The sequence below is a fragment of the Streptomyces sp. CB02400 genome (assembly GCF_001905725.1).
In the GTDB taxonomy this organism is placed as follows: Bacteria; Actinomycetota; Actinomycetes; order Streptomycetales; family Streptomycetaceae; genus Streptomyces; species Streptomyces atrovirens.
Genome location: NZ_LIWB01000004.1, coordinates 450,833 through 506,817, shown reverse-complemented (window position 1 = coordinate 506,817; position 55,985 = coordinate 450,833). Strand labels below are relative to the sequence as shown.

The 55,985-nt window shown below is 71.7% G+C and carries 55 protein-coding genes (1 of these 55 cut by a window edge); 24 read left to right on the top strand and 31 right to left on the bottom strand.

The window, feature by feature from the left end:
- Window positions 1–335 carry the 5' end (the start) of a peptidoglycan-binding protein gene (locus AMK33_RS13370; RefSeq protein WP_073933003.1) on the bottom strand. It extends 472 nt beyond the left edge of the window, so 335 of the gene's 807 nt are visible here — the first part of the coding sequence; the start codon lies at window positions 333–335; its stop codon lies off the left edge, out of view.
- Between the two features lie 309 nt (window positions 336–644).
- Here AMK33_RS13370 and AMK33_RS13365 point away from each other — a divergent pair, with 309 nt between their 5' ends.
- Window positions 645–1,094, top strand: a complete 450-nt coding sequence (locus tag AMK33_RS13365) for a peptidoglycan-binding domain-containing protein (RefSeq protein WP_073933002.1) — start codon at window positions 645–647, stop codon at window positions 1,092–1,094.
- A gap of 69 nt (window positions 1,095–1,163) precedes the next feature.
- Here AMK33_RS13365 and argS read toward each other — a convergent pair whose 3' ends face one another.
- Window positions 1,164–2,924, bottom strand: coding sequence for an arginine--tRNA ligase (gene argS, locus AMK33_RS13360; RefSeq protein ID WP_073933001.1), 1,761 nt, complete (start codon window positions 2,922–2,924; stop codon window positions 1,164–1,166).
- Window positions 2,925–3,074: 150 nt separating this feature from the next.
- Here argS and lysS point away from each other — a divergent pair, with 150 nt between their 5' ends.
- Window positions 3,075–4,817: a lysine--tRNA ligase gene (lysS, locus tag AMK33_RS13355; protein WP_073933000.1), complete on the top strand. Its 1,743-nt coding sequence runs from the start codon at window positions 3,075–3,077 to the stop codon at window positions 4,815–4,817.
- 98 nt (window positions 4,818–4,915) lie between these two features.
- On the opposite strand, the gene AMK33_RS13350 is transcribed toward lysS, so the two are convergent.
- The 3 genes from AMK33_RS13350 to AMK33_RS13340 form a co-directional block, all read right to left on the bottom strand.
- Window positions 4,916–6,235 (bottom strand): DUF2637 domain-containing protein, encoded by a 1,320-nt coding sequence (locus AMK33_RS13350; RefSeq protein WP_073932999.1) that lies wholly within the window; start codon window positions 6,233–6,235, stop codon window positions 4,916–4,918.
- Between the two features lie 90 nt (window positions 6,236–6,325).
- Entirely contained in the window at window positions 6,326–7,174 is an 849-nt protein-coding gene (locus AMK33_RS13345) for a DUF3558 family protein (RefSeq protein ID WP_079194839.1), read from the bottom strand.
- A 133-nt stretch (window positions 7,175–7,307) separates the two neighbouring features.
- Entirely contained in the window at window positions 7,308–8,114 is an 807-nt protein-coding gene (locus AMK33_RS13340) for a hypothetical protein (RefSeq protein WP_073932997.1), read from the bottom strand.
- Between the two features lie 216 nt (window positions 8,115–8,330).
- Between AMK33_RS13340 and AMK33_RS13335 the strand changes: the two genes are divergently transcribed.
- Complete coding sequence (locus AMK33_RS13335) at window positions 8,331–9,524, top strand: RtcB family protein (RefSeq protein ID WP_073932996.1); 1,194 nt, start codon at window positions 8,331–8,333, stop codon at window positions 9,522–9,524.
- 42 nt (window positions 9,525–9,566) lie between these two features.
- Here the strand turns inward: AMK33_RS13335 and AMK33_RS44905 are convergent, their stop codons facing one another.
- From AMK33_RS44905 to AMK33_RS13320, 5 genes are all read right to left on the bottom strand, one after another.
- Window positions 9,567–9,734, bottom strand: coding sequence for a hypothetical protein (locus AMK33_RS44905; RefSeq protein WP_327379180.1), 168 nt, complete (start codon window positions 9,732–9,734; stop codon window positions 9,567–9,569).
- On the bottom strand, window positions 9,731–10,363 hold the full coding sequence (locus AMK33_RS13330) for an LAGLIDADG family homing endonuclease (RefSeq protein ID WP_327379179.1): 633 nt from the start codon (window positions 10,361–10,363) through the stop codon (window positions 9,731–9,733). The genes AMK33_RS44905 and AMK33_RS13330 overlap by 4 nt, the downstream gene beginning before the upstream one ends.
- Window positions 10,364–10,871: 508 nt before the next feature.
- Window positions 10,872–11,015 carry a hypothetical protein gene (locus AMK33_RS42820; RefSeq protein ID WP_167748567.1) on the bottom strand — a complete coding sequence of 48 codons (144 nt, stop codon included), beginning with the start codon at window positions 11,013–11,015 and terminating at the stop codon, window positions 10,872–10,874.
- The gene (locus tag AMK33_RS13325) at window positions 11,015–11,791 is read right to left on the bottom strand and encodes an SDR family NAD(P)-dependent oxidoreductase (RefSeq protein WP_073932995.1); all 777 of its coding nucleotides are present in this window, start codon (window positions 11,789–11,791) and stop codon (window positions 11,015–11,017) included. The genes AMK33_RS42820 and AMK33_RS13325 overlap by 1 nt, the downstream gene beginning before the upstream one ends.
- Before the next feature lie 64 nt (window positions 11,792–11,855).
- Window positions 11,856–12,191 carry a YnfA family protein gene (locus AMK33_RS13320; RefSeq protein ID WP_073932994.1) on the bottom strand — a complete coding sequence of 112 codons (336 nt, stop codon included), beginning with the start codon at window positions 12,189–12,191 and terminating at the stop codon, window positions 11,856–11,858.
- Between the two features lie 94 nt (window positions 12,192–12,285).
- Between AMK33_RS13320 and AMK33_RS13315 the strand changes: the two genes are divergently transcribed.
- From AMK33_RS13315 to AMK33_RS13225, 20 genes are all read left to right on the top strand, one after another.
- Window positions 12,286–12,771, top strand: coding sequence for a MarR family winged helix-turn-helix transcriptional regulator (locus AMK33_RS13315; RefSeq protein ID WP_073932993.1), 486 nt, complete (start codon window positions 12,286–12,288; stop codon window positions 12,769–12,771).
- 64 nt (window positions 12,772–12,835) lie between these two features.
- Window positions 12,836–13,930, top strand: coding sequence for an LLM class flavin-dependent oxidoreductase (locus tag AMK33_RS13310; RefSeq protein WP_073932992.1), 1,095 nt, complete (start codon window positions 12,836–12,838; stop codon window positions 13,928–13,930).
- A complete protein-coding gene (locus AMK33_RS13305) occupies window positions 13,927–14,535 on the top strand; it encodes an FMN reductase (protein WP_073932991.1) in 609 nt (202 codons plus the stop codon). Before AMK33_RS13310 ends, AMK33_RS13305 begins: the two co-directional genes overlap by 4 nt.
- Window positions 14,536–14,608: 73 nt before the next feature.
- Window positions 14,609–15,343 (top strand): response regulator transcription factor, encoded by a 735-nt coding sequence (locus AMK33_RS13300; RefSeq protein WP_073932990.1) that lies wholly within the window; start codon window positions 14,609–14,611, stop codon window positions 15,341–15,343.
- On the top strand, window positions 15,344–16,774 hold the full coding sequence (locus AMK33_RS13295) for a HAMP domain-containing sensor histidine kinase (RefSeq protein WP_073932989.1): 1,431 nt from the start codon (window positions 15,344–15,346) through the stop codon (window positions 16,772–16,774).
- Between the two features lie 248 nt (window positions 16,775–17,022).
- The gene (locus AMK33_RS13290) at window positions 17,023–18,288 is read left to right on the top strand and encodes an ArgE/DapE family deacylase (protein WP_073932988.1); all 1,266 of its coding nucleotides are present in this window, start codon (window positions 17,023–17,025) and stop codon (window positions 18,286–18,288) included.
- A 203-nt stretch (window positions 18,289–18,491) separates the two neighbouring features.
- Window positions 18,492–19,685, top strand: a complete 1,194-nt coding sequence (glgA, locus tag AMK33_RS13285; protein WP_073932987.1) for a glycogen synthase — start codon at window positions 18,492–18,494, stop codon at window positions 19,683–19,685.
- Window positions 19,686–19,920: 235 nt separating this feature from the next.
- Entirely contained in the window at window positions 19,921–21,144 is a 1,224-nt protein-coding gene (locus AMK33_RS13280; RefSeq protein WP_073932986.1) for a low temperature requirement protein A, read from the top strand.
- A complete protein-coding gene (locus AMK33_RS13275; RefSeq protein ID WP_107425097.1) occupies window positions 21,141–21,608 on the top strand; it encodes a nuclear transport factor 2 family protein in 468 nt (155 codons plus the stop codon). The genes AMK33_RS13280 and AMK33_RS13275 overlap by 4 nt, the downstream gene beginning before the upstream one ends.
- Before the next feature lie 100 nt (window positions 21,609–21,708).
- Window positions 21,709–22,155, top strand: a complete 447-nt coding sequence (locus AMK33_RS40400; protein ID WP_079194837.1) for a nuclear transport factor 2 family protein — start codon at window positions 21,709–21,711, stop codon at window positions 22,153–22,155.
- Entirely contained in the window at window positions 22,155–23,189 is a 1,035-nt protein-coding gene (locus tag AMK33_RS13270; protein ID WP_079194836.1) for an ankyrin repeat domain-containing protein, read from the top strand. The genes AMK33_RS40400 and AMK33_RS13270 overlap by 1 nt, the downstream gene beginning before the upstream one ends.
- A 43-nt stretch (window positions 23,190–23,232) precedes the next feature.
- Window positions 23,233–23,541 carry a muconolactone Delta-isomerase gene (locus AMK33_RS13265; RefSeq protein ID WP_073932985.1) on the top strand — a complete coding sequence of 103 codons (309 nt, stop codon included), beginning with the start codon at window positions 23,233–23,235 and terminating at the stop codon, window positions 23,539–23,541.
- Between the two features lie 11 nt (window positions 23,542–23,552).
- Window positions 23,553–24,254 carry an SDR family NAD(P)-dependent oxidoreductase gene (locus AMK33_RS13260; protein WP_073932984.1) on the top strand — a complete coding sequence of 234 codons (702 nt, stop codon included), beginning with the start codon at window positions 23,553–23,555 and terminating at the stop codon, window positions 24,252–24,254.
- 42 nt (window positions 24,255–24,296) lie between these two features.
- On the top strand, window positions 24,297–24,776 hold the full coding sequence (locus tag AMK33_RS13255) for a nuclear transport factor 2 family protein (protein WP_073932983.1): 480 nt from the start codon (window positions 24,297–24,299) through the stop codon (window positions 24,774–24,776).
- 43 nt (window positions 24,777–24,819) lie between these two features.
- A complete protein-coding gene (locus AMK33_RS13250; RefSeq protein WP_073932982.1) occupies window positions 24,820–26,094 on the top strand; it encodes an MFS transporter in 1,275 nt (424 codons plus the stop codon).
- 123 nt (window positions 26,095–26,217) lie between these two features.
- Window positions 26,218–27,870, top strand: a complete 1,653-nt coding sequence (gene mdlC, locus AMK33_RS13245; protein WP_158075120.1) for a benzoylformate decarboxylase — start codon at window positions 26,218–26,220, stop codon at window positions 27,868–27,870.
- Window positions 27,871–27,899: 29 nt separating this feature from the next.
- Complete coding sequence (locus AMK33_RS13240; RefSeq protein WP_073932981.1) at window positions 27,900–28,412, top strand: cupin domain-containing protein; 513 nt, start codon at window positions 27,900–27,902, stop codon at window positions 28,410–28,412.
- Between the two features lie 40 nt (window positions 28,413–28,452).
- Window positions 28,453–29,397: an NADP-dependent oxidoreductase gene (locus AMK33_RS13235; protein ID WP_073932980.1), complete on the top strand. Its 945-nt coding sequence runs from the start codon at window positions 28,453–28,455 to the stop codon at window positions 29,395–29,397.
- 16 nt (window positions 29,398–29,413) lie between these two features.
- Window positions 29,414–30,265 (top strand): NAD(P)H-binding protein, encoded by an 852-nt coding sequence (locus AMK33_RS13230; RefSeq protein WP_073932979.1) that lies wholly within the window; start codon window positions 29,414–29,416, stop codon window positions 30,263–30,265.
- Window positions 30,266–30,309: 44 nt separating this feature from the next.
- On the top strand, window positions 30,310–30,603 hold the full coding sequence (locus tag AMK33_RS13225) for an antibiotic biosynthesis monooxygenase family protein (RefSeq protein WP_143203827.1): 294 nt from the start codon (window positions 30,310–30,312) through the stop codon (window positions 30,601–30,603).
- Between the two features lie 63 nt (window positions 30,604–30,666).
- Here AMK33_RS13225 and AMK33_RS13220 read toward each other — a convergent pair whose 3' ends face one another.
- From AMK33_RS13220 to AMK33_RS42410, 21 genes are all read right to left on the bottom strand, one after another.
- The gene (locus AMK33_RS13220; RefSeq protein WP_073932978.1) at window positions 30,667–31,638 is read right to left on the bottom strand and encodes an SMP-30/gluconolactonase/LRE family protein; all 972 of its coding nucleotides are present in this window, start codon (window positions 31,636–31,638) and stop codon (window positions 30,667–30,669) included.
- Between the two features lie 484 nt (window positions 31,639–32,122).
- Window positions 32,123–33,337 carry a cation:proton antiporter gene (locus AMK33_RS13215; RefSeq protein ID WP_107425096.1) on the bottom strand — a complete coding sequence of 405 codons (1,215 nt, stop codon included), beginning with the start codon at window positions 33,335–33,337 and terminating at the stop codon, window positions 32,123–32,125.
- A 4-nt stretch (window positions 33,338–33,341) separates the two neighbouring features.
- The gene (locus AMK33_RS13210) at window positions 33,342–33,827 is read right to left on the bottom strand and encodes a cation:proton antiporter regulatory subunit (RefSeq protein ID WP_073932977.1); all 486 of its coding nucleotides are present in this window, start codon (window positions 33,825–33,827) and stop codon (window positions 33,342–33,344) included.
- A gap of 56 nt (window positions 33,828–33,883) precedes the next feature.
- A complete protein-coding gene (glgB, locus tag AMK33_RS13205; protein ID WP_327379182.1) occupies window positions 33,884–36,151 on the bottom strand; it encodes a 1,4-alpha-glucan branching protein GlgB in 2,268 nt (755 codons plus the stop codon).
- Window positions 36,064–38,097: an alpha-1,4-glucan--maltose-1-phosphate maltosyltransferase gene (locus AMK33_RS43775; RefSeq protein WP_073932975.1), complete on the bottom strand. Its 2,034-nt coding sequence runs from the start codon at window positions 38,095–38,097 to the stop codon at window positions 36,064–36,066. Before AMK33_RS43775 ends, glgB begins: the two co-directional genes overlap by 88 nt.
- Window positions 38,098–38,143: 46 nt before the next feature.
- Entirely contained in the window at window positions 38,144–38,911 is a 768-nt protein-coding gene (locus tag AMK33_RS13195; protein WP_073933058.1) for a MinD/ParA family ATP-binding protein, read from the bottom strand.
- 47 nt (window positions 38,912–38,958) lie between these two features.
- On the bottom strand, window positions 38,959–40,209 hold the full coding sequence (locus AMK33_RS13190; RefSeq protein ID WP_073932974.1) for a PP2C family protein-serine/threonine phosphatase: 1,251 nt from the start codon (window positions 40,207–40,209) through the stop codon (window positions 38,959–38,961).
- Window positions 40,210–40,220: 11 nt separating this feature from the next.
- Window positions 40,221–40,766 (bottom strand): ATP-binding protein, encoded by a 546-nt coding sequence (locus AMK33_RS13185; RefSeq protein ID WP_235618086.1) that lies wholly within the window; start codon window positions 40,764–40,766, stop codon window positions 40,221–40,223.
- Window positions 40,767–40,782: 16 nt separating this feature from the next.
- Window positions 40,783–41,094, bottom strand: coding sequence for an STAS domain-containing protein (locus AMK33_RS13180; protein ID WP_073932973.1), 312 nt, complete (start codon window positions 41,092–41,094; stop codon window positions 40,783–40,785).
- 51 nt (window positions 41,095–41,145) lie between these two features.
- Window positions 41,146–43,290, bottom strand: coding sequence for a glycogen debranching protein GlgX (glgX, locus tag AMK33_RS13175; protein ID WP_073932972.1), 2,145 nt, complete (start codon window positions 43,288–43,290; stop codon window positions 41,146–41,148).
- Window positions 43,287–43,628, bottom strand: coding sequence for an STAS domain-containing protein (locus AMK33_RS13170; RefSeq protein WP_073932971.1), 342 nt, complete (start codon window positions 43,626–43,628; stop codon window positions 43,287–43,289). Before AMK33_RS13170 ends, glgX begins: the two co-directional genes overlap by 4 nt.
- Window positions 43,625–45,472, bottom strand: a complete 1,848-nt coding sequence (locus AMK33_RS13165; protein WP_073932970.1) for an AGE family epimerase/isomerase — start codon at window positions 45,470–45,472, stop codon at window positions 43,625–43,627. The genes AMK33_RS13170 and AMK33_RS13165 overlap by 4 nt, the downstream gene beginning before the upstream one ends.
- 3 nt (window positions 45,473–45,475) lie before the next feature.
- On the bottom strand, window positions 45,476–46,075 hold the full coding sequence (locus AMK33_RS13160; protein ID WP_073932969.1) for a DJ-1/PfpI family protein: 600 nt from the start codon (window positions 46,073–46,075) through the stop codon (window positions 45,476–45,478).
- Window positions 46,076–46,078: 3 nt separating this feature from the next.
- The gene (locus AMK33_RS13155; RefSeq protein ID WP_073932968.1) at window positions 46,079–47,716 is read right to left on the bottom strand and encodes a thiamine pyrophosphate-binding protein; all 1,638 of its coding nucleotides are present in this window, start codon (window positions 47,714–47,716) and stop codon (window positions 46,079–46,081) included.
- A gap of 72 nt (window positions 47,717–47,788) precedes the next feature.
- Complete coding sequence (locus AMK33_RS13150) at window positions 47,789–48,625, bottom strand: type 1 glutamine amidotransferase domain-containing protein (protein ID WP_073932967.1); 837 nt, start codon at window positions 48,623–48,625, stop codon at window positions 47,789–47,791.
- A gap of 86 nt (window positions 48,626–48,711) precedes the next feature.
- Window positions 48,712–49,416 (bottom strand): EthD domain-containing protein, encoded by a 705-nt coding sequence (locus tag AMK33_RS13145; RefSeq protein WP_073932966.1) that lies wholly within the window; start codon window positions 49,414–49,416, stop codon window positions 48,712–48,714.
- 104 nt (window positions 49,417–49,520) lie between these two features.
- Complete coding sequence (locus AMK33_RS13140; protein ID WP_073932965.1) at window positions 49,521–50,987, bottom strand: maltokinase N-terminal cap-like domain-containing protein; 1,467 nt, start codon at window positions 50,985–50,987, stop codon at window positions 49,521–49,523.
- On the bottom strand, window positions 50,984–52,213 hold the full coding sequence (locus AMK33_RS13135; protein WP_079194832.1) for an IS701 family transposase: 1,230 nt from the start codon (window positions 52,211–52,213) through the stop codon (window positions 50,984–50,986). The genes AMK33_RS13140 and AMK33_RS13135 overlap by 4 nt, the downstream gene beginning before the upstream one ends.
- A gap of 251 nt (window positions 52,214–52,464) precedes the next feature.
- On the bottom strand, window positions 52,465–53,166 hold the full coding sequence (locus tag AMK33_RS13130; protein WP_073932963.1) for an SDR family oxidoreductase: 702 nt from the start codon (window positions 53,164–53,166) through the stop codon (window positions 52,465–52,467).
- 40 nt (window positions 53,167–53,206) lie between these two features.
- Window positions 53,207–54,547, bottom strand: coding sequence for a sugar phosphate nucleotidyltransferase (locus AMK33_RS13125; RefSeq protein WP_073932962.1), 1,341 nt, complete (start codon window positions 54,545–54,547; stop codon window positions 53,207–53,209).
- Between the two features lie 67 nt (window positions 54,548–54,614).
- Entirely contained in the window at window positions 54,615–54,776 is a 162-nt protein-coding gene (locus tag AMK33_RS42410) for a hypothetical protein (RefSeq protein ID WP_158075119.1), read from the bottom strand.
- Window positions 54,777–54,924: 148 nt separating this feature from the next.
- Here AMK33_RS42410 and AMK33_RS13120 point away from each other — a divergent pair, with 148 nt between their 5' ends.
- Entirely contained in the window at window positions 54,925–55,908 is a 984-nt protein-coding gene (locus tag AMK33_RS13120) for a helix-turn-helix domain-containing protein (RefSeq protein WP_073932961.1), read from the top strand.
- Window positions 55,909–55,985: the final 77 nt, after the last annotated feature.

Here is a 55,985-nt window from a genome sequence, read left to right as displayed (position 1 = left end):
CGCGTCGTGGGCTCGTGCTCCGGTGCCGCCGGCGCGTCGGGCGGGGGGCCGGCGGTGGCCGCGCGTCCCTCCGCCCAGCGTTCGGCGGCGATCTCGTGCAGCACCAGCAGCCGGGCCGGATCGTCACCACCGGTGCGGGCCATCGCCTCGACGGCCTCCCGGGGCGGCAGGGACCTGCCGCTCAGATAGCGTTCCCACGACCTGGTGCTGTAGCCGGTCTTGGCGGCCAGCTGCCGCGTGCTCAGTTCACCGCGGTCCTTCAGCTTGCGCAGCCGCACGATCAACTGGCGAATCTGTGGATGGAGTTCGGCGGGCAGCTCTCTCCAACGCGACAAGTTCCCCCCACTCGCGCTCGGGATGGTCGGTCCCGGGCCCCGTGTCCCGGACTCATTCTGCGTCAGCCACCACGACGGCCACAGGAGCGCGGTTCCGGCCAGGGAACGGAATCGGCCACCGCCCGCCGTGACCGTCCCGCCGCACCGCCCCGGCGGACCACGTCCCGGCAGGTCAGCGGGTGGGACGTCCCGCAAGGGCGCCAGTTCCGCGGCAACGGTGGCCGGACATCCCGCCGAACCCGCAGTCTCGTTGCGGAGCCGGCCGGTGCGGTCGGTTCCGCCCATCGCACTTCACCGGAGGGGAACAGTATGCGAGCTCTCACGAAGGCACTCGTCAGTGTCACCACCGCCGTCGGCATCGCCGCCGGCGGCCTGGCGACCGCGGGCACCGCCATGGCGGCTCCCGCGACGGCCCAGGAGCGGGTGGTGAACGCCGAGGCGAGGGCGCTCGCGGTGGTCAACCTGGGGCTGAGCACCGCCCGGGCCCAGCGCTGGCAGTGCTGGCTGCGCGACACGGGTTACAACCCCGGCACGATCGACGGGCAGCTCGGCACCAACAGCTGGAAGGCGGCGCAGAGGAAGTTCAGGGACCTGGGCTACTACAACGATTCCATCGACGGAATCGTCGGGCCCAACACGGTCAAGGCGCTGCAGCGTTACCTGAACCTGCACGGCGCCAACCTCGCCGTCGACGGGGACCCCGGACCGGCGACCAAGGCCGAGTTCTGGGACTTCAACGACATCAACTACTGCGCCTGAGCCGAACGCCGCGGCCCGTCCTCCCCAGAGGGAAGAGGACGGGCCGCGTGCCGTATGCCGGTGAACGCGTCAGAGCCGCTCGGGCGTCCGGATGCCCAGCAGGGCCATGCCCCGGTGCAGCGTGCGGGCCGTGAGGTCGCACAGCAGCAGGCGGTTGGCCACCTGCTCCGGCGAATCGGCCTTCAGCACCGGGCACTTGTCGTAGAACGACGTGTACAGCGACGCCAACTGGTACAGGTACGCGGCCAGCTTGTGCGGGGCGTACTCCGCGGCCGCCTCGAAGACCGTGTCCCCGAACGCGTCCAGGTGCAGGCCCAGCGCCCGCTCCGCCTCGTGCAGCTCCAGCTCCGGGTGAGCGGCCGGGCGGACCTCGCCGGCCTTGCGGAGGATGGACTGGATCCGGGCGTAGGCGTACTGGAGGTACACGCTGGTGTCGCCGTTGAGCGAGACCATCTGGTCCAGGTCGAACTTGTAGTCGCGGTTCGGCGACGTCGACAGGTCCGCGTACTTCACGGCCCCGATGCCGACCTGCGCGGCCCGCTCCTGGATCTCGTCCTCGGTGAGGTCCCGCGCCTTCTCCCGCACGACCTCCGCCGCCCGCTGCACCGCCTCGTCCAGCAGGTCCTCAAGCCGTACGGTCTCGCCCGCACGCGTCTTGAAGGGCTTGCCGTCCGCGCCGAGCACCGTGCCGTAGCCCATGTTGTGCGCGGTGACGTCGTCGTTCAGCCAGCCGGCCCGGCGGGCCGTCTCGAAGACCATCTTGAAGTGCAGCGACTGGCGCACGTCGACGACGTACAGCAGCGTGGTCGCGTGCAGGTCGACGACGCGGTTGCGGATCGCGGTCAGGTCGGACGCCGCGTAGCCGAAGCCGCCGTCGGCCTTCTGCACGATCAGCGGCACCCGCTGGTCGTCCTTGCCGCGGATCTCGTCGAAGAACACCACGAGCGCGCCCTCGGAGCGCTCCGCGACGCCCATCTCCTCCAGGAGGCGGGCGGTCTCGGGCATGCCCTCGTTGTACGCGGACTCGCCGACGATCTCCTCGTCGCGGATCTCCATGTCGAGCTTCTCGAAGACGGAGTAGAAGTAGACCTTCGACTCGTCCACGAACTGCTGCCACAGCTCGAGCGTCTCCTTGTCACCGGACTGGAGGGCGACGACCCGCCTCCGGGCCCGCTCCTTGAACTCCTCGTCCGAGTCGAAGAGCGCCCGCGACGCCTTGTAGACCCGGTTCAGGTTCGACATGGCCTGCTCGCCGTCGACGTCCTCCGGCGGGGCCAGCTCGCCGGGGTGCTCGAACAGGTACTGGATGAGCATGCCGAACTGGGTGCCCCAGTCGCCGATGTGGTGCCGGCCGATCGTCTTCTCGCCGGTGAAGTCGAGCATGCCGCGCAGGGCGTCGCCGATGACCGCCGACCGCAGGTGGCCGACGTGCATCTCCTTCGCCACGTTCGGCTGGGCGTAGTCGACGACCGTGACGCCCGCGTCCTCCTTCAGCGGCACGCCGAGGCGCTCGCCGTCCGCGTGCCGCGCGGCGAGGTTCTCGGTGATCGCCCGGTCGGCGAGGGTGATGTTGAGGAAGCCGGGGCCGGAGACCTCGACGTCCTTGATCAGGTCGTCGCCGGTGGTGATGTGCGAGACGACCTCGGTCGCCAGCTCCCGCGGGTTCGCCTTCGACTTCTTCGCCAGCGCCAGGATGCCGTTGGCCTGGAAGTCCGCCCGGTCACTACGTCGCAGCAGCGGGTCCGCGCCGGCGGCCTCGGGGCGGGTGGCCGAGAGGGCGGACGCGAGATGCTGCTGGACGGAGTCGGTGAGGGACGTGACCGAGGCCATGGAGGCTGCCGTTCTGCTCGGGTTCGTGGACTACTACCGAAGCCGAGTATCCCACGCGGTGAAAAGCGGTTTTCGCGGATGCGGGCCGTACTGGGAGAATGGAGCGGTCAGCCGTGCGACCGTACCGGCTGCCCGAGCAGAAAGAAGGACGTGCCGATCGTGGCTCAGAGCACCGAGACCACCGACTGGGTCTCCCGTTTCGCGGATGAGGTCATCGAGGAGTCGGAGCGTCGGGCCCCGGGCAAACCTGTGGTCGTCGCGTCCGGGCTGTCGCCCTCCGGCCCGATCCACCTGGGCAACCTCCGCGAGGTCATGACCCCCCACCTCGTCGCCGACGAGATCCGCCGCCGCGGCCACCGGGTCCGGCACCTGATCTCCTGGGACGACTACGACCGGTACCGCAAGGTCCCGGCCGGCATCACCGGCGTCGACGAGTCGTGGGCCGAGCACATCGGCAAGCCGCTGACCTCCGTCCCCGCCCCCAAGGGCTCCGCGTACCCGAACTGGGCCGAGCACTTCAAGGCCGCGATGACCGCGTCGCTGGCCGAGCTGGGCGTGGAGTTCGACGGGATCAGCCAGACCGAGCAGTACACCTCCGGCGTCTACCGCGAGCAGATCCTGCACGCCGTCCGGCACCGCGCCGACATCGACGCGATCCTCGCCCAGTACCGCACCAAGAAGGCCCCGGCGAAGAAGCAGCAGCAGAAGCCCGTCGACGAGGCCGAACTGGAGGCCGCCGAGGGCTCCGGCGCCGCCGCCGAGGACGACGGCAGCTCCGGCGCCGCCGGGTACTTCCCGTACAAGCCGTACTGCGGCAACTGCGAGAAGGACCTGACGACGGTCACCGCCTACGACGACGACTCCACCGAGCTGACCTACGCCTGCACGGAGTGCGGCTTCTCGGAGACCGTCCGGCTGAACGAGTTCAACCGCGGCAAGCTGGTCTGGAAGGTCGACTGGCCCATGCGCTGGGCGTACGAGGGCGTGATCTTCGAGCCGAGCGGGGTCGACCACTCGTCCCCCGGGTCGTCGTTCCAGGTCGGCGGGCAGATCGTCGGGATCTTCGACGGCAAGCAGCCGATCGGGCCGATGTACGCGTTCGTCGGCATCAGTGGCATGGCGAAGATGTCGTCGTCGCGGGGTGGCGTGCCCACGCCCGCCGACGCGCTGAAGATCATGGAGCCGCAGCTACTGCGCTGGCTCTACGCCCGGCGCCGCCCCAACCAGTCCTTCAAGATCGCCTTCGACCAGGAGATCCAGCGCCTCTACGACGAGTGGGACCGCCTCGACGCCAAGGTCGCCGACGGCTCCGCCCTGCCCGCCGACGCCGCCGCGCACTCCCGCGCGGTGCGCACGGCGAGCGGTGAGCTGCCGCGGACGACCAGGCCGCTCCCGTACCGCACGCTCGCCTCGGTGGCCGACATCACCGCCGGGCACGAGGACCAGGCGCTGCGGATCCTGAGCGAGCTGGACCCGTCCGACCCGCTGGGCTCCCTGGACGAGGCCCGGCCGCGCTACGACAAGGCCGAGGCGTGGATCAACACCCACGTCCCCGCCGACCAGCGCACCATCGTCCGCGCGGAGCCCGACGCCGAGCTGCTGAAGTCGCTCGACGAACAGGGACAGCAGTCCCTGCGGCTGCTGCTCGACGGCCTCGCCGACAACTGGTCGCTGGACGGGCTCACCCACCTCGTCTACGGCGTGCCCAAGGTCCAGGCGGGCTTCTCCGCCGACGCCACGCCCAAGGAACTGCCGGCCGAGATCAAGACCGCCCAGCGGTCGTTCTTCGCGCTGCTGTACCACCTGCTGGTCGGGCGGGACACGGGACCGCGACTGCCCACACTGCTGCTGGCGGTGGGGCAGGAGCGGGTGCGGGTGCTGCTCGGGGAGTAGTCCCCGCCTGTACGCCTGTACGCCTGTACGCCTGTACGCCTGTACGACGACAGGGGCGCCCGGTGTCGGCCGGGCGCCCCTGTCGTCGTACTCGCGCCCTACGCGATGTGGTCCTCTTCCAGTTCCGCCGTGTGGCGCTGCTGGAAGCGTTCGGCGAGGGTCTTCAGCTCGCTCGGGTTCAGCGTCGTGCCGTAGGTCGCCTGGATGTTGTCACCCAGGACGCGCGGCGTGGGGTAGCTGCCGTCTATCGACTGGCGGAACACCTGGTAGTACGCCTCCTCGTCCGGATCCGAGAGGGGGGAGCCGCCGCCCTCGCCCAGCTCACGGGTGCGGCCGCCGGGGACCACCGGGATGGGGAAGCTGCCGGTCTCCTCCGGGGAGGGCTCCTGGAGGGGCGGCTCCTCCTGGTACTGGTCCTCGTACTGCTCGGCCTGCTGCTGTTCCGCGTACCAGCGGGCGTACTCCTCGTCGGGGTCGTAGGTGGGGTCGTAGCCGCCGTGGTACTCGACGGTGCGGGGGTCCCGGGCGTGGAGCCACTGGTTCTGGTCCGGGGCCGTGTCCTCCTGCGGCCCGGGGTTCTGGTTGCTCTCCAGTTCCAGGCGCTGCTCGCTATGAGGTGCCGCCGCGCCCACCCGTGCCGCCCCGGCGGCACGACTGCCCGCAGCCGCGTCGGCACGACTGCCCGCAGCTATCTCCGGTGCCTCGGGCGCCGGGGGTATCAATGCCGGTTCTATGCCCGCCGCCGCCAGGCCCGACGGAGCCGTTTCGGCCAGGGGAACGCCGTACTTGGCGAGGCGCAGCGGCATCAGGGACTCGACCGGGGCCTTGCGGCGCCATGAGCGGCCGAAGCGGGAGCGGAGGCGGGCCTGGTAGACCAGACGCTCCTGCTCCAGCTTGATCACCTGCTCGTAGGAACGCAGCTCCCACAGCTTCATCCGCCGCCACAGCAGGAACGTGGGCACCGGCGACAGCAGCCAGCGGGTGAGCCGGACGCCCTCCATGTGCTTGTCGGCGGTGATGTCGGCGATGCGCCCGATCGCGTGCCGGGCCGCCTCCACGGAGACCACGAACAGCACCGGGATCACGCCGTGCATGCCCACACCGAGCGGATCGGGCCACGCCGCCGCACCGTTGAACGCGATCGTCGCCGCCGTCAGCAGCCACGCCGTCTGCCGCAGCAGCGGGAACGGGATACGGATCCAGGTCAGCAGCAGGTCCAGGGCCAGCAGGACGCAGATGCCGGCGTCGATGCCGATCGGGAAGACGTAACTGAAGTTCCCGAAGCCCTTCTGCAGGGCAAGCTCACGGACGGCCGCGTACGAACCCGCGAAGCCGATTCCGGCGATGATCACGGCACCGAAGACGACCACGCCGATGAGAACCCGGTGCATCCGTGTCAGCTGCAGTGGCGCGGCCACCCGTACTCCCCTCCCAGTGCGTGTTGTTGCGCGCAACAGAGTGGCACATGTGTACGGGGGACGGGTGGCCGGTTCCCGTTCAGGGTCGGATCAGCCCTTGCTCGACGCCTTCGAGGCGGACTCCGAGGCGGACCCGGAAGGGGACTTCGAGGACGACTCGGACGCCGACTTCGAGGGGGACGCCGACGCGGACGGCGCGGCGCCCGTGCCGTTCGCCTTCGTCACCGAGGCCACCGCCTCCTTGGCCGCCTTCTGCGCGTCCTTCATCAGGTCGTCGGCGTCCGGCGTCTTGTCACCGGCGAGACCGGCACCGTTGTAGTCGAGGGTGACGACCACGTTCTCCACGCGTGCCACGACCGTCTGCTGCTTGAAGGTGCCTTCCTTCTTCTTCAGGTCGTAACGCACCGCGGTCGCCTCGTCACCGGCCCCGTCGACCGGCTCCGACTTGGTGCTCTTCGCACCCTCGGCCGACTGCGCGTCCCGCACCTGCTTGTCGTAGTACTCCTGGGCGAGCTTGTCGCCCGCACCACGGGTGGTGTCCGAGTCGAAGCGCAGCAGCGACACGTTCAGCCAGCGGAACTGCGAGCCCTTCACACCGTTGTTGTCCAGGCTGCTCCAGGAGCAGCTTCCCCGGGTGGAGACGTCGTCCGAGGAGCCCTCCTTGCCCTTCTTCGCCTTCGGCGCCAGGTCGTCCAGGGTCTTCTCGGACAGCACCGTGCACGGCTCCGGGAGCGTCTTGTACGCCGCCGCCCGCACCGTCGGGGACGGGCTCGCGGACTGCGAGGCGGAGGCGGAGGCGCCCTTGTCCTTGCCCTCGTCGGAGCCGGAGTCCGAGGAGCAGCCGGCGGCGACCAGGGGGACGGCGACCGCGCAGACAAGGACGCGGGTGAGGCGCTTCGCTCGCGGTGATCGCGGGTCTCGCTGTACTCGTCGCTGCATGGTTCCTTCACTCATGACGCTCGTGTTCCCTGCGGTCGGAACGGGTCCGAGGGGTCACGGTACGCGGTGAGTCACCCGCGCGGTCGTCCTTCGCATGCTTCGCGCAGGGCGGTGAAGGGGCTCCGGACGGTGCTCAGCCGCTCAGCGAATCGGCCAGCTCCGAGGCCAGTTTCCGTGCCCTGTCCTGCAATTCCTTGCTGTCCGGGACGACTCCGACGGTCACCGGCTGCTCCGCGTACTCGACGGTCACGATCACGTTGGACGTGCGGAACGCCACAGTCACCGTGCGCTGCTCGGCGGTCGAACCGGAGCTGTTCAGCTCGTCGTCGAGGAACGCCTCCTCACCCAGGTCCTCCAGCAGACGGGGCTGGAGGTCGGAGGGGGCGGCGGACGGCGAGGCGGTGGTGGACGACCCGGACGAGGGGGACGAACTCGGGTTCCCGGAGGGGCCGATGGACGGGGTGCCGGACTCCGTGGCCGTCACCACCGGCTCCGGAAGGTGCGCCGCCTCCCGCTTCTCAGCGAAGAGTTCCTCGGCCTGGGTGTCGTCGCCGACGGCGTTGTCGTAGGAGACGACCCGCTCGAAGTCGACCAGCAGATGGTCGGTCGCCTCCGCGGACTCCACCTTCCAGCGGCAGCCCACCTTGCGGTCGGTGTCGTACGTGAGGGTCGCCTCGCCCGCGTACGCCTTCTCGCGCTGCGCCTCGTCGGTCATCTCCTCGATGCCGGGCAGGAGTTGGTCGAGCGTCGCGTCCTCGACCACACCGCAGGGCTCGGGGAGCGTGGCGTACTTGCCGGGCTGGGCGGCCTGGGTGGCCGTACCGGCGCTTCCCGGGTTGGAGTTGTCCGACTGGCCGCCGTCGTCCGAGCTGCCGGTGCAGCCGGCCAGGACGGCCGCCAGGAGCGCGGCGACGCCGGGTACGTACGCCTTCCGCTGCACGTTCGGGCTCCTCTCGACGGTGGGTGCGGGCCGGTGCCCGCCGGGTCTCCCCAGTGTCCCCGCTGGTTAATCGTTTGCCGCACGGGGGCGCCCCCTGCAGACAATGTGTATCGCACGCACTGCCGTGGACGCCGGTCCGTCATCCCTTTTCGCAGACCTTGGCGCCGGTTTTGCGATTCAGGGCTTCTGTTGACTTCATGGGGGAATGGGGACGTTATGTCGTACGTGGAACTGCCGGGTGCGAAGGTGCCGATCCGGATGTGGACGGATCCGGCGACGGTGGAGGAGGGCGCGCTCCAGCAACTGCGCAACGTCGCCACCCTGCCGTGGATCAAGGGCCTGGCGGTCATGCCGGACGTGCACTACGGCAAGGGCGCGACGGTCGGATCGGTGATCGCGATGCAGGGCGCGGTGTGCCCGGCGGCGGTGGGTGTCGACATCGGCTGCGGCATGTCCGCGGTGAAGACGTCCCTGACGGCGAACGACCTGCCGGGCGACCTGTCGCGGTTGCGGTCGAAGATCGAGCAGGCGATTCCGGTCGGTCGCGGCATGCACCGCGAGGAGGTCGACCCGGCGCGGCTGTACCGGTTCCCGACGGGGGGATGGGACGACTTCTGGTCGCGGTTCGACGGGGTGGCGGATGCGGTGAAATTCCGACGGAGCCGGGCTGTTTTGCAGATGGGAACACTAGGCGCCGGGAATCATTTTGCAGAAGTATGCATAGATATGCAGGGGGAGGTGTGGCTGATGCTGCACTCCGGGTCCCGCAACATCGGTAAGGAGCTCGCTGAGCATCACATCGGTGTGGCGCAGAAGCTGCCGCACAACCAAGGGCTGATCGACCGGGACCTCGCCGTCTTCGTCGCGGACACCCCGCAGATGGCGGCGTACCGCAATGACCTCTTCTGGGCGCAGGAGTACGCGAAGTACAACCGCGCGATCATGATGGCGCTCTTCCAGGAGGTCGTCCGCAAGGAGTTCCGGAAGGCGAAGGTGACCTTCGAGCCGGTGATCTCGTGCCACCACAACTACGTGGCGGAGGAGCGGTACGAGGGGATGGACCTGCTCGTGACCCGTAAGGGCGCGATCCGGGCCGGATCCGGGGAGTTCGGGATCATTCCCGGCTCGATGGGCACCGGTTCGTACATCGTGAAGGGCCTCGGGAACGCGGCCTCGTTCAACTCGGCCTCGCACGGCGCCGGCCGGAGGATGAGCCGGAACGCGGCGAAGAAGCGCTTCTCGACGCGGGACCTGGAGGAGCAGACGCGGGGTGTGGAGTGCCGTAAGGACTCCGGTGTCGTGGATGAGATCCCGGGTGCGTACAAGCCGATCGAGAAGGTGATCGAGCAGCAGGCGGACCTTGTGGAGGTCGTCGCCAAGCTCAAGCAGGTCATCTGCGTGAAGGGTTGACGGGCTGGGGGCGCCGGGGTGGCGGCGCCCCTGGTCCTTGCGTCAGTTGGCAGGCATCGCGACCTGGCCGGTGCGGAGTCGCCACAGGCGCATGGAGCAACTTTGCTGGGTGCGGTCGAGGGCGACGGCCGCGGCCGCGGGATCATCGAGCCGGAGCAGTTCGCGGTCGTCCGTCGGGGTCCATCGGCGGCGGGGCGGTGCGATTTTCATGTCCGCGGGGCGGATCCAGGTCTGGATCGATGCGGCGTTGGCCTTTTGTGGTCCAGGGCGAGGCTACCGGGGTAGTAGAGGTGTTCGGCGAGCCGCTGTGCGTGCTCCTTGAAGTAGGTGAGGACGTAGACCTGGTCACGGGTGTTGCGGCGGGGGACGCGTTCCGCGCCCGTGACCTTCTTCGCGTAGTGGCACATGTATTCGGTGAGGCCGGTGCTGGCCGACGTCAGGGAGAGGTACGGGAGGCCCTCGGCCGTCCAGCCGAGCGAACCGTCGGCGTCGATGATTCCCCGGAGGTAGTCGCGGCGGCGGAAGTCGACGAGGGGTGGCCGGATGAGCAGTGATTTCTTTCCGTACGGAATGCCGAGTTCGTTGACGATGGTGCGGGCTTCGAGCGAGCGCACCGTCCAGATGGCCGAGCGGTGCTGTTTGGCGAAGTTGGTGGCGCGGATCCGCTCCCTGATGGAGCTGTAGTACGGGGTCAGCCGCTGGAACTCGTGGAGGATGTGGGCGTCCCGGGCGCTGATTTCGACCGAGAGGCATCCCTTCTGTCCTGTGCCTTGGTGGAGGTGCCCGTCGGCCTGGAGGAAGCCGAACATGTAGGCGTACTCGGGGTCTTCGAGATCCATGAAACGCCGGGCGGGCGCGCTAAAGTCCTGTTCAGCCATGGGAAGTTGTGCCTTCCTGATGGTGAGGCGCTCGGCCGGGACGGGAATCCCGGTCGAGTGCCGTTCTGTTGACTTAATGGCGAGCCTAGGTCGGGTGTTCATGTCTCGGTCGTGTTATCGATGTCTTTCACCCCCGTGGGCTAATGAAGTTGATGGTCAACCGTCCCTGTCCGGATGCGGTGATGTCGAGAACAGGGGGTTCTTGTGGTGGGGGAACTCTCTGCGTGGTGTGGCGAGTGGCTGGGATCGTCGCCCGTCGAGACGCTCTTCGAACGCGCGCACCTGTCCACGGTCGTGGGGCTGCGGCTGGCGGACGGTCGCGAAGTCGTCGTCAAGACGAGGCCGTTCGAGGAACGGCTGGTCGGCTGCCTGGAGGTGCGACGCCGTATGCGCCGAGCCGGCTTCCCGTGTCCGGAGGTGCTGGCGGGGCCGGAGCCTGTGGACGGCCGTGATCCGTTTCCGGTTCGGGTTACTTCGCGTGGGTCACCGCGTAGATCATGACGAAGGCGACGATGTGGATGCCGAAGAGGAAGTAGCCGAGGTAGTACCAGACGTAGCGTTCGCGTTTCTTCTCCAGGGCCAGGCGGCGCTGTTCGGTCTCGTCGTCGGGCATCAGGGCTCCCGGTGGACCTTGGTGTTGGAGGCCTGGGCGCGGGGGCGGACGACCAGCAGGTCGATGTTGACGTGGGGCGGGCGGGTGACCGCCCAGGCGATGGTGTCGGCGACGTCGTCCGCGGTGAGGGGGTCGGCGACGCCCTGGTAGACCTTGGCGGCCTTCTCCGCGTCGCCGCCGAAGCGGGTGAGGGCGAACTCGTCGGTCCTGACCATGCCGGGCGCGATCTCGATGACGCGCACCGGGCGGCCGACGATCTCCAGGCGGAGGGTCTCGGCGAGGACGTGGGCGCCGTGCTTGGCGGCGACGTAGCCCGCGCCGCCCTCGTAGGTGGCGTGGCCGGCGGTGGAGGACACGACGACGACCGTGCCGTCGCCGCTGGCGTCCAGCTTGGGGAGCAGGGCCTGGGTGAGGTTGAGGGTGCCGAGGACGTTCGTCTCGTACATCGTGCGCCACTGGTCCGGGTCGCCGGTGGCGACGGGGTCGGCGCCGAGCGCGCCGCCGGCGTTGTTGACGAGGACGCCGACGGTCTTGAAGGCGGTGGCGAACTCGTCGACGGCGGCGCGGTCGGTGACGTCGAGGGGGTAGGCCGTGGCCGCGTGGCCGGCGGTGGTGATCTCCTCGGCGAGTGCCTCGATGCGGTCCTTGCGGCGGGCGGTGAGGACGACGCGGTAGCCGGCTTCGGCGAGGCGGCGGGCCGTGGCGGCGCCGATTCCGCTGCTCGCACCCGTGACGACGGCGATACGGGACGCGGCGGGCGGTACGGCGGTGGCCATGGGGTGCTCCTCGGGCGGTCGGGACCGGTCCCGGTCAGCATAAGCGGGGGTGGTGGGTGAGGTGTCAGCCGTTGCGCGGGGCCCACATGATCACGGCCATGCCGGCGAGGCAGACCAGTGCGCCGGTGATGTCCCAGCGGTCGGGGCGGTAGCCGTCGGCGACCACGCCCCACAGGATCGAACCGGCGACGAAGATCCCGCCGTACGCGGCGAGGACGCGGCCGAAGTGGGCGTCGGGCTGGAAGGTGGCGACGAAGCCGTAGGCGCCGAGGGCGAGGACGCCGCCGGCCGCCCACATCCAGCCGCGGTGTTCCCGTACGCCCTGCCAGACCAGCCAGGCGCCGCCGATCTCCAGTACGGCGGCGAGGACGAACAGGGCGGCGGAGCGGAGGATCAGCATGCGGGCAGCCTCGCACGCGGGGGATCACCTGTTGGACGGCGCCTGGCGCGGGCCGGGAGTGGGATACATCCGCAGGAGCGGAGAGGAGCCGTGCATGGCGGGAGACACGCGGGCCGGGCTGCTGGCGGAGCTGGCCGTGGTGTCCCGGCGGTACATGGCGGCCCACGCCCTGCTCAACCAGGCGCTCGCCGATCACCTGGGCCTGCACCCCACCGATCTGCAGTGCTTGAACCTGCTGACGCTGGAGGGCGGTCCTGTGTCCACGGGCCGGATCGCGGAGCTGACGGGGCTGACGACCGGGTCGGCGACGCGGCTGGTGGACCGGCTGGAGCGGGCGGGGTACGTGGTGCGGGAGCGGGACGCGGGGGACCGGCGGCTGGTGCTGGTGGCGGTGGTGCCGGAGCGGGCGGCCGAGTTCGGGCGGGTGTGGGAGCGGCTGGGCGGTGGCTGGTTCGCGCTCTTCGACGACCTCGACGACGCGCAGCTCGCCCTGTTCACCGACCACATGAGGCGTGCGACGGAGTTCAGCGCGGAGCAGGCGGCGCGGCTGCGGTCCGGCGCCGTCGGGCGGGCGGAATAGTCCGGTCCGGCCGTTCGTTCCAGGGGTATAGTTGAACCGTCAACAACCTGGAGGGTGAGCGGCCATGCAGTTCGGGATCTTCAGCGTCGGGGATGTCACTCCCGACCCGACCACGGGGCGTACGCCGACCGAGCGTGAGCGGATCAAGGCCATGGTCGCCATCGCGCTGAAGGCCGAGGAGGTGGGCCTGGACGTGTTCGCGACCGGGGAGCACCACAACCCGCCGTTCGTGCCGTCCTCGCCGACCACCATGCTCGGCTACGTCGCGGCCCGCACCGAGCGGCTGGTCCTGTCCACCTCCACCACCCTGATCACCACCAACGACCCGGTGAAGATCGCCGAGGACTTCGCGATGCTCCAGCACCTGGCCGACGGCCGGGTGGACCTGATGATGGGGCGCGGCAACACCGGCCCGGTCTATCCCTGGTTCGGCAAGGACATCCGCCAGGGCATCAACCTCGCGGTCGAGAACTACGCCCTGCTGCACCGCCTGTGGCGCGAGGACGTCGTCGACTGGGAGGGGAAGTTCCGCACCCCGCTGCAGGGCTTCACCTCCACGCCCCGCCCGCTGGACGGCGTCGCGCCGTTCGTCTGGCACGGCTCGATCCGCTCGCCGGAGATCGCCGAGCAGGCCGCGTACTACGGCGACGGCTTCTTCCACAACAACATCTTCTGGCCGGCCGACCACACCAAGCGGATGGTCGAGCTGTACCGGGCCCGGTACGCCCACTACGGGCACGGCACCCCCGAGCAGGCGATCGTCGGCCTGGGCGGGCAGGTGTTCATGCGGAAGAACAGTCAGGACGCGGTGCGCGAGTTCCGGCCGTACTTCGACGTCGCGCCGGTCTACGGGCACGGGCCCTCGCTGGAGGAGTTCACCGAGCAGACCCCGCTGACCGTGGGCTCCCCGCAGCAGGTGATCGAGAAGACGCTGTCGTTCCGCGAGTACGCCGGTGACTACCAGCGCCAGCTCTTCCTGATGGACCACGCGGGGCTGCCGCTGAAGACCGTCCTCGAGCAGCTCGACCTGCTGGGCGAGGAGGTCGTGCCGGTGCTGCGGAAGGAGTTCGCCAAGAACCGCCCGGCCGACGTGCCGGACGCGCCCACCCACAGTTCGCTGCTGGCCACCGCCAAGGCGAAGGAAGGAGCACGGGCATGAGGCTCGTCGTCGTCTCGGCGGGGCTGAGCGTCCCGTCGTCCACCCGGCTGCTCGGCGACCGGCTGGCCGCCGCGACCGCCGCGCAGGCCCCGGCCGACGTCCAGGTGGTCGAGCTGCGCGACCTCGCCGTGGAGATCGCGCACAACTTCACCAACGGCTTCCCGGGCCGGGCGCTGGCCGGCGCGTTCGACGCGGTGGCCGGGGCCGACGGGCTGATCGTGGTCACGCCGGTGTTCTCGGCGTCGTACAGCGGGCTGTTCAAGTCGTTCTTCGACGCGCTGAGCGTCAGCGACCCCGAGGCCCTCGCCGGGAAGCCGGTGCTGATCGCGGCGACCGGCGGTACGGCCCGGCACTCGCTGGTGCTGGACCACGCGCTGCGTCCGCTCTTCTCCTACCTCAAGGCCGTCGTCGTCCCGACCGGCGTCTACGCGGCCTCCGAGGACTGGGGCGCCGAGGGGCTGGACGGGCGTGTCGAGCGGGCGGCCGGGGAGCTGGCCGCGCTGACGGCCGGGGCGGCCACCGCCCGTCCGCTGCCCCGGCGGGACTCCTTCGAGGAGGTCACCCCGTTCGAGGAGCGGCTCGCGGCGCTGCGGCCCACCGGGTGAGAGCGGGGTAAGAAGCGGGCCCCGGTGCCGTCCACCGGGGCCGCGGGACGGCGGCGGTTGGCAGACTGGGAGCGTGCCGCACACCCTTCTGCTCGCCGAAGACGACCGCGCCATCCGCAACGCCCTGGAGCGCGCCCTCACCCTGGAGGGCTACAGGGTCACGGCCGTCGCCGACGGCGTCGAGGCCCTCGCGCAGGCCCACCGCAGCCGGCCCGACGTGCTGGTCCTGGACGTGATGATGCCCGGCATCGACGGGCTCCAGGTGTGCCGGGTGCTGCGCGCCGAGGGCGACCGCACGCCGGTGCTGATGCTGACCGCGCTGGTGGAGACCGCCGACCGGATCGCGGGCCTTGACGCGGGCGCCGACGACTACGTCGTCAAGCCGTTCGACGTCGAGGAGGTCTTCGCCCGGCTGCGCGCGCTGCTGCGCCGGGTGGCACCGGCTCCGGCTCCGGCCCCGGCCCCGGTGCCCGAGCCCCTCGCGGAGACGAGGACGGAACCCCCCGGCCGGTTCCTGGAGGCGGCCGGGCTGCGCATGGACCCGCAGGCGCGCCGGGCCTGGCGGGGCGGGCGGGAGCTGGAGCTGACCCGCACCGAGTTCGAGCTGCTGGAGCTGCTGATCCGCCACGCGGGCATCGTCCTGGACCACTCCACCATCTACGACCGCATCTGGGGCTACGACTTCGGCCCCGGCTCCAAGAACCTCGCCGTCTACGTCGGCTACCTGCGCCGCAAGCTCGACGAGCCCGGCGGGCCGCAGCTCATCCACACCGTGCGCGGGGTGGGTTACGTGCTGCGGGAGGGCTGAGTGTCGTACGGGCGGCCGGTCTCGCGGAGGCGGCTGCGGCTGCTGTCGCTGGGGACCACGTTCGCGGTGGCGTTCGCCGCGGTCACCGCCACCGTCACCGTGCTGGTCGGGATCCTGTCGTACAACGCGGCGGCCCGGCTGGTGCGGGTGGACCAGCAGTCGGTGTTCGACGAGGTCGTGCAGGACCTGCGGGACGAGGTCCGGGAGAACCGGATGTCGCCGCACGACTTCTCCTCCGCCGCGCCCGGTCATGATCTGGTGCGGCCCGCGCGGACCGATGTGCAGGTGCTCGGGCCCGACGGCAGTGTCTTCGACCCCGGCAGCCCCGGCCTGCCGGTGGTCGACGCCGACCGTCGGGTCGCGGGTGCCGCGACCGCGGGGCGGGTGGTCGTGCACGCGGACGTCGACGTCGGCGACGACGTCTACCGGGTGGCGACCGTCGCGCTGGGCGGTGAGCGGGGCGCGGTGCAGGTCGCGCAGGAGTTCAGCGACACCGAGGACCTGCTGCGGGCGCTTCAGCGGCGCACGCTGATCCTGATGGCGGCGGTGGTGGTCGGGGCGGGGCTGCTCGGCTGGTGGGTGGCCCGGCGGATCACCCGGCGCCTGGTCGTCCTCACCAACACCGCCGAGGCCGTCGCCCGTACGCGGCGGCTGGGCATCCAGGTGCCGGTGGCCGGTTACGACGAGGTGGGGCGGCTCGGCCGTGCCTTCGACCGGATGCTGGGGCGGCTCGCCCAGTCGGAGGAGGACCAGCGGCGGCTGGTCCAGGACGCCGGGCACGAGCTGCGTACGCCGCTCACCTCGCTGCGCACCAACATCTCCCTGCTGCGCCGCATCGACGAGCTGCCGCCCGGCACCCGTGAGGAACTCGTCGCCGACCTCACGCAGGAGGCCCGCGAGCTGACCGACCTCGTCAACGAACTCGTCGACCTCGCGGCCGGGCAGTCCGACACCGAGCCGCCGCAGCGGGTCGACCTCGCGGACGTCGCGGAGGAGGTGGCGGGTCTTGCGCGGCGCCGTACCGGGCGGGAGATCGTGGTCGAGGTGAGTGGTGACACCACGACCGACGGGCGGCCGGGGATGCTGACGCGGGCGCTGTCCAATCTCGTCGAGAACGCGGTGAAGTTCGACCGGGGCGGTCGTGCTCCCGTGGAGATCCGGGTCGCGGGGCCGGCTCGGGCGGGGGCGGTGCGGGTGGAGGTGCGGGACCGGGGGCCGGGGATCGCCGATGACGATCTGGTCCGGGTGTTCGACCGGTTCTACCGTGCTGCCGATGCGCGGTCCCTGCCGGGGTCGGGGCTCGGGCTCTCCATCGTGCGGGAGGTCGCGCTCGCGCACGGTGGGGCGCCGTACGCCTTCTCTCGCGAGGGCGGGGGGACGGTGACCGGGTTCACGGTGGGGGGTGTGGCGGCGCGGCCGTCGGACGGGTGAGCGGTGTTTCCGGGCGCCGGGTGTTGTGGTCCGGCGGGGGTGGGTCGCGCTGCCCGGCGCTTGCGGGGCGCCGTCGCGCCCACCCGTGCCGCCGGGGGCACCTCCCAGGCCCTCAAGGCACTGGGGGAGGCACGACTGCCCGCGGTTGGCGGGGGCGTGCACGGCTGCTTGCGGTTGGTGGGGGGTTGGGGGGTGCAGGTATGTGGGTGGGGGCGGTGGGTGCCGTTGCCCGGTGAGGGAGGGTGCGGGTGTTGACCGATGAGGAGGCTGCCGCGCTGGCGGCCGTTGATGAGGGGGCGTTGGGGCGGACGTTGCTGGAGTTGGTGGCTGTGCCCAGTGTGACGGGGAGCGGTGCCGAGTCGGAGCTTCAGCATCGGTTGGCCGGGCGGTTGGAGTCGCTCGGGATGGATGTCGACCTGTGGTCGATGGATCTGTCCGCGCTGCGTGCCGAACCGGACTTCCCGGGGACGGAGGCGCCCCGGGAGGAGGCGTGGGGGCTGGTCGGGACCACCCCGGACGGGGGCGACGGGCCCACCCTGATCCTCAACGGCCACGTCGACGTCGTACCGCCGGGTGATCCCGCCGCGTGGGACGGTGACCCGTTCGTGCCCCGGGTGACCGGGGACCTCGTGCACGGGCGCGGGGCCTGCGACATGAAGGCCGGGCTCGCGGCGCATCTCGCCGCGCTCGCGGCGGTACGTTCCGCCGGGATACGGCTGCGCGGCCGGGTCGCCGCGCACTTCGTCGTCGGCGAGGAGGACGGCGGCCTCGGCGCCTACGCCACCCTGCGGCGCGGTCACCGCGGCGACGCCTGCGTGATCGCCGAGCCCACCGCCTCCACGCTGATCACCGCCAACGCGGGCGCGCTGACGTTCCGTCTCGCCGTGCCCGGCAGGGCGGCGCACGGCAGTTCGCGGGAGCGGGGGGTCAGCGCCGTCGACGCGTATCTGCCGCTGCACCGGGCGCTGGCCGCGCTGGAGACGGAGCGGAACCGGGACCCGGACCCGCTGCTCGCCGAGTACCCGATCCCGTACGGCCTGTCGGTGGGCACCGTGCGTGCCGGGGACTGGGCGAGCAGCGTGCCCGATCTGCTGGTCGCCGAGGGGCGGTTCGGCGTACGCCTCGGTGAGGAACCGGCGGACGCGCGCGCCGGGTTCGAACGGTGCGTGGCCGAGGCGTGCGCCGCCGACCCCTGGCTGCGGGACCATCCGGCCGTGGTGAGCTGGCCGGGCGGGCAGTTCGCGAGCGGCCGGCTGCCCGAGGGGCACGTCCTCGCGGACGTGGTCGGGTCCGCGTACGCCGACGCGACGGGCGGCACGCGGCCGAGGCGGCGCGGCGCCACGTACGGCAGTGACCTGCGGCACTACACCGGCGCCGGGATACCGACGCTGCAGTACGGCCCCGGGGACATCGCGGTGGCCCACAGCGAGCGCGAACACGTGTCCCTGCGGGAGGTGGTGGAGGCCGCGCGGACGCTGGTGCTGACGGTGCTGCGGACCGTCGGGACGAAGTGAGGCGGGCGCGGATGTGGTTACCGTGCGTCCGAGGGCGCCCGGGGCCGTGCGGTGGATCCCCCGCCGTCGCGCGGCCACGGGCGCCCGGTCATGCCAGTACAGGCACCCCGCGACCGGGCCGCGGCCGGCCGACGCCCGCCCTCCGGTCCGCGCCGCGGCTGCCGTGCCGGCGTCGCCCAGGACCGCCGACCTCAGGAAGTCAGATGAAGACACGCGTCGATCTGCTCACCAAGGAGTACCCGCCGGAGATCTACGGCGGCGCCGGAGTCCATGTCGCCGAACTCGCCCGTTCGCTCAGGCCGTTGGTGGACCTGCGGGTGCACTGCCTCGGCGGCCCCCGGGACGAGGAGGGGGTGACCGCGTACCGCGAGCCCCGGCTCGGTGACGACGCCAACGCCGCGCTGCGCACCCTCGGGGCGAACGTGGAGATGGCGGCGGGCTGCGCGGGCGCCGAACTCGTCCACAGCCACACCTGGTACGCCAACGGGGCCGGCCACCTCGCCCGCACCCTGTACGGCGTCCCGCACGTCGTCACCACGCACAGCCTGGAGCCCCTGCGCCCCTGGAAGGCCGAGCAGCTGGGCGGCGGCTACGCGCTCTCCTCGATGGTGGAGCGCACCGCGCTGCGGCACGCCGACGCGGTGATCGCCGTCTCGGAGGCGATGCGCGGGGACGTGCTGCGCGTCCACCCCGACATCGACCCGGACAGGGTGCACGTCGTCCACAACGGCATCGACACCGCCGTGCACCGGCCCGACCACGACACCGCCGCCCTGCGACGGCACGGCATCGACCCGGAGCGCCCCATCGTGCTGTTCGTCGGGCGGGTGACGCGGCAGAAGGGTCTGCCCCAACTGCTGCGCGCCGCCTTCGAGATGGACCCGGAGGCGCAACTGGTGCTGTGCTGCGGCCGGCCGGACACGCCGGGGATCGCCGCCGAGACGGCCGCGCTGGTCGAGGCGCTGGGGCGCTCGCGCGGTGGGGTCGTCCGCATCGACGGCATGCTCGACCAGGTCTCCCTGCGCCAACTGCTCACCCACGCCGACGTGTTCGTCTGCCCCTCGCTGTACGAGCCGATGGGCATCGTCAACCTGGAGGCGATGGCCTGCGGGACGGCGGTGGTGGCCACCGCCACCGGGGGGATACCCGAGGTCGTCGTGGACGGCGAGACCGGGCTGCTCGTCCCGGTCGAGCAGGAGCAGGACGGTACCGGGACCCCGCTGGATCCCAAGCGGTTCGCCTCGGACCTGGCCGCCGCCGTGAACCGGCTGATCGCCGATCCGGACCTGGCGTCGGCGATGGGCGTCGCGGGCCGGATCAGGGCCGAGAAGTTCTTCGGCTGGGACCGCGTCGCCGAACGGGTGCACACCGTCTACCGGCACGCACTCGGCACCTGAGGAGCCGGGGGCGGCCCCGGCTTTTGACTCCGGCGCTCCGGCCCCCTCCGGCGCTCAGACGCTCCGGCCCCGGGCTTCGCCCTCCGGCTCCGGGCCTTGGCCCCCGGCCCCTGCGGCGGGGCGGCCAGGCCCCGCCCCGTCGGGACCCGGTGCCGACGGGTCCGCCCCGTCGACCTCTTGGAGTCGAGGCGGGATCGTTGACCGGCGTACCCGGACAGCCGTTACGTTCGCCGGCATGTCGGATGCGCCCTCAACCTCTTGCACCGAAGGTGCCGCCAAGGGCGGCCCGGCGGACCCGCAGGGCGGGACCCGGGTCACCACGCTCGAGTTGTTCTTCGACCTCGCCTTCGTCTTCAACTTCACCCAGCTCGCCCGGCTGCTGAGCCGGGACATGACCCCCCGGGGCCTGCTGCAGGTGCTGTTGATCTTCTGGCTGCTGTGGTGGATGTACGGCGGTTACGCCTGGCTGACCAACCACCTGCCGCCGCAGCGCAAACGCCACCGGCTGCTGCTCCTGCTGGGCATGGCCTCGTTCCTGGTGCTCGGTCTGGCGACCCCCAACGCCTTCGACGGCGACGGCGTCGCCTTCGGGGTCGGCTACCTGCTGATCGTCTCCGTGCACGCCGCGCTGTTCGCGTTCGGCGGGCCCAAGGCCGCCCGGAACATGCTGAGCATCGCACCGTTCCACCTCGTGGTCGCGCTGCTGCTCATCGTGGCGGGGCTGCTGGACGGGCCGGTGGTGTACGCGCTGTGGGCCGGGGCCGTGGTGCTGGAGGTCGTGGCGCCGATGGTGACCGGGGTCTCCGGCTTCGAGCTGCGGCCCAGCCACTTCGTCGAGCGGCACGGGCTGCTGATGATCATCGCGCTGGGCGACTCGTTCCTGGCGCTCGGCATCGGCAGTGACGGCGCCCAGGCCGGCCTGTCCATGGTCACCACCGCCGTTCTGATCTTCGTCATCCCCGCCTGCCTGTGGTGGGTCTACTTCGACGAGTCGGAGAAGGCGCGGCGCGCCGAGTACGCCCTGGAGTGCCAGGACGCGCACCAGCGGTCGAGACTGGCGCTGTCCGCGTTCTTCTACGCCCATGTGCCGATGCTGCTGGGGCTGATCCTCATCGCGGCGGCCGTCAAGAAGACCATCGCGGCCCCCTACGAGCCGCTCGCCCTGGCCCCCGGAGCGGCGCTGGCCCTGGGGGTCTCGCTCTACCTCGCCGGCATCGCGTGGTTCCACGGCATCCTCAAGATCGGACCCCAGCGTTTCCACTGCGCCGCCGCGCTGCTCGGCATCGCCGCCGTTCCCGTGGGCCATCTGTTCGCCGCCGTCGTCGAAGTGGCCCTGCTCGGACTGCTCATCGTCAGCGCCGTGATCAGCGAGCACCGCTGGTCCCGCCGGATGGGCCACCTCGTCCACCGCACCGACCCCGTCCGCACACCCGCACAACTGGAGGTATCCCGCCCATGAGCTCCGTGGCCGACCGCCTGGACGTCATCGACACCTGCACCCGTATGGCCTGGTACATCGACTCGGGCGCCTGGGAGGCGCTCGCGGAGGTGTTCAGCGAGGAGATCCGGCTCGACTACACGAGCCTCAACGGCGGCGAGCCCGCCGTGCTCAACCGCAAGGAGCTGATCGGCGCCTGGTCGGGGCTGCTGGGCAGCTTCACCACCACCCAGCACCTGCTCAGCAACTACCTCGTGGACGTCGAGGGCGACACGGCGGTGGCCACCGCCATGTTCCAGGCGACCCACCGGATGCCGAACGAGCACGGCGGCCCGCTGTGGACCCTCGGCGGCAGGTACCGCTTCGACCTGGCGCGCACCGGGGAGGGCTGGCGCATCAACGGCGTCGAGATGACCGCCACCTGGGCCGACGGAAACCAGCACCTGCTCGCCCGGGCCGCCGAGGCGCAGTCCGAGCGGGGCTGAGGTCAGGAAGTCGACCCCCCTTTTCTTGCCGCTTCAGCGGCGGTCCGCGAATCATTTCCGGTGTTTCCGGTGATTCCCGAATGCCTGTCGAGGAGACGTGATGAGTGACCTCACCGAAGAGACCCGGAAAGTCGCCCAGCGGTGGTTCGACGCGCTTTCCGGCGGCGATTTCGACACCGCGCTCGACACGCTGGCCGAGGACGTCGAGTGGATCAACTACGCGCCGGTGCCCGGCTACAACGACGACATGAAGTGGATCGGCTCCTACCGGGGCCGGGACGCCGTGCTCGACACCCTGAAGATCTTCACCGAGGCCGTCGAGGTGAAATTCGAGAAGCTGACCAACCTCGTGGTCGACGGTACGCAGGCCGCCGGCGTGATCCACGAGGTTTCGGTGGTCAGGGAGACCGGCGTCGAATTCGAGATCGAATTCGTCCAGCTGCTCTCCGTCCGCGGCGGAAAGATCGTCCGCTGGAAGTCGTACACCGACCCGTCGCAGATCATCCGCGCGCTGCGCGGGGACACCACGGACAAGGCGGCCGCCTGATGAGCACCGAACTGATCGCCGCCGTGCGCGGCCGGGACACCGCCGGGGCCTTACGGCTGCTGGACGCCGGCGCGGACCCCGGCACCCGCGACGACGCCTCCGGCCTCACCGCGCTGATGATCGCCGCCGGCCAGGCGGACGCCCTGACCGTACGGGTCCTGATCGCGGCGGGGGCCGACGTGCTCACCGCGGACCGCCGGGCCGGCGCCACCGCGCTGCACAAGGCCTGCCAGGGCGGCAGCCTCGACGTGGTGCGCGCCCTGGTCGAGGCCGGCGCGTTCGTGGACGCCGTCGCCCCGACCACCGGGCACACCGCCCTGATGGACGCGCTCTGGTACAAGTTCCCGGACATCGCCCGGTACCTGCTGGACCGGGGCGCGAGCCTGAAGGTGTACACGCACTACGGCTTCTCGCTGGAGCAGCACTTCGAGTACGAGCTGAACGTCAACACCTTCGGCAAGGAGCGGCTGCTGGAGGCCGAGCGGCACCTCGACGCCCGCCGCCGCGGCGACGAGGAGGCCGTGGGCCGCCAGGAGCTGATGGCCGCCGTCACCGAGGGCGACACGGAACGGGTCCGCAAGCTGCTCGACGGCGGTGCCGAGGTCGACGAGCGCTTCCCGAACCTGGGCGGCTTCAACGACAGCCACACCCCGCTGCTGGTCGCCTCCCGCGACGGCCACACCGAGATCGTGCGGCTGCTGCTCGCCGCGGGCGCCGACGTCAACGCCGTCGAGCCGACCTTCGGCGCGGTGCCGCTGCACAAGGCCGTCTACAACGGGCACGCCGGCATCACCGCCGACCTGGTCCGCCAGGACGGCATCGACCTGGACTTCCAGGGCGCCACCAACGGCTACACCCCGCTGCACGACTCCCTGTGGCACGGCTACGAGGACTGCGCGCGCACCCTCGTCGAAGCGGGGGCCCGCCTCGACGCGGTCGGCCACGACGGCAAGACCCCCCTCGACCTGGCCGCCGAGGTCTTCGGCACCGACCACGCCCTGACCGCACTCATCCGCGACCGCGCCGCGCGCTGAGGTCCGCCCCGCTCACCGACCCTCCGTACGACGGGAGTCCGCCATGCTCTTCTACGTCCAGATGAAGTGGAACCACGAGGGCCGCATCACCCTCGACGAGCTCTGGGAACTCGAACAGGACGAGGCCGTGCACGCCCAGGAGACGGTCGACTCCGGCTTCTGCGTGGGCATCTGGAAGGTGGCCGCGCAGAAGCGGGTCATCGCGATCATCGACTCGCCCGACGCCGAGGAGCTGGACCGCACCGCGCTGGGCCGGCTGCCGATGCGCGAGTACCTGGAGTTCGAGGAGGTCTGGCCGCTGCGCGACTACCTCGGCTTCGCCGAGGACGTCAAGCAGCGCTACAAGGTCTGAGCAGGCTCCCCATGACCCGCACCACGACCCGCACCGCACTCGTCACCGGCGGCAACCGGGGCATCGGCCTGGAGACCTGCCGCCAGCTCGTCCGGGCCGGCCTCGACGTCGTCCTGGCCGCACGCGACACCGCGCGCGGCCAGGAGGCGGCCCGGGGCCTCGAGGGCGCCGGCGCCCGGATCCGCGTCGAGGAGCTGGACGTCACCGGCCGCGTGAGCGTCGACGCGTGCGCGCGGCGGCTCACCGACGCGGGCATCGAGGTCGACGTGCTGGTCAACAACGCCGGCGTCTATCCCACGGACTCGTTCTTCGAGCTCGACGAGGCCACCTGGCGGGAGGCCCTCGACGTGAACCTGATGGGCGCCTTCCACACCTGCCAGGTCTTCGTGCCGGCGATGGCACGGCGTGGCTGGGGCCGCGTGGTGAACGTCTCCTCCGGGCTGGGGGCCATGACCGACAACGTGCCGTCGCCCGCCGCGTACGGCGTCTCCAAGGCCGCGCTCAACGCGCTGACGCTGGTGGTGTCGTCCGCCGCCGGGCCCGCGGTGAAGGTCAACGCCGTCTGCCCCGGCTGGGTGCGCACCGACATGGGCGGGTCCTGGGCGCCCACCGGCGTCGAGAAGGGCGCCGACACGGTGACCTGGCTGGCCACGCTGCCCGACTCCGGGCCCACCGGCGGGTTCTTCCGCAACCGGCGGAGGATCCCGTGGTGACCCGGTGCCGCCCCCAGTCCTTACAGACAAAAGGAGAGTGCCGTGAGGCACCGCATACTGCTCCCGCTCGCCCTGTCCGCCGCCCTGCTGACGGCGTGTTCGGATTCGGACACCGGGTCCGCCGCCCCGGAGACCCCCGAGGCCCCGGCCACCAGCCGCTCGGCCGACGGTGCGCCGTCGCCGCAGGAGGCCGCCGCCGGTGAGGAGGAGGTCCCCTCCGCCGCGCAGGCGTACGTCGACGCGGTGGCCGCCGAGGACCTGGACGCCCTGGTCGACGCCTTCCACCCGGACGCCCGGCTCATCGACGTCGGCCGGGAGTTCAACGGCCGGGACGAGATCCGGGACTGGGCCGACAACGAGGTGATCGGCGGGCGGCTCACCGTCCTGAAGAACACGCCCAAGCCGGGCGGCACCACCCTGCTCGTCCGCTTCGCCCCCGGCGGGACCGGCGGCTTCGAGGCCAACTACGAGTTCGACGTGCGCGACGGCCGTATCGCCGAGCTCAACCTGCAGTACGCCTGACCGGCGCCCCACCCCGTCATCGAGTCGAAGGAAGGGCTCACCCATGAGTACCGCCACCGCAACCGAGCCCGGCGCGCGGCGCAGCAGGCTCGCACTCGCCTCCCTGGGCCTGGGGGCGTTCGTCATCGGCACCGCCGAACTGGTCATCGTCGGTGTCCTCGGCCTGATCGCCGACGACCTGGACGTGTCCCTCAGCACGGCGGGACTGCTGGTCACCGCCTACGCCCTCGGCATCTCCATCGGCGGTCCGCTCATCACCGCGGCGACCATCCGCATGCCCCGGCGCGTCCTGCTGTGGTCCGCCCTCGGCGTGTTCGTCCTCGGCAACCTGGTGGCCGTCTTCGCCGGGGCGTTCGGGCTGCTGATCGTCGCCCGCGCGCTGTGCGGCGCGCTGCACGGCCTGTTCCTGGGCGCGGCCTCCGCGGTGGCGACCGGCCTGGTCGCCCCGGAACACCGGGGGCAGGCCGTCGGCCTGGTCTTCGGCGGGATCTCCGTGTCGACCGTGCTCGGTGTCCCCCTCGGCACGCTGCTCGGGCAGGGGCTCGGCTGGCAGGCCACCTTCGCCGGTGTCGTCGTCCTGGGCGTCCTCGCGCTGGCCGCGATCCTGGCGTTCGTGCCGTCCGTGCACGGCAGCGGCTCCGGCGGCCTCGCCGCCCAGGCCCGGCACGCCTTCCACCCGCGGGTCCTGGCCATGCTGGCGGCCGGGGTGCTGCTGATGGGCTCGCAGTTCGTCGCCTTCACCTACCTCGCCCCCTTCCTGGAGGACGTCACCGGCATCTCCGGCGGCGCGGTGAGCGCGTTCCTGCTGGTCTTCGGCGTGTTCAGCGCGATCGGCACGATCGCCGGAGGGCGGTTCGCCGACATCAACGCCTCCATGACGCTCTTCGTCGGCAACCTGGTCCTGGTCGTGGCGCTGCTCGGCCTGTACACCTTCGGCGGCAACGCCCTCCTCGTCGGTCTGGCCCTGGCCGGCTGGGGCATCGTCGGTTTCGGTGTCACCCCGTCGCTCCAGCTCCGGGTCATCTCGCTGGCCGGTGAGGGCGGCGACCTGGCGGCGACCCTGGGCGCCTCCGCGGCCAACGTCGGCGTCGCCTCCGGCGCGGCCGTCGGCGGCTGGGCGCTCGACGCCTACGGTGTCGCCGACGTGCCCCTGGTCGCCCTGATCGCGGCGGTGATCGCCCTACCCGCCGTATGGGCCACCCGCTTCCTCAAGCTCCCCGAGGCCCCGGCCCCCGCGCCCGTCGCCGACCCGGCTACCCCGGCCCCCGCGCCCGTCGCCGACCCGGCGGCCGGCGCGCCCCTGACCACCCGCGGTTGACCCCGGCGCCCACCCCGCCCCCGCGTCCCCCGGCGCGGGGGCGGGGTGGGCACCGGCCCCGCCCCGCCCGGCCCTGCGCCGTCCCTTCCGTTCCCACCGTGCCGAACCCCCTGGAGAGAGACCGTGACCGTGACCGACGCCGGCGGCCGGACCGTACGCGACGCAACGCTGGACGTGTTGCGCAAGCTGGGTCTGACGACCGTCTTCAGCAACCCGAGCCACAGTGAGATGAAGCTCTTCGAGAACTGGCTCGAAGGTGAGTTCCGGTTCGTGATGGGCCTGCAGGAGGCCGCCGTCGTCGGCATGGCCGACGGCTACGCCCAGGCCACCGGCGAACCCGCGCTGGTGATCATCAACGGCGGGCCGGGCCTCGCCAACGCGATGGGCAGCGTCTACACCGCCGCGTCCGCGAAGACCCCGATGGTGATCCTCGGAGGGCAGCAGGCCCGCAAGATGCTGCTCGGCGAGCCCTTCCTGGTCGCCAAGGACGCCACCCAGCTCCCCAAGCCGTACATCAAGTGGGCCGGCGAGCCCGCGCGGCCGCAGGACGTCCCGGCGATGATCGCCCAGGCGTACCAGATCGCCCGGCAGGCGCCGCAGGGGCCGGTGTTCGTCGCCGTGCCCGAGGACGACTGGGTACGTCCCGCCGACCCCGAGCCGCTGCGCGTCGCGCGCGTGGAACGCGCCGTCGTCCCCGACCCGGCGGCGCTCGACCAAATCGCCGCGGCCCTCGACGGCGCCGAGCGGCCCGGCCTGATCGCGGGCGGCCCGGTGGACGCGCAGGGCGCCCGCGCCGACCTGATCGCCCTCGCCGAGAAGCTCAACGCGCGCGTGTGGGGCGCCCCGGTGTGGAACCGCGGCGCGTTCCCCGAGGACCACCCGCTGTTCGCCGGTGTGCTGCCGCCCATCCCCGAGCTGATCAACGAGCGGCTGGCCGCCCAGCACGACGTGGTCGTCGTCCTCGGCGGGCCGGCGTTCACCCTGTTCACGGCCTGGGACCTGTTCTCCACCGCACCGGCCGACCTGGACCGCAGCCCCCGCCCGACGCTCACCGCGGACGTGGAGTTCCTGCACGTCACCGACGACCCGCAGGCAGCCGCGGCCACCCTGGCCGACCGCGCCTTCATCGCCCCGCCCGGCGCGGTGGTCAAGGGTCTCGTACCGCTGGTGCGGCAGCGCCCCCGCGCCGAACTGACGCCGGTACGCGAACCGGTGGCGGTGCCGGAGGCGTCGACCCCGCTCACCCAGGCGTACCTCTTCCACCTGCTGTCCAAGGAACTCCCCGACAACGCCGTACTGTTCGAGGAACTGCCCATCGCCCGCGCGGACTTCCACGAGCAGATCCCGCTCGGCGCCGGCAACGGCTACTTCGCCACCGCGAGCGGCGCCCTCGGCTTCCCGTTCGCCGGCGCCGTCGGCTACGCGCTCGCCCGCCCCGACCGCCGGGCCGTGGTCGTCGTCGGCGAGGGCTCGGCCCAGTACACGCTGCACTCCCTGTGGACCGCGGCGCGGCACAACCTGCCGGTCACCTACGTCATCCCCGACAACGCCGGCTACCTGTCCCTCAAGTACTACCTGCAGGACCAGAAGTCCTGGGAGGCGGGCTACGACCTCAGCGGCGTCGACATGGCGCAGATCGCCCGCGGCTTCGGCGTGCGCGGCGAGCGGATCGACTCGCCCGAGGGCCTGCGGACGGCGCTGCGGGACGCCCTGCACGCGGACGGCCCGGTCCTGCTGGACGTCGTCGTCGACGACCCCGGCCTGTTCCGCCTCTGACCCGTCCCCCTCACCCCTCGGGAGTCCTCATGACGACCACGGCCGAGACCGGTACGGCACCGGTCGGCGACCACCCGGAAGGCGCCGTCGTCCACCACCCGGCGGGCACCGGCCCGACCCTCTGGTTCGGTGACGCCATCTACACCTTCAAGGCGACCCGCGAGAACACCGGCGGCTCGCTGACCCTGGCCGAGGCCACCGTGCCGCCGGGCGGCGGACCGCCCGCGCACATCCACCCGCGGGCCGACGAGGCCTTCTACATCCTCAGCGGCACCATCGAGTTCCTGAACGGCGAGAAGACGTTCACCGCGGGCACCGGCGACTTCGTGTTCGTGCCGCGCGGGACCCGGCACCGCTTCCGCAACGTCGGCCTCCAGACCGCGCACATGCTCTTCATGTTCACCCCGGCCTACCTCGAGGAGTTCTTCACCGAGATAGGCCAGGAGGCGCGGGCCGGCGAGGCGCCGCTGCCGCTGACGCCCGAACAGAAGCAGATGATCGTGGACCTCGCACCGCTCCACGACCTCCAGCTCGCTCCCTGAGCCGCACCCCGGACGACGTACGAGAGGAAAACCGGACGGCATGACAGAACAGGCCACCATGCGCGCCGCCGTCATCGAGGGCTTCGGCCCGGCCGACACCCTGCGGGTGCGTGATCTGCCCGTACCGGTCCCGGGCCGCGGAGAGGTCCTGGTACGGGTCCACACGGCCGGGATCAACGCCATCGACTGGGCGACCCGCGCCGGGCACGGCGTCGGGGTGCCCGGTTTCCCCGCCGTGCTCGGCTGGGACCTCTCGGGCACGGTGGCCGCCACCGGCCCCGGTGCCGGACGGTTCGCCGTCGGCGACGCCGTCTTCGGCATGCCCCGCTTCCCCGGCCCGGCCGGCGCGTACGCCCAGTACGCCGTCGCACCCGAGGACGAACTCGCACGCACCCCGCCGGAGCTCGGCCACACCGAGGCGGCCGCGGTGCCGATGGTCGCGCTCACCGCCTGGCAGACCCTCTTCGAGCACGGTGGTGTGCGCGCCGGGCAGCGGGTGCTGGTGCCCGGCGCGGCGGGCGGCGTGGGGCACGTCGCGGTGCAGCTCGCGGCGGACGCGGGCGCCGAGGTCGTCGGCACCGCCTCGGCCCGCAACCGGGAGTTCGTCCGGGGCCTGGGCGCCGCGGACGTCATCAGCCACGACATGGTCCGCGAGGTGAAGGACGTCGACGTGGCCGTGGACCCGGTGGGCGGCGCGGAGTTCTTCCGGCTGCTCGACGTCGTCCGGCCGGGCGGGATCGTCGTCACGCTCAAGGGCGAGGGCCCCGAGCACCGCAAGGCCGCCGAACAGCGCGGTGTGCGCGCCGGATTCACGTACGTGCGTCCGGACGCCGCGCTGCTCGGCGACCGGATCGTCCCGCTGCTGACGGCCGGGCGGCTGCGGCCCTCGGTGGAGCGGGTGTTCCGGCTCGACGAGGCGGCCGAGGCCCACGCGCTCGGCGAACAGGGCCATGTCCGCGGCCGGCTCGTCCTCGACACCGCCTGAACGGAAAGGAGACGCGATGATTCTCGTGACCGGGGCGACCGGACACGTCGGCGGTGAGCTGGTCGCCGCACTCGCCCGCGCCGGACGGCCGGTACGGGCGCTGCTCCGCAAGCCCGCCGCCGCGGACGCGCTGCCGGACGGCGCCGGGTCCGCGGTCGGCGACCTGGACCGCCCCGCCTCCCTGCGGTCCGCGCTCGACGGGGCCCGCGGGCTGTTCCTGCTGCCCGGCTACGCGGACATGCCGGGCCTGCTCGCCGAGGCGCGGGCGGCCGGGGTGGAGCACGTGGTGCTGCTGTCCAGCATCGCCGCACCCGACGGCGACCTGGACAACGCCATCTCCCGTTTCATGATCCGCTCCGAGGAGGCGGTACGCGCCTCGGGCGTGCCCTGGACGATCCTGCGGCCCAGCGGCTTCATGTCCAACACCCTCCAGTGGACCGGGCAGTTGGCGGCCGGTGACGAGGTGCGGGACGCCTTCGGGGACGTGTCCGTGGCGATGGTCGACCCGTACGACATCGCCGCCGTCGCCGCCCGCGTGCTGCTCGACCCGGACCACTTCGGGCAGGCCCACGCGCTCAGCGGCCCCGAGGCGCTGCGGCCCGCCGACCGGGTCCGTGTCCTCGGCCGGGTCCTGGACCGTCCGCTGCGTTTCACCGGGCTGTCCGACGACGAGGCGCGGCGCACCATGGAGGGCTCGGTCCCGCCGGAGTACATCGACGCCTTCTTCCGCTACTACGCGGACGGCACCCTCGACGACTCGGTGGTGCGGCCGACCGTACGGAACCTGCTGGGCAGGGGGCCGCGCACGTTCGCCGAGTGGGCGGCGGCCCACGCCGGCGCCTTCCGGCGCCCCGGCCCGTCCGCGTGACACCCGACACCGACCGACGACCGACGACCGAAGGAGAGAACGACATGAGCACCGTGGAGACCGTCCGGTTCAAGCTGACGCCCGGGACGGACGCCGAGGAGTTCGCCCGGCTCGACGAGAAGGTCGAGACCGGCTACATGGCCAAGCGGCCGGGTTTCCTCAGCCGGGAGGTGACCCGCAGCGAGGAGGGTGAGTTCCTGGTGATCGTGCACTGGGCCACCCCCGAGGACGCCGACGCGACGATGCAGGGCTTCTTCGGCGCACCGGAGACACAGGACTTCCTGGCCGCCATCGACAAGTCGACGGTGGTCTCCGGGCGGTACGCGCGACTGAGCTGAACCCCGCCGACAGCACCGCGAGGGCGCCGGACCTGCCGGCGCCCTCGCGGCCGTTGTGCCGGGTCAGATCCCGGATATCCGGCCGATGTTGAACGGCAGGTCCAGCGTGGCGGAGCCGAACTGGCTGCGGACCACGTGGATCGCGCCGTCCTTGCGCACCATCGTGGTCGGGTGCTGGAGCGCCGGGTTGCCGAGCTGCTTCTCGACGACGGCGGCCGTGCCGTCATGGGACAGGGACAGCCTGCTGATCATGTCGGTGCCGAAGTGGGCGACCCAGAGCTGGTCCTTCTCCAGCAGCAGCCCGTCCGCGGTGGCGAGGCCGGTGCCGCCCTTCACCGCCACCTTGGCCGCCCCGCCGGTGGCGGGGTCGAGGCGGAACAGGTCACCGGTGGCCATGTCCACGGTGATCAGGAAGCCGCCGGTGTGGTCGGACTCGATGCCGTTGAGCGTGATGGTGCCCTCGGCGTGCGGGGCGACCAGGGAGTTCAGGTCGAAGCCCGTGGACAGGGTGCGGTCGGCCCCGTCCGCGGACACGGCCTCGGCGATCTGCCAGGGGGTGACCCGGTAGACCAGCTGCCGCAGCGAGTCGGTGATGTAGGCCGTGCCGTCCGGGGTGAGGTCCAGGTCGTTGAGGACCGACTGGCCCGGGGTGGGCGTCACGAAGCGGGCCAGCCGTGCGCCGGTGGCCGTGTCGTACAGGGTGACGGCGTCCCGGTCGTTCACCCACAGCCTGCCCTGCTCGTCCACGTCGGTGCCCATGGCGGTGTCCCGGCCGTCGGTTCCCGCGGGGAGGAAGACCTGGGCCTGGGTCTGGCCCTGCGGGGCTCTGTAGACGGCTCCGGTGGCGAAGGACGTGATGTAGGTGTCACCGGTCCGCGGGTCGAGGGCGACGCCCTCCGGGTAGACCTTGGTACCGGGCAGCGTGATGGCGTCGGTCACGGTGAGCCCGCGGGCGGTGTCGGGGACCGCGGCGGCGGGGCCGGCGGGAGACAGGGCGAGCAGCCCGGCCAGGGCCAGCCCAATGGCGAAGCGCATACGGATTCCTCTCGGAGACTCGGGAGGCGACACCTGCGCCGAACCGCACGGCCGCCTCGGGTGCGAGGAACCTATGGCCGAACCCTTGCGGTGAAGGGGTCCGGAAAACACCGCTACGGGCCGCCGCCGGCGCAAGTCACCAGGTGGGCCAGGGGAATCCGGCCAGCCCGGGCGGCCGAAACCCGCCCGCAGAACCGGCCGACTTCCGTATGTCGCTCACGACGTTCCGAATGGTACGAGCCCTTCCGCTCCCCGCGTTCCCGCGTTCCCGCGTTCCCGCGTTCCCGCGTTCCCGCGTTCCCGCGTTCCCGCGTTCCCGCGTTCCCGCGTGCAGCCGCTGCCGCCACCTCCGCGATCCGCGGGCAGTCGTGCCTCCCCCAGTGCCTTAAGGGCCTGGGAGGTGCCCCCAGGGCGGCACGGGCGGGCGCGACGGCACCCCGCAAGCGCCGGGCCGCGCGACACCCCCCGTGCCACCCCCAGAAGCTCAGTCCACCGCCGCCACCGGCTCCCGCGACGCCCGACCCCCCGCAGGAACCTCCTCCACCCCCCGCCCCAACACCCGCCCGGCCAAGGGCTCCACGAAGCGCGCGGCCAGCGGCCCGATGACCACCAGCAGCAGCACATACGCCGTGGCCAACGGCCCGAGCGCAGGCTCGACGCCCGCGGAGACCGCGAGCCCCGCGATGACGATCGAGAACTCCCCGCGCGCCACCAGCGCCCCACCCGCCCGCCACCGAGCCCGCTCCCCGACCCCGGCCCGCCGCGCCGCCCAGTACCCGGTCGCCACCTTCGTCGCGACGGTCACCACGACCAGTGCCAGCGCCGGCAGCAGCACCGGCGGCATGGTCGCGGGATTCGTGCTCAGCCCGAAGAACACGAAGAACACCGCGGCGAACAGGTCCCGCAGCGGCATCAGCAGATGGTGGGTGTGCTCGGCGACCTCCCCGGACAGCGCGATGCCGACCAGGAACGCCCCCACCGCCGCCGACACCTGCAACCGCTGCGCCACACCCGCGACCAGCAGGGTCAGACCCAGCACCACCAGCAGCAGCTTCTCCGGGTCGTCGCTGGAGATGAACCGGGAGATCACCCTGCCGTAGCGGACCGCGACCAGCAGGACCGTACCGACCGCGGCGAGCGCGACGGCGAGGGTGAGGCCGCCCGCGGCCCAGCCCGCGCCGGCCAGTATCGCGGTGAGGATCGGCAGGTAGACGGCCATCGCCAGGTCCTCCAGCACCAGCACGCTGAGGATCACCGGCGTCTCCCGGTTGCCGAGCCGCCCGAGGTCCCCGAGCACCTTGGCGATCACCCCGGACGACGACACCCAGGTGACGCCGGCGAGGACCACGGCCGCCACCGGGCCCCAGCCCAGCAGCAGCGCCGCCGCCGCGCCCGGCAGGGCGTTCAGCAGGAAGTCGACCGCCCCGGCGGGGGCGTGCACCTTCAGGTGCCCCACGAGATCGCCCGCGGAGTACTCGAGACCCAGCAGGAGCAGCAGCAGGACGACACCGATCTCGGCGCCGACCTCGATGAACTCCTCGCTGCCGCCCAGCGGGATCAGCCCGCCGTGCCCGAAGGCGAGCCCGGCGAGCAGGTACAGCGGGATGGGCGACAGACGCATCCGTACGGCGAACCGGCCCAGCAGGCCGAGCGCCAGCACGACGGCGCCGAACTCCATCAGAAACACGGCCGAATGCACGTCATCACGCCCGATCGAGGATGTCGTGCGCGCCGTCGACGCCCTCCCGGGTGCCGATCACGATCACCGTGTCGCCGCCGCGCAGCCGGAACTCGGGACCCGGCGAGGGGATGGCGTGCGCCCGGCGCATCACGGCGACGATGGACGCCCCGGTGCGGGTGCGCATCTGCGTCTCGCCCAGCGTGCGCCCGTTCCAGTGCGAGGTGCCGGTGATCGTCACCCGTTCCGCGAGCAGTCCGAAGTCGCTGGTGTGCAGCAGGTTGGGGCTGTTGTGGTTCGGCAGCAGGGCGTCGGTGAGGGACAGGGCCTCGGCGCCGGTCAGTTTCATCGACAGGGCGCAGGAGTCGGGGTCGTCGTCGTGGTGGACGTTGAGGGTGCGGGCGCCGTCGCGGTGGGCGATGACGGACAGGGTGTCGTACCGCCGGGTGGTGATCTCGTACTGCACCCCGATCCCCGGCAGCGGGGTGGTCCTCAGACGTGGAGCAGGCACGGTCGTCACTCCTTCTGATCGCTCGCGGGATTCGAAGCGGGATTCGAAGCGGGGATTCACAGGGGCCGCAGCCAGACCGCCCCCAGGGGCGGCAGCGTGATCTCGGCGCTCGCCGGGAAGCCGTGCAGCGGCTGTTCCACGGCGCGGACCGGTTCGCGCCGGACCACCCCGCTGCCGCCGTAGGCGGTGTCGTCGGTGTTGAGCACCTCGGTCCAGTCACCGGCGTGCGGCAGCGCGATCCGGTGGCCGTGGCGGACGGTGGGCTGGAAGTGGAAGACGCAGACGAGGAGTTCGCCCGAGTCGCCGTGGCGGACGAAGGAGTACACGTTGTCCTGCGCCGCGTCGGCGTCGATCCAGCGGAACCCCTCCGGCCGGGTGTCCCGGCTCCACAGCGCGGGGTCGCCGAGATAGACCCGGTTCAGATCGCGCACCAGGTCGCGCACCCCGGCGTGCGCGCCGTGCCGGAGCATCGACCAGTCCGGGCCGTGGTCGTGGGACCACTCGGTGTCCTGGGCGAACTCCTGCCCCATGAACAGCAGTTGCTTGCCGGGGAAGGCCCACATGAAGGCCAGGTAGGCGCGCAGGTCGGCCAGTTGCCGCCAGCGGTCGCCGGGCATCTTCGTCAGCAGTGAGCCCTTGCCGTGCACCACCTCGTCGTGCGAGACGGGCAGCAGATGGTTCTCGGCGTACGCGTAGACCATCGCGAAGGTCATCGCGTGGTGGTGGTACTGCCGGTGCACGGGGTCCTCGGCCATGTACGACAGGGAGTCGTGCATCCAGCCCATGTTCCACTTCAGGTGGAAGCCGAGCCCGCCCTCGTCGGTGCGCCGGGTCACCCCGTCCCACGCCGTGGACTCCTCGGCGATGGTCACCGCGCCGGGGCAGCGGCGTGCCACGGTGGCGTTGACCTCCTGGAGGAACTCCACCGCCTCCAGGTGCTCCCGCCCGCCGTAGGCGTTGGGCAGCCACTGGCCCTCGGGGCGTGAGTAGTCCAGGTAGAGCATCGAGGCGACGGCGTCCACGCGCAGCCCGTCGACGTGGAACTCCTCGCACCAGTACAGGGCGTTGGCGACCAGGAAGTTGCGCACCTCGGCCCGTCCGTAGTCGAAGACGAGGGTGCCCCAGTCGGGGTGCTCGCCCCGGCGCGGGTCCGGGTGCTCGTACAGCGGGGTGCCGTCGAAGCGGGCCAGCGCCCAGTCGTCCCGGGGGAAGTGGGCCGGCACCCAGTCGACGATGACGCCGATGCCGGCCTGGTGCAGCGCGTCCACCAGGTACCGGAAGTCGTCGGGGGAGCCGAGGCGGGAGGAGGGAGCGTAGTAGGAGGTGACCTGGTAGCCCCAGGAGCCGCCGAAGGGGTGCTCGGCGACCGGCAGGAACTCCACGTGGGTGAAGCCCAGCGCCTTGGCGTACGCGGGCAGTTCGCGGGCGAGCTGCCGGTAGCCGAGGCCGGGCCGCCACGAGCCGAGGTGCAGCTCGTACACGCTCATCGGCTCCCGGTGCACCGCCGACGCGGCGCGCCGCGCCATCCAGTCGGCGTCGCCCCAGCGGTGGCGGGAGTCGTGGACGAGGGACGCGGTGCCGGGCGCGGACTCGGCGTGCGCGGCCAGCGGGTCGGCCTTGAGGAGCCGGCGTCCGTCCGGGGTGAGGACCTCGTACTTGTAGCGGCAGCCCTCGCCGACGCCCGGCACGAACAGCTCCCACACCCCGCTGACGCCGAGCGAGCGCATCGGGTGCGCGCGGCCGTCCCACACGTTGAAGTCGCCGACCAGCCGCACGGCGCGGGCGTTCGGCGCCCACACGGCGAACGACGTGCCGCTCACCGGTCCCCAGCCGCTGTCGTGGGTGCGGACCCGGGCGCCGAGCACGCGCCACAGCTCCTCGTGCCGGCCCTCCCGGATCAGGTGCAGGTCCAGCTCGCCGAGCGTGGGCAGGAAACGGTACGGGTCGTCGTACGTGTGGACGTGCCCGCCGTAGTCGACGGAGAGCCGGTGGTCGGGTACGGCGGGCACCGGCAGCAGACCGGAGAAGACGCCCTCGCCCTCGTGCCGCAGCTCCAGCAGCGGGCCGCCCGAGGGGTCGGTGACCGTCACGGCGCGGGCGAGCGGACGCAGCACCCGGAACAGCACACCGCCCTCGACCGGGCGCGGGCCGAGCAGGGCGTGCGGGTCGCTGGTCTCGCCGGTGACGAGGCGTTTGCGGGCGGTGGCGGGCAGGGCCGGTGCGTGGGGTGCGGTGGTCACGGCTGCGGGTTCCCGTCGGTGAGGATGTGGGCCACGTGCTGCTGCGGGTCGAGGCGTACGTAGTTGTCCCGGCCCCACTGCCAGGTCGCGCCGGACAGCGCGTCGTACACCGCGAAGGTGTCGGAGCGGTCCAGGCCGAGGGCGGGCAGGTCCAGGGAGACCGTCGCCTCGCGCACCCCGTGCGGATCGAGGTTGAGGACGACCAGGACCCAGTCGGTGTCGTCGCGCTTGGAGAAGCAGACGACGGCGTCGTCGTCGGTGCGGTGGAAGCGCAGGTTGCGGAGCCGGCGCAGGGCGGGGTGGGTGCGGCGCAGGGTGTTCAGGGTGCGCACCAGCGGGGCCAGGGAGTCGCCGGCCGCCTCGTGCGCCTCCCAGTCGCGCGGCCGGTACTGGTACTTCTCCGAGTGCAGGTACTCCTCGCTGCCCGGACCGGCCGGCACGTTCTCGTACAGCTCGTACCCGGCGTACATGCCCCAGGAGGGTCCGGCCGTGGCGGCCAGGACGGCCCGTGCCGCGAACGCCGGACGGCCGCCGTACTGGAGGTAGGCGTGCAGGATGTCCGGGGTGTTCACGAAGAGGTTCGGGCGCAGGTACGCGGCCTGCTCCTCCCCGCCGAGCCCGGCCAGCTCCGACAGGTAGGACTCCACCTCGTCCTTGGAGTTGCGCCAGGTGAAGTAGGTGTAGGACTGCTGGAAGCCGATCTGGGCCAGGGTGTGCATCATCGCGGGGCGGGTGAACGCCTCCGCCAGGAAGATCACATCCGGGTCGGCGCGGTTGATCTCGCCGATCACCCGCTCCCAGAACACCACCGGCTTGGTGTGCGGGTTGTCCACCCTGAAGATCCGCACCCCGGTGTTCATCCAGTGCCGCAGCACCCGCACGGTCTCGGCGACCAGGCCGTCCAGGTCGGCGTCGAAGGCGATGGGGTAGATGTCCTGGTACTTCTTCGGCGGGTTCTCCGCGTACGCGATCGAGCCGTCGGGGCGGTGGTGGAACCACTCCGGGTGCTTGTGCACCCACGGATGGTCCGGCGAGCACTGCAGGGCGAAGTCCAGGGCGACCTCCAGGCCCAGTTCGCCGGCCCGGCCCACGAAGTGGTCGAAGTCGTCGAGGGTGCCCAGGTCCGGGTGGATCGCGTCGTGCCCGCCGTCGGCGGAGCCGATCGCCCACGGCGAGCCGGGGTCGTACGGGCCCGCGACGAGCGCGTTGCCGGCCCCCTTGCGGTGGGTGGTGCCGATGGGGTGCACCGGGGGGAGGTACACCACGTCGAAGCCCATGTCGGCGACCGCCTCCAGCCGTTTGGCGGCGGTGCGCAGGGTGCCGGAGCGCGGCGGTTCGGCCGCGGTGCCGGTGCCGGGGGCGGTGGGCAGCAGGGCGCCCTCGGAGCGCGGGAACAGCTCGTACCAGGCGCCGTACAGGGCCCGCTCCCGGTCCACCCGCAGCGGGAACTCACGGGAGCGGGTGACCAGTTCGCGCAGCGGGCGGGCGTTCAGCAGGGCCGTCACCACCGGGTCGCAGGCGGCGGCGAGCCGCTTCTCCGGGGCCGTCCGGGTGTCCCGCAGGGTGTGCGCGGCGGTGGTCAGCGGGACGCGTTCGCGGGCGGTGAAGGCGTCGGCGGCGCGCTCCAGCAGCAGCGCCCCCTCCTGGAGCACCTGTTCCACGTCGACGCCGGCCGGGACCTTGAGGTCGGCGGTGTGCCGCCAGGTCGCGACCGGGTCGGACCAGGCCTCCACCCGGAACGTCCAGTCGCCCTCCCGGTCGGCGCGCACTCCGGCCGCGTACCGGTCGGTGCCGGGGGCGAGCAGCCGCATCGGGGTCCACTCGCCCTCGGTGCCGTCGGGGCCGGTCAGGACGGTGTTCGCGGCGACCGCGTCGTGGCCCTCGCGGAACACGGTCGCGGACACCTCGAAGACCTCGCCCGGCACGGCGCGCACGGGCCGGCGTCCGCCGTCGGCCACGGGCCGCACGTCCACCACGGGGATGCGTCCCACGGACGGCGCGAACCGCCCTGCGGCGGGCTTCTCCTGCATCACATGCCTCTTCCTCGCACCCGGGTGCGGTCGCTTGGAGCGGTGGTCAGCGGCGGATCGCGGTGGTGCCGTTGCTGACGTCCGAGATGATCCGGCGGTAGCCCGCCACCACGGGGTGGTGCGGGTAGGCGGTGCAGAACAGCCGCTCCCCGGCGAGCGAGACCATCTCCGGGGCGTACGGCAGGACGGCCGACACCCGCGTGGCGTAGGCCTGTTCGACCTCTTCGTGCAGCCGGTCGTGGACCGTGCCGCCCGGCGCCATGTTCACGGCCACGGCCAGCCGGGCGACACCGAGCCGGTTCGCGAGCGACACGGTCTCCCGGGCGCCGGCCAGGTCGAGCCGGTCCGCGCGGGTCACCACCACCAAGGCGTCCGAGCCGGCGATCGCCGTCACCGTCTCGTTGTTGAACCCGGCGTGGGTGTCGAGCAGCAGCACGTCCAGGGCGAGGGAGTCGATGAGCCGGTCGAAGCCCTCCCGCAGCAGCCCCACGTCGTATCCGCGGCCGAGGATCTCGGCCGCCGCCGCGGACCTGCTGCGGGCCGGCACCAGGAAGAAGCCGTCGTGTCCGGCGTCCGTGCCCGCGGGGTACACCGCGTCCTCGATCTCGCAGCGGCCGATCAGGTAGTCGCTCAGTGAGCGGCGCGGCCGTGTGTCCGTGCGGCCGAACATCACGTCCAGGGCGGGTGTGTGGATGTCGGTGTCCACCAGCGCCACCCGGTGGCCCGAGGCCGCCAGCAGCAGCCCGAGGTTGGCGGCCGTGCTCGACTTGCCGGTGCCTCCCCGATAGGAGTGCACGGTGATGATCTGCGACATGGTCTCCACCGGTTGCTGAGGGTCGGATCCGCCGGCGCGGCGGCTGGTCAGGCGGCGGGTGCTCCGGGCGGGTTCCAGTGGACGGCCATCATGGTGATGTCGTCGGACTGCTCGGCCCGGCCCACGAACTCGCTGAGCGCGCCGTCCATGTGGTCGAGGAGTTCCTCGCCCCGCACCGCGGCCTCGCCGAGCTGCCCGACCATCTGCTCCTCGCCGAAGAACTCGCCGTCGGCGGAGCGGGCCTCGGTGACCCCGTCGGTGTAGATGAAGAGCGTGTCGCCGGGGCCGATGCGGGCGTAGCCCAGGGAGAAGTCGACGTCCGGGATGACCCCGACGGCGGGTCCGGTGGGCTCCAGCAGGACCGGTTCGCCGCCGTCGGCGCTGAGCAGCACGGGCGGGTTGTGGCCGCCGTTGATGTAGACCAGGTTGCCGGTCGCGGGGTCGAGGACGGCGAAGAACATGGTGGCGAAGTAGCCCTGTCTGATGTGGTTGCGGGTCAGGTAGTTGTTGGTGCCCGCGACCGCGTTCAGCAGGGGGGTCGCCCCCACCACCGGGATGGCGCGGCTGTGTTCCGCCCAGCCGGCGTCCTCGCCCATCAGCTCGGCGGCGATCAGGCTCTGCAGTCCGCTCTGTTCGGCGGTGTGCCGCAGCAGCGAACGGATCAGGGCCATGAACAGCGCGGCCCCGACGCCCTTGTCGCAGACGTCGGCGACGACCAGCGCGAGCCGGCGCCGGTTGACGATCTCGAACACGTCGTAGAAGTCGCCGGCGACCGTACGGGCGGGCCGGAACCGTACGTGGATCTCCCAGTCCTTCGGGCTGGGCAGGGAGTCGGGCAGGAAGCCGAGCTGGATCTCCCGGCCGATCTCCAGCTCCCGTTCGTAGCTGAGCAGTTCCGCGTGCGCGGCGACGTCCTCCATGGTCCGGCTGAACTGGGCCCGCTCGTGGCAGTCCCGCAGCCGGGCCCGTACCAGGTCGGGGTGGAAGGGCGGGGCGAGGTAGTCGGCGCCCGCGATCACATGGTGGTCGAGCAGGTGCAGGTCGTGTTCCGCGAACGCCACCACCGAGGGCTGCTGCCCCTCGTCGTCGAGCCTGCGGGCCACGGACCGCACGGTGTGCGGGGCCAGCTCCGCGGACGCCAGCAGCACCGTCACCTCGGGCAGCCGCCCCGGCGAGGCGGCCAGCACCTCGCCGGGGCTGCGCACATGCACCTCGGCGCCCACGTGGTCCAGGGCGTCGCGCAGCCCCGGGGGCATGCCGCGCCGCTCGTCCAGCACCAGCACCTTCGTCTGAGCCATCTCCGCCTCGTCTACTCCGTCGGCTCGTCGCTCACGTCCGTGCCGCCCGGTGGGCGTGGCTCGGCACGGCGCAGCATCACGAGGGTGCTCACGTTGCGGCCCGCGACCAGGTCGTACGCGAAGCCGTCCACCGCGGTGAACGCGAGATAGACGCCCAGGCCCCCGATCCGCCGCTCGGCGAGCGGCTGGTCCAGGGCGGGCGGTCGCAGGCCCTGCCGGGGGTCGAAGGCGGGCGCGTCGTCCTGGAAGCGGACCCACACCTGGTCGGGGTCGATCCCGCCGTCCACCGTGATCTCGCCGGGGGCTCCCCGGTAGCCGTGCATGACGATGTTGGTCGTCAGCTCGTCCGCGGCCAGCCGCAGCCGGTACAGGGCACTGGCGGGCAGTGCGGCGCGTTCCCCCAGGCCGAGGACGAACGTCGCCACCCGGTCCAGGGCTCCCAGTGCCGCCGGGATCCTGATCACGGTCGCCGCGGGGTCGGTGGCGACGCGGAAGCCGCCGGGGGGCGGCGTGCCGTGCGCGACCCCGGTGGAGGCCGGCCCGTAGTCGATCGCCATGACGGTGCCCGCCCCCTCACGCGTCGACGAGGCTGATGCTGTGGTCGAAGCCGGCCAGGCGGATCGTCCGGGCGACCGGTTCGGGCGCGCCGACGACGGCGATCCGCACCTCGTCGCCCATCTTCTGGCGGGCGAAGACCAGGGAGCGCAGGCCCGCGCTGGACAGGTAGGAGAGGTGTGCGGCGTGGATCACCAGCTCGATCGCGCCCGCCGTGGCGGCCTCGTCGACGGTGTCGTGGAAGCGGCCGGCGGCCGCCGCGTCGAGTTCGCCGGTCAGCTCGATGACGGCGATCCGTTCGTTGATCCTGAGCCTGATGTCGAAGGACACGGTGGCCCCTCCTTCTGCGTCGCGGTGCGGGACGGTCGGGCGGTACGGCGGTCAGCGGGGGTCCGCCGCCCGGCCCACCAGGACCACCGCGGAGTGCGGTCCCAGGTGGTAGCGGCCGGGGTGTTCCAGCGGCGTTTCGGCGCCCAGCGGCCGGGCGGCGGTCATCGTCGTGTCGGCGAAGAGGTGCCAGGCGTCGCCGGGCGGCAGGTGCGGCAGTTCCAGGTCGTGGCCCTCCCAGTGGGCGTTGACCGCGATGTACACGTGGTCGTCGCGCACGGTGCCGTCCTTGGCGTGCCGGCCGCAGCGCATCAGGGCCAGGGTCCGGGAGTGGTCCGACCAGTCCGGCGACCAGGCGCGTACGCCGTGCCAGCTGATGTCCGGGTAGCCGCTGCCCACCCGGTCGGCGCCGATCGGGTGGTCGGCGCTGCGCAGCACCGGGTGGGCGTGCCGGAAGGCGATCAGCGCCCGGGTGAAGTCGAGGAGTTCGCGTTCGGCGGTGGGGCCGTCGACGAGTCCCCAGTCGAACCAGGAGAGTTCGTTGTCCTGGCAGTAGGTGTTGTTGTTGCCGAGCTGGGTGCGGCCGGCCTCGTCGCCGGCCAGCAGCATCGGCACGCCCTGGCTGGTGAGCAGGATCGTCAGCATGTTCTTCATCTGCCGCGTCCGCAGTTCGCGGACGTGCGCGGAGGCGCTGGGTCCCTCCTCGCCGCAGTTCCAGCTGTGGTTGTCGTCGGCGCCGTCGTTGTTGTTCTCGCCGTTGGCCTCGTTGTGCTTGCCGTTGTACGAGACCAGGTCGTTGAGGGTGAATCCGTCGTGCGCGGTGACGAAGTTGACGGAGGCGGACGAGGTGCGGCCCTGGTACAGGTCGGGGGAGCCCGCCATCCGGGTCGCCAGCTCCCCGACGAGACCGGCGTCGCCCTTGACGAACCGTCGCACCGTGTCACGGAACTGGCCGTTCCACTCCGACCAGCGGCCGTAGTTGGGGAAGTGGCCCACCTGGTAGAGGCCGGCCGCGTCCCAGGCCTCGGCGATCAGCTTGGTGTGCCGCAGCACCGGGTCGTACGCGAGCTGTTCCAGCAGCGGCGGGTTGGGCAGCGGCGTACCGTCCGGGGCGCGGTCGAGGATCGCCGCGAGGTCGAACCGGAAGCCGTCGATGTGGTACTCGGAGACCCAGTAGCGCAGACAGGACAGCACGAAGTCGCGCACCACCGGGTGGTTGCAGTTGACCGTGTTCCCGGTGCCGCTGAAGTTGTAGTACTCGCCGCGCGGCGTGAGCATGTAGTACGTCGCGTTGTCGAGACCGCGGAACGAGATCGTCGGCCCCTGCTCGTTGCCCTCGGCGGTGTGGTTGAACACCACGTCCAGGACGATCTCGATGCCGGCCCGGTGCAGTTCCCTCACGAGCGACTTGAACTCGTCGGCCTGCATCCCGAAACGGCCCGTGGCCGCGTAGCCGGCCTTCGGCGCGAAGAACGAGACGGTGTTGTAGCCCCAGTAGTTGTGCAGCCGTTCCCCGGTGCGCGGGTCGGTGCGCGGGTTGTCCAGCTCGTCGAACTCGAAGACCGGCAGCAGCTCCACGCAGTTGACGCCGAGCTCCCGCAGGTACGGGATCTTCTCCCGCAGTCCCGCGTACGTGCCGGGCGCCGACACCCCCGAGGAGGGGTGCCGGGTGAAGCCGCGCACGTGCGTCTCGTAGATGACGAGGTCCTCGGTGGGGATGCTCGGCGAGGTGTCGTCACCCCAGTCGAAGTCGTCGTCGGGGATCCGCGCCCGGTAGGGGTAGACGTCGTCCCAGTCGGGTTCCGCGCCCCACACGTCACGGCCCGACACCAGCCGGGCGTACGGGTCGCTGAGCACCTTGGAGGCGTCGAACCGGTCGCCGGCGGCCGGGTCGAAGGGGCCGTCGGCGCGGAAGCCGTACTCCAGGTTCTCGGCGTCCAGGCCGAACACCGTCATCGCGTACACGCTGCCCACCCGGAACTCGGGCGGGAACGGCAGCTCGGCGGTGGGCTCCTTCGCGCCGCGCTCGAAGAGCACCAGGCTCATCGCGGTGGCGCGGTCGGAGTACACGGAGAAGGTGATCCCGCCGGGCACCCGGTGCGCGCCGTACGGGAAGGGCCGCCCCGCGCGCACCCGGTAGCCGTGGATCCGGCGCGTCGGAAAGCCGTCGACGCGCTCGCGCAGCTCCTCGACGGTCATCGGCCCGCACGTTCCAGCGCGTCGTCGAGGTCGTCGGTGACCTCGAAGAAGTCCAGGAAGCCGGTCGCGGACATCACGAACCGCACCTCCTCGGAGAGGCTGACCAGAGTCACCCGGGCCCGTACCTGCTGGGCCCGGCGGTGCACGATGAGCAGGGTGCGCAGGCCGGCGCTGGAGATGTAGCTGACGCCGCTCAGGTCGATCAGGACCTTGCCCTCCTGGCCGATGAACGGCAGGAGCTGGGCCTGCAGCCCGCCGGAGGTGGTGGAGTTGATCTCCCCCTCCAGGGCGACCACACAGGCCGCGCCTTCCGTCCGGGACGTGAGTTTGACGGTCATCCCGTCACCTCCGTGGGGGAGCCGGGGGCGAGGCGGACCTTGACCTTGACGCGGCCCGAGGTCTCGGGCAGGCGCACGGTCAGGGCCTCGGCGTCGAAGTCGGTGTGCGGCTCGCCGTCGATCTCCACGCTCTCGACGCGGACCGAGCCGGCCGGCAGCAGATCGGGCGCCACCCGCAGCAGCCGGTCCGGCAGCACCGCCGGGTCGGGCTTGAACCAGAAGTCCATCGCCCGGCCGTCGATCAGCAGGTTGTTGTAGACGGCGGCGAGGTAGCACAGCTCGGCCGCGTGGTACATCGACATCGAGTGGCTGCCCTTGAGGCGTTCCACGCCGAGCAGGTACGGCAGGCCGTTGGCCAGGGTGTTGAAGTAGACGGCGCCCTCGTCGTGGTCGAGGAAGAAGGCGTTGTAGAACGACTGGGCGTCGCGGGCCTCGGTGCGGAACTCCGCGCGGCCCGTGGTGCCGTGCAGGATCAGGTAGGCCAGGATCGCCTGTTCCTGCTGCCACCACGCCTTGCGGTCGTGCCAGGCGAAGCGGAAGACGTCCTCCCCGTCCGCCTTCAGCCGCTCGACCACGTCGTACCAGCCGCCGCGCCGGCGGTCGCTGCCGACCGCGGGCATGGTCTCGCCGATGCCGGTGGCCAGCTCCAGGTAGCGGTCCTTGGGACGCAGCGAGTGCATCCGCATCAGGTTCCAGGCGATCTTCAGGTTGTGGCCGACGACCGCGCGGTTCTGCTGCCAGCCGTGCGTGGTGTCGTGCGACCAGTCGCGGTGGAAACGTTCCTGCACGAAGGGGCTGTGCTCGGGGTCGGGGAACCGCTCGACGATGGTGTCGAAGGTGTACTCCAGCATGTCGGCGTAGGACTTCTCACCGGTCGCCAGGTACAGGTTGATCAGGTACGCCGGGGCGTGGTCGCCCACGGAGTTCCAGTTCTTGCGGGACTGGTTGGGGCCCAGCGAGTCGTGCCCCGGGTCCAGCAGGATCGGGTCGATGTGCGAGAAGTAGCCGCCGTGCTCCGGGTCGAGGTAGAAGCGGTCGAACAGCCGGATCGTGGCGTCCGCGTCGGCCTTGATCCGCGGGTCGCCGGTGACCCGGTACGTCTGCACCGGACCGGCCAGCGCGTAGATCTGCTCGTAGGCCGGCAGCGCGTCGTAGTCGTCGGAGAACTCCGAGGTGAACAGCTTGGTCTCGGTGTCGCCGTCGACCTTCAGGCCGTGGTACCAGTACACGACGTTCTCGTCGGTGTCGACGAAGCGCATGTGGGCGCGCAGGTACTCGGTGCCGCGCTCGGCGACCTCCAGGTACTCGTCCTCACCGGTGAGCAGGAACGCCGAGGCCATGCCGTACACCAGCCGGGAGATGGTGTCGGTCTCCTGGACGTGGCTCGCGGTCTTGTCGCCGCCGAGCCGTATCTCGGTGCGGTAGGCGGTGAAGTCGACGGGTCCGTCGCCGAACTGGGCCCGCCGGTAGAACGCGGCGATCTCCCGGATCTGCCGGATCCACCAGCCGCTCTCCTCGAAGCGGTAGTCGTCGGTGTCCCGCCCGACGAAGACCAGCCGCTTCGCCTCGAACCGCAGGCCGCCGCCCTTCGGGTAGAAGACGCCGTACGCCAGCAGGAAGCGGCCGGGGGTCAGCAGGTCGTCGATGTGTCCCGAGGCGTCCTGGTAGGGCTCGCCCAGGTTGTGCAGCAGCTCCGCGGCCGGGCCGCCGTCGAGGGCCATCGTGACGGTCTGCCCGTCGGCGGTGGCCAGGGTGGCCTCGCGGGAGGCCGCGTCGAAGCCGGTGACCCGGCCGGCGACGGTGTCGGAGAAGGTGAAGTCGGGGGTGCCGGGATTGCCGGTCATGTCTCACGCACCTCGCAGCACGAGTTCGTCGATGATGGTCCTGGCGAACAGATGGCAGTGGTCGCCGGTGCGCGCGGTCACCAGGTCGCCGTCGACGACGACGTCCTGGTCCACGTAGTTGGCGCCCATGTTGCGCACGTCGCCGATGAGGTTGTTGTGGCAGACGACCTTGCGGCCGCGGACCACGTAGGGGATCGACGAGGCCAGCCACATGCCGTGGCAGATGATCCCCTTGACGACCCCGGAGCGGGCGAACGCCCGCCGCAGCAGGTCGGTCGCGGGCGCGAGCCGCTCGATGTCCTCGGTGTAGCGCAGCCGGTCGGCGACCATGCCGGACGGCACGATCAGCGCGCTGTACTCGCGCAGCCGGCGGTCGTCGAGGTCCTCCAGGCTGCCGGTCACGGTCAGCGGCGCCCGGTACTCGTGACCGGTGAAGGTGATCGCCTTGTTGCCCCACAGCCGGGTGAGGAAGTCGACCCGCGCGCCCTCCTCGGCGAACCGGCGTTGGTAGTAGGCGATCTCGGGCTCGTAGAAGTCGCTCTCGGCCAGGACCGCGATGCGGCGGCCGGAGAGCACCCCGTCGCGGGACGGTGTTCCGGACATGGCTCAGGCCCCCTCGGTGGTGCGCAGGTCGACCAGGAACGGCTTGTCGTCGGCGAGCATCCGCTTGACCGCGTACGGCACCTGCTCCGCCTCGTCGACCCGCACCGCGTCCACGCCGAAGCCGCGGGCGAGCTCGGTGAACCCCAGCTCCGGGCGGGACAGGTCGAAGGGCGACGGGTGGGGGTGCAGGGGGACGCCGCGCTCGCGCCAGTACTGCTCGATGTTCAGGTCCAGCAGCTTGTAGCTGCGGTTGTTGCAGATCACGAACTTGGCGCCCACGTCGTGCCGGACGGCCGTGTAGAGGGCCTGGAAGGTGTACATCGACCCGCCGTCCCCGGTGAAGCCGATCACCGTCCTGTCCGGGTGGGCCAGCTTGATGCCGATGGCGCCCGGGATGCCGACGCCGAGCGAGCCGCCGCGGGTGGAGAACCAGTGGCCGGGGAGCCGGCCGGGCAGATGGGCGTTGAGCGGCCCGGCCGCGGTCAGCGCCTCGTCGAACACCATCAGGTCCTCGGGGGCCCGGTCGGACAGTTCCCGCAGGAACGCGGAGAGCAGGGTGCCGTCGTCGGCCGGCCGCTCCGGCTGCTCGCCGCGGCGCAGCTCGAGATGGCGGGCGGCGCGCATCCGGTCGACGTCGGAGAGGCTGTCCTCCAGCCTCTCCGACAGCGCGGCGAGCGTGGCCTTCGGGTCGGCGACCAGACCCAGGGTGACCGGGTGGTTCTTGGCGATCTCGTAGCCGTCGAGATCGATGTGCACGATCCGCGCGTCCGCACGGAACGGGCTGCCGGTGTCCGGGAACACCTCCGGGAAGACGTACGTCCCCACGATCAGCACCGCGTCGGCGTCCTTCACCCTCTCGGTGCTGACCTCGCCGAACATGTGGCCCAACTGCCCGCGGTAGAGCGGGTGCCGGGCGTCCAGGTTGACCTCGGAGAAGTCCACGCCCCACACGTCGGCGCCCAACTGCTCCGCCACCCGCGCCAGTTCCTCCTGGCCGCCGGACGCCGAGACGCCGTCGCCCACCAGGACGAGCGGGTGCTCGGCGCCCGACAGCAGCCGCGCGGCCTGCTCCACGAGCGAGGGCACGGGCAGCGACTCGGTGCTCAGGAAGGTGCTCGGGACCACCGGTTCGCCGTTGACCGCGTCCAGCACGTCCAGCGGGAGGGCGACGAAGACCGGGCCGCGCGGCGGCGTCATCGCCATCTTCATGGCGCGGCGCAGCACCCGCAGCACCGAGCCCGGATCGGTCACCCGGGTCGCGTACTTGGTCACCGGCTCGGCCATGGCGACCAGGTCGGCCGCCATCTGCGCGTCCATCGCGTCGTACTTCACGCCCGCCTCACCGGCGATGACGACGAGCGGCGAGTGACCGCGCTTCGCCTGGTAGAGCATGCCGATGGCGTTGCCGAGGCCGACGCCGCTGTGCAGCTGGAGCAGGGCGGGGCGGCCGGTCGCGCGGGCGTAGCCGTCCGCGATGCCGGCGGCGACCGTCTCCTGGAGCGTCAGGACGTACTGGAGCTCGTCGTAGTTCTCCAACGCGTCCAGGAAACCCTGCTCGACCGTTCCCGGATTTCCGAACATGTAAGGAATTCCATCGGCGATGAACTGCTCGATGATCGCCGCATTGCCCTGCCTGGCCATGTCTCTTCCTTTTCTCGCTGAGACTCCTGAGAATTCTGGGAATCCTGAGACGCCGGTGAGTTCTTCCGGCCGTCACCAGCCGTAGCGGCGGAGCCCGTCCTCGAGAACCTCGACGATCTTCTCGCCGGTCAGATAGGAATCCGGCGTGGAACGGCCCGTGATGAACGGGTAGTCCACGATGACCGAGGTCTCCTTGCCGAAATTCCCGTGGTAGCGGCCGTCGGGGCCGGTGGCGTCGCGCAGGATGTACTCCAGCGGGTACGGCGGCGGGCCCATCACGAAGTCGGTGCCCAGGAAGCCGGTGCCGTCCTTGTAGTCGTACTCCTTGCAGTGCCCGGTGACGTGCTTGCCCCAGAGGATCGACTTGCGGTCCTCCCAGTCGCGGGCGAACGCGAGCGGGGTGACGCCGTAGCACTCGGCCCCGATCGGCTTGCCGGCGCGCAGGAAGGCGAGGATCAGCTCGTGCACCCGCTCGTTGTTGGCGAGGTCCACGATCGGTCCCGAACCGCCCACGATCAGCAGGGCGTCGTACTCCTCCAGCTCCTCCGCCACCGTGTCGACCGCGCGGTGGTACGCCTCCAGCTTGCGCAGGTAGTCGTCGTCGGCGGTGTACGGGCGCTCCGGCAGCCAGGCCGAGAGGTCGACCGGGTCGTCCAGCCGGTCGGAGGCGTCGATCTCCTGGGTGAGCCGGGCGACCTTCTCCGAGGTCACCGAGCGGCCCAGCGGCGGATCGACGTACCCGGGGTCCATCGACGGCGGCAGCGCGTGCGCGCGCTTGCCGGTCGGGGTGGCGAACACGACCTCGTAGCCCTGCCGGTCGAAGTGGTGCAGCGGCCCGACGAGCTCCTCGCCCCAGTAGCCGTACTCCGACAGAATCACGAGGATCTTCCTGGCGTTCCTTCTGGCCACGCCTGCTCCTTCGGTAATCGGTGCGGGGTCGGTGGCCGGGCGCCGTCTCGGAAGGGGCCGGCGCCACGGCCACCTGAACGGGGGGATCAGCGGGCCTCGGGGCCGATGATCCAGTTCTCCTTCGCGGCGAGCGAGAAGACGTACTTCGGGTCCGTGATCTCGTCCCGTGCCGCCGTGACCCGCTCGGTGAAGTGGGGGGAGCGCAAGGCCTGCTGGAGCGCCTCGACGTCGTCGAACCACAGCTGCTCGACGGAGTCGAAGGCCGCCTCGCCGAAGACGTACGCGCCGTCCACGGTGTGCGCGTGCAGGTAGCGGCGCAGGCCGGGGACGCCGCGGACCTCGGAGGCGTAGCCGTCCAGGCTCCGCTTGCGGTAGTCGTCCAGGTCGAGACCGGGGCGGCGCTTCATCAGCACGGTGAGCTTGACCCAGTCCCGGTCGCGGCCCGGCCCCGGACCGGGCACGATCTCGTGCGCGGTGGTGTCGACCACGATCGTCAGCCAGAACGCCGCCCAGTTCGGCTCGTCCAGCCGCGCGCCGTTCAGGAACTCGTCGGTCTGCAGCGAGGCGAGCTGCTCCTCGCCGTTGGCCAGCCAGATCTCGGCGATGCCCTGGTGGGGGAGGGCCGGCGAGCCGAGGTTGCCCTCGATGTCGACGACGGTGTCGACCATGTACTTCCGGATCTGCGGAATCTTCGCCGCGTACTGCACGGCGTGCACGTTCACCCAGTAGTCCTGGAATTCCTGTGCCGTCATACCCGGCTTGGGTGCGGCCAGAATGAACTGGTGGATCATCGAATTGTCTCCTGTTCCACGCCGGTCCGGACTCGTGAAATCGTGTCAATGGGGGCCGTCGGGCGGCAATGAAATACGGGCGACTTCCTGACCTGTCGTGGATTTCAGGCCGCGCTCGGGCGTTCATGGACGAGGCGGCGTATCGCGGCCAGCGGAATGGGCAGCCAGTCGGGACGGTTACGGGCCTCGTACACCGCCTCGTAGACCGCCTTGTCCGCCTCGAAGGCGCGCAGCAGCACCGGGCTCCGCCGGGGGTCGGCTCCGCCCGCCTCGGCGTACCCCTCGCTGAACGCGCGCCGGTTGTGCACCGCCCAGGCCGCGGCCCGGCGGGCGGGTCTGCCGCCGCGCCGTGCGGACGGCCCGCCCAGCACCTCGAAGAGCGCGTGATGGGCGGCGTAGTCGAAGGACCGCAGCATGGCCGCCACGTCGCGCACCGCCGGCCGCGGCCGTCTGCGCTCCTCCAGCGGATGCCCCGGCTCGCCCTCGAAGTCGATGAGCACCCAGCCGTGCGGCGCGCGCAGCACCTGGCCCAGATGCAGATCGCCGTGGACGCGCTGCACGAGCAGCCGGTGACCGCGGCCCGCCAGCTCCGGCAGGTCCTGGTGCAGCGTCCGCAACTGCCGTGCGTACGGCAGCAGCTCGGGTACCTCCTCCAGGGCCTGCTCCAGCCGCCCGGTCAGCTCGGCGGCCAGCGCGCGGGCCTCCTCGGGGCCCAGCTCCCTGCTGCCGAGCTGCCGCGCCAGCGCCGTGTGCACCCGTGCGGTGGCCCGGCCCAGCGCGCGGGACTCCTCGGCGAAGCCGCCCAGCGGGGCCACCGAGGCGCAGTCGCCGCCGACGCACTCCGCGGCCTGCGCGGTGGCCAGGGACCAGCCGTCGCCCCGCGACGGCACGAACTCCTGGAGGACGGCGAGCGTGGTGGGACCGGCCGGGAACGCGTCGGTGGTCCGCATCCACGCCAGCGGCCGGGCGCTCGGTACGTCACCGTCCCGCTCCAGGGCGGTGAGCAGCTCCAGCTCCGGATGCGGGCCCGGGACCAGGCGGCGCAGCACCTTGAGCATCAGCCGGTCGCCGAACGCCACCGAGGTGTTGGACTGCTCGGCGGTGATCACCCGGGCCGGCAGGCCGAGCGGGAACTCCGCGCCGGCCGGCCGGTGGCACTCCACCCGGCCGTCGGTGTCCTCGGCGGCCAGCCGCGCCAGCAGCCGGGACATCAGCCACGGGTCGGCGGTGGCCTCGTACAGCAGCAGGTCCGGTCCGTCGGGTTCCGGCACCCGGCCGATGAGGGTGTCACCGGCCGGCGCCCCGGCCGCCTCCCGGCCGACTCCGACGAGGACCTGGTACCACTCCTCGTGCCCGCGCCGCCCCGCCCGCACCACCAGCTGCACCAGCGCGGGATCGCCCGGGTGCAGCAGGTCGGCGAGGACCGGTTCGACGGGCGGCGGGTGCTGTCCCTCGCCCTGCTTGCCCTGCTTGCCCGCGTACCAGCGGCGCCCGGCCAGCCAGCCCGGCAGGGAGCGCCGCAGCTCCGCGACGACGCGCGTCAGGTCGACGGTGTGGGTGGGCGCGCTCATGCGACCGGCACCATAGGCCGCCGTTCCCGTACGGCCGCACGCGCCTCGGCGGCCTCCTCGGACCACGCCAGCGCGTGCGCCGCGTGGGCCACGGTCACCATCGTCATGTGGTGGTGCCAGCCGCGGAACGACCGTCCCTCGAAGTCCCGGGCGCCCAGACCGTCGGTGACCTCGGCCTGGTCGCGTACCACCCGCCGGATGAGCATCGCGGTGCGGTACACCGTCCCGAGCTGGGCCCCGGAGAGGTTGGACAGCCAGTACTCGCCGGGGACGCGCCGATTGCGGTCGGTCCACGCGCCGAGCAGTACCAGCTCCCGGCGCTCGCCGGCCGGCGCGGACCCCGAACGCCGCCGCAGCCGTACGCGGGTGGCGCCCACGGAGGTGGCCCGCACGGTGTCCGTGGTGTGGTCGTACCACTCCACGGGCAGGCAGTTCCGGCTGAGCGCCGCGATCAGCGCGTCGGCCGGGCCCGCGTGGTCACCGGCGGGCGGCCGTACCGGGTCGGGCAGCGCGAACCGGGTGGCGGGGTCGATGCGCAGGACGAACGGGACCTGCCGGGCGCTGAGTTCGGCACTGACGGCGTAGGGGTCGCCGTCCCGCAGATCCATCACCACGGGCCGGTCCGGCAGCTCCCAGCCCGACGACATGCGCGCGACCGAGCCGATCGCGCACTGCTCGGGCGGGCAGGAGGCGACATGCTCCGGGATCGAGGCGCGGTCGCGCCGCTCGGGGTGGTCCGTCCAGCACTCGGGCAGCGCGAGCCGCCAGTCCACCGGACAGCTCCCCTGCTCGGAGACCAGCCACACACCCATGGCCTGCTGGCAGTTGACGACCCGGCCCAGGTCCGCGACCCACTGCCGCTCCACTCCCACGGAGTGCCGGCCGACCTTGGTGATGACCAGCGGGTGCACCACCCAGGCGCGGGGGTCGAGTCGCTGTGCCACCAGCCGGGCCATCGCCCGGCGCACCGGGCCGTTGCGCCAGGTGGACTTGGTGATGAACTGGTAGAGGCTCTGCTCCACGCTGTTCCCGGCGCCGTCGGCCAGGGCGCGCATCGTCTTCTTTCCCGCGACCGTGAGCAGACCCCGTACGTAGAGTTCTCCCCGGCGTCGCTGGTCGCTGCGCGGAATCGATGCGAGCGCCCCGGAGAGAACCTCGGAGAGGATTCCCTCGGGAATTCTCACGGGAATACCATCGGGTAACTGCTGCCGATGCTCCACGGACATGGTGGGCCCTCTCTTCGAGCCTTCGATCCTTCAAGCCTTCAAGTCGAGGTGTTTCTCGCGCCTTCGGGCGCGGCCGTTCGCCGGCGCTTTTCGTGAAGGAGGAATTCCCGGGGATTTCACCGGGAGATTCCTCAAAGGATTTCCTGGGGGCCTGAGCCCCACCGGCGCCCGCCGGCTCGGGGGATGTGCCGGCGGGCGCCGCTGACGAGGGCGGTGGTGGGGCACCGGCCCGCGTCGTTCCGGGGGAGGGGTCAGGTGCGGCCGCCCGCCCAGGCGAGGATCCGGTCCGGGGTGAGCCGCCGGAACAGCGGCGCCCAGTCCGCCGGGGCCTCCCCGGGCTCGTTGTAGATCTCGAAGGTCCTGCCCGAGGCCTCGGGTATGCCGATCGCCTGCACACACGCCTCCGCGACCGCCGTACGGGAGACCCAGCCGTCGCCCCGGTCGTCCTGCTCGAAGCGGACCCGGGCGCCGGCGAACGCGTCGTCGGTCAGCCAGCTCGGCCGGATCACCGTGTACGGAAGGCCGCAGGCGCGTACGGCGTCCTCGCCGCGCAGCCGCCAGTCGAGGAGCCGGCCGTAGGCGTTCATCGGGTGCTCGCGACGGGTCACGAAGATCTGGCTGACCAGCACCACGTGCGGGCGCTCGCCGTGCTCGGTGGCGGCGGAGAGCACGTTGCGCACTCCGTCGTACATGGTGGCCTCGGGGCTGTCCGGGCCGGAGTTGGCGGTTCCGGGTTCGACGGCGAACACGATCGCGGAGCAGTCCCGCAGGGCGGGGGCCAGCGTGTCCGCGTACCGTACGTCCGCGCGGTGGAGCTCCACTCCGAGCGGCAGCCGGCCGCGTTGCGGATGCCGGCTCACCACCCGTACCCGGTGGCCTTGCTCGGTCAGCCGGCGCGTGACGAGCGTGCCGAGCCGGCCTGCTCCGCCCACGACGGCGATGGGGTTGTGCATGGGGCCCTCCCTGGTCAGCCTGGGCCGGGGCGAGATGGACTCACACCCAGCGCAGGACGTCCTCGGCGCTCCTCAGTTCGGTCCGCGCGGGCACCCCCGCCAGGGCGGGCACACGCAGGCGGGGATAGACCGTCACCCCGCACAGCCGCGAGCCCGGCCAGAGCACGGCGCCGTCACCGACCGCCGTGTGGCGTTCCAGCCGGATCGGCCGGATGCGTTCGGAGCGGACCTCGGCCATCGGGCCGATGTAGCTGTCGGCGATGTCGGCGTACGAGCCGATCACCGCGGATTCGCCCACGGTGGAGCGGACCAGGGTGCTGCCCTCGCGGACCTCGGCCCCGTCGCCGACGTCCGCGTTCTCCAGGCGCACTCCCGGACCTATCTCCACGTCCCGGCCGATCCGGACGCCCGCCCCGATCACCACCGAGCCCTCGTCGATCTTCTGGGCGAGGGTGGTGCCGGTGACGTCGTCCTTGGTCTGCAGGCTGGACTCGTGGATCCAGCGCCGCCGGGCGGTGTCGTCGGGTTGGTCCATCAGACGGTTCATCTGCTCGTACGCGCCGTTGAGCACGAGCCGTACGGTGTCCAGGTAGTCGGGCACGTTGCCCAGGTCGCCGAGGCGGCCGATGGTGTGGGTGGCCACCGGGTGGCCGTGGCGGACCAGCCAGGGCAGCAGGTCGCCGCCCCAGTCCAGGCGCTGGTGCGACTGCCGGAACAGCTCCGGCTCCCGTGCGAGCAGCCGCAGCCGGCCGCAGTCCACCAGGTACATCCCGGCGTTGGTGGGGAGCCCGGTGTCGGGTTCCGCCAGGGTCCGCGGGAACAGTTCGCCCAGTTCCGTCAGGCCGGGTTTCTCCACGAAGCCCTGGACCAGGCCCCGTTCGTCGGTGCGCATCACCCCGTACTTGTGGGCGATCTCGGCCGGGGTGCGGGCGACCGCCGCCACCGTGACCAGCGCGTCCTGTGCGTCGTGGGTGGCGTGCAGGGCGCCCAGGTCGAAGTCGAAGAGCGAGTCGACGGGCAGCACGAGCGCGCGTCCCTGCAGGTCCCACTGTTCGAGGTTGTGGAGGGTGGCGCCGGCGGATCCGACGTTGTAGCGGTCGAAGCGCGAGCGCGAGTACGTGATCCGTACGCCGTGGCGTTCGCCGTGGCCGAGCAGCAACTTGATCTGGTTGCGGTTCTCCAGGCCGTGGGTCACCACGTAGAAGCGGCGGATCCCCTGCACCCGGCAGGACTCCAGGACCCACTCGATGAGGCGCCGGCCGACGAACGGGATGAGCGCCTTGCTCCTGATGTAGTCGGCGGACTCCAGGGTGATCGGTTTGGCCCGTTCACCTCGGCCGCCGGCGAGAATGATGCCGATGGTCTCTGCCTTCGTGCTCATCACGCGCCCCCGTGTGTCGAGTGAGTTGCCCGGCTCCCCTGGCGGTGTCGGCGTCCTCAGGGGTGATCTACGGCCACCCGTCGTCCTGCGGGCCGTCGGCCGGGGCCGACTGCGACTGTCCGGCTCCGTCGGCCTGGTCCGGTGTGGCGGACGTGCTGTGCGCGCCCGGTATCTGGACCGCGAATCCCGTCACCAGTGCCGCCGCGAGAATTCCTGCGAATTCCTTCACGGTCGGCTTCGCTAATTTCATGATTACCCTTCCGTTTGGCGAAAAGCTGTTGTGTTTTCGCCCTTGGAACTATGCCGCAGGAAACCGGCCGGACAGACGTCTGGGTAGCATCGCGATCACGCAGTGCAGAAACCAGAAGGGGGTGTGTATGTGCAGAAACCCGGACATAAAGCCACAACCCAACGTGGTGGCGCTGTGCGAGAACGGCCTCCGGCGCTACCGCGAGGCCCTCACCAAGGGGCCGATATCGGGTGACATTCCGGACTGCCTGGTCGAACTGGGGCTGCTGCGTCCGATGGCCGAAGACCCGACACTGCTGGGCGCCGTGCCTCCCGACATCGCCAGCAACGAGCTGCGGCGGCCCATCGAACGCGCCGTCCTGGTGCAGCAGCACACCATCGCCGCCATCCAGGAGGCGCTCACCGCCGCCGAGGACGTCTACCGCGAGGAACACCGCGTATCCGGTACGGCGGTACGGCTGCTGCGCGGCACCGACGTCATCCGGGCCGCCCTGCAACAGGCCCGCGACGAGTGCCGGGAGGAGCTGGTCACCGCCAAGCCGGGCGGCGCCAGGCCCTCGGACACCCTCGCCCGCGTCCTCTCGGACAACCTGGAACTGCTGGCCAGAGGGGTCAGACAACGCACGCTGTACCAGCACACCGTGCGCACCCACGGACCGACGCTCGCCTACATCGAGAAGGTCACGGTGGCCGGGGCACAGATCCGCACCCTCAACGAGGTCTTCGACCGGCTGATCATCTACGACCGGCGCATCGCCTTCATCCCCGACCCGCTGCTCGACCTGGACACCACCGCCCTGGCGATCGAACACCCCGCGATCGTCGCCTACCTGGCCACCGTCTTCGACCAGGCATGGCAGCGCGCCGAGCCGGTCAGCATCTCCCAGGAGCTGAGCAGACCGCCCCTGATGACCGACGAGACCCGCAGGGCCGTGCTCCGGCTGATGGTGGAGGGCCACACGGACGCCGCGATCTCCAAGCGCCTGGGCATCAGCACCCGAACCGTCTCCACCCACATCAGGAAGGCCTCGGAGTCCCTCAACAGCCGCAGCAGAGCCCAACTGGCCTACCTACTGGCCAAGTCGTCCCTGATAGAGGACCAACCCCCGTGATCCGCGGGCAATCGTGCCTCCCCCCAGTGCCTCAAGGGCCTGGGAGGTGCCCCCGGGGCGGCACGGGTGGGCGCGAC

What these genes read in the sequence shown, in the direction of transcription:
- AMK33_RS13135 (WP_079194832.1), bottom strand. Translation starts at nt 52,213, where the DNA reads ATGTCCGTGGAGCATCGGCAGCAGTTACCCGATGGTATTCCCGTGAGA.
- AMK33_RS13170 (WP_073932971.1), bottom strand. Translation starts at nt 43,628, where the DNA reads ATGACCGTCAAACTCACGTCCCGGACGGAAGGCGCGGCCTGTGTGGTC.
- AMK33_RS13125 (WP_073932962.1), bottom strand. Translation starts at nt 54,547, where the DNA reads ATGAGCACGAAGGCAGAGACCATCGGCATCATTCTCGCCGGCGGCCGA.
- AMK33_RS13310 (WP_073932992.1), top strand. Translation starts at nt 12,836, where the DNA reads ATGCAGTTCGGGATCTTCAGCGTCGGGGATGTCACTCCCGACCCGACC.
- AMK33_RS13140 (WP_073932965.1), bottom strand. Translation starts at nt 50,987, where the DNA reads ATGAGCGCGCCCACCCACACCGTCGACCTGACGCGCGTCGTCGCGGAG.
- AMK33_RS13240 (WP_073932981.1), top strand. Translation starts at nt 27,900, where the DNA reads ATGACGACCACGGCCGAGACCGGTACGGCACCGGTCGGCGACCACCCG.
- AMK33_RS13365 (WP_073933002.1), top strand. Translation starts at nt 645, where the DNA reads ATGCGAGCTCTCACGAAGGCACTCGTCAGTGTCACCACCGCCGTCGGC.
- AMK33_RS13235 (WP_073932980.1), top strand. Translation starts at nt 28,453, where the DNA reads ATGACAGAACAGGCCACCATGCGCGCCGCCGTCATCGAGGGCTTCGGC.
- AMK33_RS42820 (WP_167748567.1), bottom strand. Translation starts at nt 11,015, where the DNA reads ATGCCCGACGACGAGACCGAACAGCGCCGCCTGGCCCTGGAGAAGAAA.
- AMK33_RS13155 (WP_073932968.1), bottom strand. Translation starts at nt 47,716, where the DNA reads ATGGCCAGGCAGGGCAATGCGGCGATCATCGAGCAGTTCATCGCCGAT.
- AMK33_RS13260 (WP_073932984.1), top strand. Translation starts at nt 23,553, where the DNA reads ATGACCCGCACCACGACCCGCACCGCACTCGTCACCGGCGGCAACCGG.
- AMK33_RS40400 (WP_079194837.1), top strand. Translation starts at nt 21,709, where the DNA reads ATGAGTGACCTCACCGAAGAGACCCGGAAAGTCGCCCAGCGGTGGTTC.
- AMK33_RS13120 (WP_073932961.1), top strand. Translation starts at nt 54,925, where the DNA reads ATGTGCAGAAACCCGGACATAAAGCCACAACCCAACGTGGTGGCGCTG.
- AMK33_RS13230 (WP_073932979.1), top strand. Translation starts at nt 29,414, where the DNA reads ATGATTCTCGTGACCGGGGCGACCGGACACGTCGGCGGTGAGCTGGTC.
- AMK33_RS13185 (WP_235618086.1), bottom strand. Translation starts at nt 40,766, where the DNA reads ATGGCGATCGACTACGGGCCGGCCTCCACCGGGGTCGCGCACGGCACG.
- AMK33_RS13195 (WP_073933058.1), bottom strand. Translation starts at nt 38,911, where the DNA reads ATGTCGCAGATCATCACCGTGCACTCCTATCGGGGAGGCACCGGCAAG.
- AMK33_RS13280 (WP_073932986.1), top strand. Translation starts at nt 19,921, where the DNA reads ATGTCGGATGCGCCCTCAACCTCTTGCACCGAAGGTGCCGCCAAGGGC.
- AMK33_RS13160 (WP_073932969.1), bottom strand. Translation starts at nt 46,075, where the DNA reads ATGTCCGGAACACCGTCCCGCGACGGGGTGCTCTCCGGCCGCCGCATC.
- AMK33_RS13225 (WP_143203827.1), top strand. Translation starts at nt 30,310, where the DNA reads ATGAGCACCGTGGAGACCGTCCGGTTCAAGCTGACGCCCGGGACGGAC.
- glgA (WP_073932987.1), top strand. Translation starts at nt 18,492, where the DNA reads ATGAAGACACGCGTCGATCTGCTCACCAAGGAGTACCCGCCGGAGATC.
- AMK33_RS13190 (WP_073932974.1), bottom strand. Translation starts at nt 40,209, where the DNA reads ATGGCTCAGACGAAGGTGCTGGTGCTGGACGAGCGGCGCGGCATGCCC.
- AMK33_RS13325 (WP_073932995.1), bottom strand. Translation starts at nt 11,791, where the DNA reads ATGGCCACCGCCGTACCGCCCGCCGCGTCCCGTATCGCCGTCGTCACG.
- AMK33_RS13165 (WP_073932970.1), bottom strand. Translation starts at nt 45,472, where the DNA reads ATGACCGGCAATCCCGGCACCCCCGACTTCACCTTCTCCGACACCGTC.
- AMK33_RS13270 (WP_079194836.1), top strand. Translation starts at nt 22,155, where the DNA reads ATGAGCACCGAACTGATCGCCGCCGTGCGCGGCCGGGACACCGCCGGG.
- AMK33_RS13330 (WP_327379179.1), bottom strand. Translation starts at nt 10,363, where the DNA reads ATGGATCTCGAAGACCCCGAGTACGCCTACATGTTCGGCTTCCTCCAG.
- AMK33_RS13335 (WP_073932996.1), top strand. Translation starts at nt 8,331, where the DNA reads ATGTCGTACGTGGAACTGCCGGGTGCGAAGGTGCCGATCCGGATGTGG.
- AMK33_RS13130 (WP_073932963.1), bottom strand. Translation starts at nt 53,166, where the DNA reads ATGCACAACCCCATCGCCGTCGTGGGCGGAGCAGGCCGGCTCGGCACG.
- argS (WP_073933001.1), bottom strand. Translation starts at nt 2,924, where the DNA reads ATGGCCTCGGTCACGTCCCTCACCGACTCCGTCCAGCAGCATCTCGCG.
- AMK33_RS13265 (WP_073932985.1), top strand. Translation starts at nt 23,233, where the DNA reads ATGCTCTTCTACGTCCAGATGAAGTGGAACCACGAGGGCCGCATCACC.
- AMK33_RS13250 (WP_073932982.1), top strand. Translation starts at nt 24,820, where the DNA reads ATGAGTACCGCCACCGCAACCGAGCCCGGCGCGCGGCGCAGCAGGCTC.
- AMK33_RS13145 (WP_073932966.1), bottom strand. Translation starts at nt 49,416, where the DNA reads ATGATCCACCAGTTCATTCTGGCCGCACCCAAGCCGGGTATGACGGCA.
- AMK33_RS43775 (WP_073932975.1), bottom strand. Translation starts at nt 38,097, where the DNA reads ATGCAGGAGAAGCCCGCCGCAGGGCGGTTCGCGCCGTCCGTGGGACGC.
- AMK33_RS13345 (WP_079194839.1), bottom strand. Translation starts at nt 7,174, where the DNA reads ATGCAGCGACGAGTACAGCGAGACCCGCGATCACCGCGAGCGAAGCGC.
- AMK33_RS13220 (WP_073932978.1), bottom strand. Translation starts at nt 31,638, where the DNA reads ATGCGCTTCGCCATTGGGCTGGCCCTGGCCGGGCTGCTCGCCCTGTCT.
- AMK33_RS13315 (WP_073932993.1), top strand. Translation starts at nt 12,286, where the DNA reads ATGGCGGGAGACACGCGGGCCGGGCTGCTGGCGGAGCTGGCCGTGGTG.
- glgX (WP_073932972.1), bottom strand. Translation starts at nt 43,290, where the DNA reads ATGACCGTCGAGGAGCTGCGCGAGCGCGTCGACGGCTTTCCGACGCGC.
- AMK33_RS13305 (WP_073932991.1), top strand. Translation starts at nt 13,927, where the DNA reads ATGAGGCTCGTCGTCGTCTCGGCGGGGCTGAGCGTCCCGTCGTCCACC.
- AMK33_RS13275 (WP_107425097.1), top strand. Translation starts at nt 21,141, where the DNA reads ATGAGCTCCGTGGCCGACCGCCTGGACGTCATCGACACCTGCACCCGT.
- AMK33_RS13320 (WP_073932994.1), bottom strand. Translation starts at nt 12,191, where the DNA reads ATGCTGATCCTCCGCTCCGCCGCCCTGTTCGTCCTCGCCGCCGTACTG.
- AMK33_RS44905 (WP_327379180.1), bottom strand. Translation starts at nt 9,734, where the DNA reads ATGAAAATCGCACCGCCCCGCCGCCGATGGACCCCGACGGACGACCGC.